At 42.4% G+C, this 49,025-nt stretch carries 43 protein-coding genes, 1 tRNA gene, 2 pseudogenes and 1 riboswitch; of the genes and pseudogenes, 30 read left to right on the forward strand and 16 right to left on the reverse strand.

The genetic code is table 11. The features are described 5' to 3' along the window. Positions 1–437: 437 nt before the first annotated feature. Positions 438–707 carry a helix-turn-helix domain-containing protein gene (locus KZ793_RS18605; RefSeq protein WP_225816687.1) on the reverse strand — a complete coding sequence of 90 codons (270 nt, stop codon included), beginning with the start codon at positions 705–707 and terminating at the stop codon, positions 438–440. Positions 708–1,005: 298 nt separating this feature from the next. Here KZ793_RS18605 and KZ793_RS18610 point away from each other — a divergent pair, with 298 nt between their 5' ends. Beyond that, positions 1,006–1,182, forward strand: coding sequence for a hypothetical protein (locus KZ793_RS18610; RefSeq protein WP_225816688.1), 177 nt, complete (start codon positions 1,006–1,008; stop codon positions 1,180–1,182). A gap of 436 nt (positions 1,183–1,618) precedes the next feature. Further along, positions 1,619–2,191, forward strand: coding sequence for a BRO family protein (locus KZ793_RS22970; protein ID WP_397443637.1), 573 nt, complete (start codon positions 1,619–1,621; stop codon positions 2,189–2,191). Positions 2,192–2,358: 167 nt separating this feature from the next. On the opposite strand, the gene KZ793_RS18620 is transcribed toward KZ793_RS22970, so the two are convergent. From KZ793_RS18620 to rpsU, 4 genes are all read right to left on the reverse strand, one after another. Then, positions 2,359–2,435, reverse strand: a tRNA-Ile gene (locus KZ793_RS18620). Between the two features lie 466 nt (positions 2,436–2,901). Next, positions 2,902–4,746 carry an RNA polymerase sigma factor RpoD gene (rpoD, locus tag KZ793_RS18625; RefSeq protein ID WP_225816689.1) on the reverse strand — a complete coding sequence of 615 codons (1,845 nt, stop codon included), beginning with the start codon at positions 4,744–4,746 and terminating at the stop codon, positions 2,902–2,904. A gap of 170 nt (positions 4,747–4,916) precedes the next feature. Beyond that, positions 4,917–6,662, reverse strand: a complete 1,746-nt coding sequence (gene dnaG / locus KZ793_RS18630; RefSeq protein ID WP_225816690.1) for a DNA primase — start codon at positions 6,660–6,662, stop codon at positions 4,917–4,919. A 120-nt stretch (positions 6,663–6,782) separates the two neighbouring features. Then, entirely contained in the window at positions 6,783–6,998 is a 216-nt protein-coding gene (gene rpsU / locus KZ793_RS18635) for a 30S ribosomal protein S21 (protein ID WP_001144069.1), read from the reverse strand. A 294-nt stretch (positions 6,999–7,292) separates the two neighbouring features. Between rpsU and tsaD the strand changes: the two genes are divergently transcribed. Then, positions 7,293–8,306, forward strand: coding sequence for a tRNA (adenosine(37)-N6)-threonylcarbamoyltransferase complex transferase subunit TsaD (gene tsaD, locus KZ793_RS18640; protein WP_225816691.1), 1,014 nt, complete (start codon positions 7,293–7,295; stop codon positions 8,304–8,306). Positions 8,307–8,373: 67 nt separating this feature from the next. On the opposite strand, the gene plsY is transcribed toward tsaD, so the two are convergent. After that, the gene (gene plsY, locus KZ793_RS18645; protein WP_118986916.1) at positions 8,374–9,033 is read right to left on the reverse strand and encodes a glycerol-3-phosphate 1-O-acyltransferase PlsY; all 660 of its coding nucleotides are present in this window, start codon (positions 9,031–9,033) and stop codon (positions 8,374–8,376) included. A 106-nt stretch (positions 9,034–9,139) separates the two neighbouring features. Here plsY and folB point away from each other — a divergent pair, with 106 nt between their 5' ends. Continuing rightward, positions 9,140–9,490 (forward strand): bifunctional dihydroneopterin aldolase/7,8-dihydroneopterin epimerase, encoded by a 351-nt coding sequence (gene folB, locus KZ793_RS18650; protein ID WP_118986915.1) that lies wholly within the window; start codon positions 9,140–9,142, stop codon positions 9,488–9,490. 176 nt (positions 9,491–9,666) lie between these two features. Beyond that, on the forward strand, positions 9,667–10,485 hold the full coding sequence (bacA, locus tag KZ793_RS18655; RefSeq protein WP_225816692.1) for an undecaprenyl-diphosphate phosphatase: 819 nt from the start codon (positions 9,667–9,669) through the stop codon (positions 10,483–10,485). Between the two features lie 65 nt (positions 10,486–10,550). Here bacA and KZ793_RS18660 read toward each other — a convergent pair whose 3' ends face one another. The 3 genes and pseudogenes from KZ793_RS18660 to KZ793_RS18670 form a co-directional block, all read right to left on the reverse strand. Beyond that, positions 10,551–11,801, reverse strand: coding sequence for a multifunctional CCA addition/repair protein (locus KZ793_RS18660; protein WP_225816693.1), 1,251 nt, complete (start codon positions 11,799–11,801; stop codon positions 10,551–10,553). Between the two features lie 15 nt (positions 11,802–11,816). After that, positions 11,817–12,437: a TIGR04211 family SH3 domain-containing protein gene (locus tag KZ793_RS18665; RefSeq protein ID WP_225816694.1), complete on the reverse strand. Its 621-nt coding sequence runs from the start codon at positions 12,435–12,437 to the stop codon at positions 11,817–11,819. A 347-nt stretch (positions 12,438–12,784) separates the two neighbouring features. Beyond that, a pseudogene (locus KZ793_RS18670) lies at positions 12,785–13,046 on the reverse strand (transposase); the annotation flags it as partial. Between the two features lie 685 nt (positions 13,047–13,731). Between KZ793_RS18670 and KZ793_RS18675 the strand changes: the two are divergent. The 15 genes from KZ793_RS18675 to KZ793_RS18745 all read left to right on the forward strand — a co-directional run bounded on the left by KZ793_RS18675 (position 13,732) and on the right by KZ793_RS18745 (position 30,252). Further along, positions 13,732–13,887, forward strand: coding sequence for a hypothetical protein (locus KZ793_RS18675; RefSeq protein ID WP_225816695.1), 156 nt, complete (start codon positions 13,732–13,734; stop codon positions 13,885–13,887). Between the two features lie 172 nt (positions 13,888–14,059). After that, positions 14,060–14,917: a hypothetical protein gene (locus tag KZ793_RS18680; RefSeq protein ID WP_225816696.1), complete on the forward strand. Its 858-nt coding sequence runs from the start codon at positions 14,060–14,062 to the stop codon at positions 14,915–14,917. Beyond that, positions 14,910–15,746 carry a multinuclear nonheme iron-dependent oxidase gene (locus KZ793_RS18685; RefSeq protein WP_225816697.1) on the forward strand — a complete coding sequence of 279 codons (837 nt, stop codon included), beginning with the start codon at positions 14,910–14,912 and terminating at the stop codon, positions 15,744–15,746. The genes KZ793_RS18680 and KZ793_RS18685 overlap by 8 nt, the downstream gene beginning before the upstream one ends. A gap of 26 nt (positions 15,747–15,772) precedes the next feature. Continuing rightward, positions 15,773–16,555 (forward strand): hypothetical protein, encoded by a 783-nt coding sequence (locus KZ793_RS18690; RefSeq protein WP_225816698.1) that lies wholly within the window; start codon positions 15,773–15,775, stop codon positions 16,553–16,555. Positions 16,556–16,564: 9 nt separating this feature from the next. Next, positions 16,565–17,788 carry an MFS transporter gene (locus KZ793_RS18695; protein ID WP_225816699.1) on the forward strand — a complete coding sequence of 408 codons (1,224 nt, stop codon included), beginning with the start codon at positions 16,565–16,567 and terminating at the stop codon, positions 17,786–17,788. A 1-nt stretch (position 17,789) separates the two neighbouring features. Further along, positions 17,790–18,908 (forward strand): acyl-CoA dehydrogenase family protein, encoded by a 1,119-nt coding sequence (locus KZ793_RS18700; protein ID WP_225816700.1) that lies wholly within the window; start codon positions 17,790–17,792, stop codon positions 18,906–18,908. Positions 18,909–18,916: 8 nt separating this feature from the next. After that, the gene (asnB, locus tag KZ793_RS18705) at positions 18,917–20,617 is read left to right on the forward strand and encodes an asparagine synthase (glutamine-hydrolyzing) (protein WP_225816701.1); all 1,701 of its coding nucleotides are present in this window, start codon (positions 18,917–18,919) and stop codon (positions 20,615–20,617) included. Next, positions 20,614–21,447 (forward strand): polysaccharide deacetylase family protein, encoded by an 834-nt coding sequence (locus KZ793_RS18710; RefSeq protein WP_225816702.1) that lies wholly within the window; start codon positions 20,614–20,616, stop codon positions 21,445–21,447. Before asnB ends, KZ793_RS18710 begins: the two co-directional genes overlap by 4 nt. A gap of 88 nt (positions 21,448–21,535) precedes the next feature. Continuing rightward, the gene (locus tag KZ793_RS18715; RefSeq protein WP_225816703.1) at positions 21,536–22,276 is read left to right on the forward strand and encodes an NADPH-dependent oxidoreductase; all 741 of its coding nucleotides are present in this window, start codon (positions 21,536–21,538) and stop codon (positions 22,274–22,276) included. Positions 22,277–22,585: 309 nt separating this feature from the next. After that, complete coding sequence (locus KZ793_RS18720) at positions 22,586–23,524, forward strand: CYTH domain-containing protein (RefSeq protein ID WP_225816704.1); 939 nt, start codon at positions 22,586–22,588, stop codon at positions 23,522–23,524. Positions 23,525–23,540: 16 nt separating this feature from the next. Next, positions 23,541–26,426: a bifunctional [glutamate--ammonia ligase]-adenylyl-L-tyrosine phosphorylase/[glutamate--ammonia-ligase] adenylyltransferase gene (gene glnE / locus KZ793_RS18725; RefSeq protein WP_225816705.1), complete on the forward strand. Its 2,886-nt coding sequence runs from the start codon at positions 23,541–23,543 to the stop codon at positions 26,424–26,426. 84 nt (positions 26,427–26,510) lie between these two features. Next, the gene (gene hldE, locus KZ793_RS18730) at positions 26,511–27,935 is read left to right on the forward strand and encodes a bifunctional D-glycero-beta-D-manno-heptose-7-phosphate kinase/D-glycero-beta-D-manno-heptose 1-phosphate adenylyltransferase HldE (RefSeq protein WP_225816706.1); all 1,425 of its coding nucleotides are present in this window, start codon (positions 26,511–26,513) and stop codon (positions 27,933–27,935) included. A 599-nt stretch (positions 27,936–28,534) separates the two neighbouring features. Then, the gene (locus KZ793_RS18735; RefSeq protein WP_225816707.1) at positions 28,535–29,206 is read left to right on the forward strand and encodes a CsgG/HfaB family protein; all 672 of its coding nucleotides are present in this window, start codon (positions 28,535–28,537) and stop codon (positions 29,204–29,206) included. 21 nt (positions 29,207–29,227) lie between these two features. Then, a complete protein-coding gene (locus KZ793_RS18740) occupies positions 29,228–29,587 on the forward strand; it encodes a DUF4810 domain-containing protein (protein ID WP_118986901.1) in 360 nt (119 codons plus the stop codon). Then, positions 29,584–30,252: a DUF799 domain-containing protein gene (locus KZ793_RS18745; protein ID WP_225816708.1), complete on the forward strand. Its 669-nt coding sequence runs from the start codon at positions 29,584–29,586 to the stop codon at positions 30,250–30,252. Before KZ793_RS18740 ends, KZ793_RS18745 begins: the two co-directional genes overlap by 4 nt. A gap of 69 nt (positions 30,253–30,321) precedes the next feature. Here KZ793_RS18745 and ubiK read toward each other — a convergent pair whose 3' ends face one another. Next, positions 30,322–30,609 carry a ubiquinone biosynthesis accessory factor UbiK gene (gene ubiK / locus KZ793_RS18750; RefSeq protein ID WP_225816709.1) on the reverse strand — a complete coding sequence of 96 codons (288 nt, stop codon included), beginning with the start codon at positions 30,607–30,609 and terminating at the stop codon, positions 30,322–30,324. 137 nt (positions 30,610–30,746) lie between these two features. Beyond that, positions 30,747–30,924: riboswitch (FMN riboswitch) on the forward strand. A gap of 153 nt (positions 30,925–31,077) precedes the next feature. Here ubiK and ribB point away from each other — a divergent pair. Further along, positions 31,078–31,731 carry a 3,4-dihydroxy-2-butanone-4-phosphate synthase gene (ribB, locus tag KZ793_RS18755; protein ID WP_225816710.1) on the forward strand — a complete coding sequence of 218 codons (654 nt, stop codon included), beginning with the start codon at positions 31,078–31,080 and terminating at the stop codon, positions 31,729–31,731. 319 nt (positions 31,732–32,050) lie between these two features. Next, on the forward strand, positions 32,051–32,836 hold the full coding sequence (ygiD, locus tag KZ793_RS18760) for a 4,5-DOPA-extradiol-dioxygenase (protein WP_225816711.1): 786 nt from the start codon (positions 32,051–32,053) through the stop codon (positions 32,834–32,836). Positions 32,837–33,028: 192 nt separating this feature from the next. On the opposite strand, the pseudogene tssD reads toward ygiD, so the two are convergent. The 3 genes and pseudogenes from tssD to KZ793_RS18775 form a co-directional block, all read right to left on the reverse strand. Continuing rightward, positions 33,029–33,289, reverse strand: a pseudogene (gene tssD / locus KZ793_RS18765) (type VI secretion system tube protein TssD); the annotation flags it as partial. A 113-nt stretch (positions 33,290–33,402) separates the two neighbouring features. Beyond that, positions 33,403–34,563 carry a glutathionylspermidine synthase family protein gene (locus tag KZ793_RS18770; protein WP_225816712.1) on the reverse strand — a complete coding sequence of 387 codons (1,161 nt, stop codon included), beginning with the start codon at positions 34,561–34,563 and terminating at the stop codon, positions 33,403–33,405. Between the two features lie 6 nt (positions 34,564–34,569). Continuing rightward, positions 34,570–35,283, reverse strand: coding sequence for a DUF1190 family protein (locus KZ793_RS18775; protein WP_225816713.1), 714 nt, complete (start codon positions 35,281–35,283; stop codon positions 34,570–34,572). A 413-nt stretch (positions 35,284–35,696) separates the two neighbouring features. Here KZ793_RS18775 and KZ793_RS18780 point away from each other — a divergent pair, with 413 nt between their 5' ends. Further along, positions 35,697–36,056, forward strand: coding sequence for a DUF2628 domain-containing protein (locus KZ793_RS18780; RefSeq protein ID WP_225816714.1), 360 nt, complete (start codon positions 35,697–35,699; stop codon positions 36,054–36,056). A gap of 150 nt (positions 36,057–36,206) precedes the next feature. Here the strand turns inward: KZ793_RS18780 and tolC are convergent, their stop codons facing one another. After that, entirely contained in the window at positions 36,207–37,598 is a 1,392-nt protein-coding gene (gene tolC / locus KZ793_RS18785; protein ID WP_225816715.1) for an outer membrane channel protein TolC, read from the reverse strand. A 218-nt stretch (positions 37,599–37,816) separates the two neighbouring features. Between tolC and nudF the strand changes: the two genes are divergently transcribed. The 7 genes from nudF (at position 37,817) to ftsP (ending at position 47,016) form a co-directional block, all read left to right on the forward strand. Next, positions 37,817–38,458, forward strand: a complete 642-nt coding sequence (gene nudF, locus KZ793_RS18790) for an ADP-ribose diphosphatase (RefSeq protein ID WP_225816716.1) — start codon at positions 37,817–37,819, stop codon at positions 38,456–38,458. 99 nt (positions 38,459–38,557) lie between these two features. Next, positions 38,558–39,397 carry a 3',5'-cyclic-AMP phosphodiesterase gene (gene cpdA / locus KZ793_RS18795; RefSeq protein WP_225816717.1) on the forward strand — a complete coding sequence of 280 codons (840 nt, stop codon included), beginning with the start codon at positions 38,558–38,560 and terminating at the stop codon, positions 39,395–39,397. A 131-nt stretch (positions 39,398–39,528) separates the two neighbouring features. After that, positions 39,529–40,137 (forward strand): esterase YqiA, encoded by a 609-nt coding sequence (gene yqiA / locus KZ793_RS18800; RefSeq protein WP_225816718.1) that lies wholly within the window; start codon positions 39,529–39,531, stop codon positions 40,135–40,137. Between the two features lie 72 nt (positions 40,138–40,209). Then, positions 40,210–42,105 carry a DNA topoisomerase IV subunit B gene (gene parE / locus KZ793_RS18805; protein ID WP_225816719.1) on the forward strand — a complete coding sequence of 632 codons (1,896 nt, stop codon included), beginning with the start codon at positions 40,210–40,212 and terminating at the stop codon, positions 42,103–42,105. Positions 42,106–42,148: 43 nt separating this feature from the next. Then, on the forward strand, positions 42,149–44,407 hold the full coding sequence (gene parC, locus KZ793_RS18810; RefSeq protein WP_225816720.1) for a DNA topoisomerase IV subunit A: 2,259 nt from the start codon (positions 42,149–42,151) through the stop codon (positions 44,405–44,407). 53 nt (positions 44,408–44,460) lie between these two features. Then, complete coding sequence (locus KZ793_RS18815; protein ID WP_225816721.1) at positions 44,461–45,204, forward strand: 1-acylglycerol-3-phosphate O-acyltransferase; 744 nt, start codon at positions 44,461–44,463, stop codon at positions 45,202–45,204. Between the two features lie 390 nt (positions 45,205–45,594). Further along, entirely contained in the window at positions 45,595–47,016 is a 1,422-nt protein-coding gene (gene ftsP, locus KZ793_RS18820; protein WP_225816722.1) for a cell division protein FtsP, read from the forward strand. Between the two features lie 147 nt (positions 47,017–47,163). On the opposite strand, the gene dkgA is transcribed toward ftsP, so the two are convergent. Both dkgA and KZ793_RS18830 read right to left on the reverse strand, forming a co-directional pair. After that, entirely contained in the window at positions 47,164–48,042 is an 879-nt protein-coding gene (gene dkgA, locus KZ793_RS18825) for a 2,5-didehydrogluconate reductase DkgA (protein WP_225816723.1), read from the reverse strand. Between the two features lie 273 nt (positions 48,043–48,315). Continuing rightward, positions 48,316–48,987, reverse strand: coding sequence for a DedA family protein (locus KZ793_RS18830; RefSeq protein ID WP_225816724.1), 672 nt, complete (start codon positions 48,985–48,987; stop codon positions 48,316–48,318). Positions 48,988–49,025: the final 38 nt, after the last annotated feature.

Raw genomic sequence — 49,025 nt, forward strand, 5'->3', positions numbered from 1 at the left:
GGACGTCCATATATGGTCTAATATACTGATCTGGCAGCTTAAATTTGGCAATCCCGACTGGACTTGAACCCGTGCTCAAGCGATTATTGCTCCAGTAGTATGGGAGGGTAGTCAACAGATTAGTATAATGGAGTTAATGAGTTAATCGATTGATATGGTTAAATAATTTTCAGTTTACTGCGAGTCATACGCATAATAACATTAGGACGCCTTTTTAAATGCGGTATCAATCAACTCTACTGGTTCGTGTTCTGATAGGCTGAAATACAATTATCTCGCCCGCAACATGCGGGCTTTTTTACACCTTCATAGATCTATGAATACAATTCTGATATTAAAGAATGGGCAATGAGTGTAATAAGAAACTGATAATTCAGAGTACTGTATTAGTTTAATGGTTTAAAAGTTGTCGTTACTTTTTCGGATATAGAAATAAATTATGTGATATCAGAATTGTTTGGTAAATCATTTCGAACGGTTCGTTTGATAGGCTGCTCATTTTCATCAAAATACCTACTAGGCCATATCTCAGCAGGGGTTACACCAATTTCCTGAGCGATCAACAATTCCCCTTTAGGCCAGGGTCGCGTTAAAGCATTGGCTAATGTTGAAGAGTTTAAACCGTGCTCTCTGGACAATGATGCCAGCGTCTTATTCTTCTTACGTATCGCAGCGATAATATCGGCGGTATGCCAGTCTTTTTTCATATTCCTGCTTACCTCTTTGGTGGTGGCGATTCAAACAGGGTTCGCAGTACCGGAGAACATCCAATCCGGCGAGGCATAGCCTCCCCTGCCTGAACCGCCATAGAAAGAGCGATAACAGGCACACTGGTAAGAAAACAACCTTACCAGTGGGATGTTCGTTCAAGGCTGCGACCCCCTGACCATCGGATTTTGCCGATAGCGACACTACTTTAACCGATTGTATTATCTGACTCAAGAATCAAATAAATACCTTAGTGACGGTTTGTCTCACTTTGCTTATGACGAAATGAGCGAACTTATGACGAAAACGGCACTACACCGCACCCGCCTGCACGTTTTGGATCAAAAGATTTTTTCAGTTTTAAAATCCTACAAGGCAAACTGCCAAACCGCGCCAGCACTGGCAGAGTGGGAAAAATCACAAACTGAAAGGTTTGAAAAGATTTTCAGGAGATTTCAGTTTTTGGATCAATGATGGATCACGAGAAAATCACCAATATATTGATATTAAAGGTGAATTCCTATCTTGTGTGAGAGGGATGATCGCGGAAAATATCAGCGTTGAATTGTGGAACTCAAGTAGGATGCGGCTTTAGCTATGATATGATAATGAAATCTGCCTCAAAAAATTGTAGTTGACCTTCTGAAAACAATTTATTATCGTTTTATATATGAGGACTCAAAACCTCAAGTAAGCGGTCAAAACCAACCCCGTTAGTGTTGGGTTTTTTATGCCTAATTTTTAATGGTAGCTATTCGGCTATTATCTCTCTGATTCAATGTCGGGAGGGCGACTAATACAACACCCGCAAGGGGAATAAGTCCGCGGTTTCTTACTGCCGTTTTGAGCCTCCCGACACCATACTCTTAAATGGTAAACCCAATTCTCAAAGAAAAGTAAGGAGTCAGTAATGGCTAGACTATCCGTAACTCCATTCATTTTTGAAAATCAGCAAGTACGTACATTAGTTAAAAATGGCAATCTTTGGTTTGTTGCACAAGATGTATGTGATGCCTTGAAAATCACAAATAGCCGCGAAGCTATCGCAAAACTTGATGATGATGAAAAGGATGTAGCTTTAAGTGACACCCTTGGTGGAAAGCAAAAAGTAAACATTATCAATGAATCAGGAATGTATTTTCTGACAATCCGCTGTCGTGATGCCGTAAAAAAAGGAACTTTACCTCACCGTTTTCGTAAATGGGTTACCAGTGAAGTTTTACCTTCGATTAGAAAGACCGGTAGCTATATAGGCAGGAAGAAGAGTATTTCACTAAACCAGTTCATTATTTGCCCTTGTTGTCAGAAACCTGCCAATGTTCTAAGTACAGAAAAATTGAATAGACACAGAATTGAGGTCTTAGCAATTTGCAATTCTATTCGGTGTCCAGAACAAGCTTTTAAAATTGAGATATATTTCTCACATTATCTTCAAGAGGAAGTAGGGATAAGAGTAGGAAAAGTGGTGATGCTAAGAGGTTGATAAATGGCCTAACTCCTGTCCAGAAATTGAAGCTGGCTAGTGTGTTTTCATCCAGGCAATAGCTTTATGAAAAAATCTCTGTCGCCATTTTGTCGCCACTGACTACTAGAAACAAAAAAGCCACTCATTACGAAGTGGCTTAATGTACTGATAAATCAGCTAAAATCTGGTGGCCCCTACTGGACTTGAACCAGTGACCAAGCGATTATGAGTCGCCTGCTCTGACCAACTGAGCTAAGGGGCCGTTGAATGGGAGAGATTATACGTACAGTTTTGCTCGCGGTCTAGCTTTGTAAATTCGTATGATCATTTTATGTGCAAAATCGCGTTTTTAGTAAGTAGTGAAAACGGGGAGTGATATATATTAGTTTTTTTTATGGTCTATTTAACGTTTTTATCCATTACTGGATTGATTTTTCAGAAGCGATTTTGTGTCATCTGGTCATATGTTATTCCGATGAAAATCTATTTTATACGTGATTATTTGAATGATAATCATATCCTTTTCATTCTTCCTTAATCACCAGATAGAAAACGACTTTTTTATCTATCGGCTAGAGAGAATGTTAGTTGAGTTATATCAGAGGAACCTGTGATTATATTTCTGTATAAATACTATATTGTCAGAGGATTTAGAGTATCTCCGATATAAAAGACAAAAGCGTCTGCTTGGACAGACGCTTTTTAGTCAGAATGAATAAAATTTCCGATTATTCATCAAGGAAGCTGCGCAGAACTTCAGAACGGCTTGGATGACGTAGTTTACGTAGTGCTTTCGCCTCGATCTGGCGGATACGTTCACGGGTAACGTCAAACTGTTTACCGACTTCTTCCAATGTATGGTCAGTATTCATATCAATACCGAAACGCATACGCAGTACTTTTGCTTCACGAGCGGTCAGACCTGCCAAGACATCGTGGGTTGCTGAACGCAGGCTTTCTGAAGTTGCAGAATCCAGTGGCAGTTCCAGCGTTGTATCTTCAATGAAATCACCTAAATGTGAATCTTCATCATCACCAATTGGCGTTTCCATTGAGATAGGTTCTTTGGCAATTTTCAGTACCTTACGGATCTTGTCTTCCGGCATTAACATACGTTCTGCTAGCTCTTCCGGCGTTGGTTCACGCCCCATTTCCTGCAACATTTGGCGGGAAATACGATTGAGTTTGTTGATTGTCTCAATCATATGAACGGGTATACGAATAGTACGAGCTTGGTCGGCAATTGAACGTGTAATTGCCTGACGGATCCACCATGTGGCGTAAGTTGAGAACTTGTAACCACGACGATATTCAAATTTATCAACCGCTTTCATCAGGCCAATGTTGCCTTCTTGGATCAGATCCAAGAATTGCAGGCCACGGTTGGTATATTTTTTGGCAATTGAAATAACCAAACGTAAGTTGGCTTCAACCATCTCTTTTTTCGCTCGGCGGGCTTTTGCTTCACCGATGGACATACGACGGTTGATATCTTTCACCTGTTCAATGGTTAAACCGGTTTCTTCCTCAATTTGACGAAGTTTTTGCAGGCCACGCTGTACTTCTTCTTCCACTTCAAGGAGTTTTTCAGACCACGGTTTGTTCATTGCTTTTGCAGCGGTAAACCAAATGTTGCTGGTTTCATTACCGGAGAACAAAGTGATGAAGTTCTTCTTCGGCATTTTGCACTGTTCAACACATATTTTCATGATCTGGCGTTCTTGAAGGCGAACGCGATCCATCATAGAACGCATGTTGTTGACCAGATAGTCAAACTGCTTTGGCACCAGACGGAACTGTTTGAAAACTTCTGAAAGTTTTAAGATTTCGGCCGCAGTATTTGGATGATTGCGACCGTTTGCCTTAATTTCTTGACGGGTGATGTCATACTGTTGTCGCAGTTCTTGGAATTTCTGGCGCGCTAATTCTGGATCGATGCTGTTGTCATCATCACCATCGTCATCACTGTCTTCATCATCGTCGTCTTCATCATCATCAAGCTCTTCCTGTGGAAGTTCAGAACCAACGTGAGTGGCAGTAGGTGCAAGTTCTTCTTCTGCGTTCGGGTCAACGAAACCGGTGATAAGATCCGACAGGCGAGCTTCACCTGCTTCCACACGGTCATATTGTTCCAATAAGTAGGTGATTGCTTCAGGGTATTCAGCAACGGAGCACTGTACCTGATTGATGCCATCTTCAATGCGTTTAGCAATGTCAATTTCACCTTCCCGGGTCAATAACTCAACGGTACCCATTTCACGCATGTACATACGTACCGGGTCGGTGGTGCGACCGATTTCAGATTCAACACTAGACAGGACTTGCGCAGCAGCTTCCACAGCGTCTTCATCTGTGTCGTTAGCGGTTTCTGCTAGCATCAGATCATCGGCATCAGGTGCTTCTTCCATTACCTGAATGCCCATGTCATTGATCATCTGGATGATATCTTCGATCTGATCGGAATCGACGATATCTTCCGGCAGATGGTCATTGACCTCAGCATAGGTCAGATAGCCTTGCTCCTTACCACGGGTGACAAGTAGCTTTAGCTGTGACTGCGGGTTTTGCTCCATAAGACGGTATCCACACTTCAGAGTATTTGGGTTGGTGTCGGTCGGCGAAACTAATCTGCCAACAATAACTTTTAAGGGCGTTTTCGTTATATTGCCGCTGCCCACTTATAGCGGCAAAATGTAGGGTTATTTCCCTACCTAATGCGGCATTTAAGCCGTGAATTCAGTGTTTACTTTCTGGCACGGGATTCATTAATCAGGCGAACTTCTTCGCGCTCTTCCGGTGTCAGTCCTTCAGTTCTTGCCCTGGCGATAAGAATGTCTAAACGTTCTTCTAACGCTGAATCAACAAGATGATCCAACGCGTCACGAAATGTATTTTCTGCTATTTCTTCTACTTGTATATCGTTCCATGTAGCCAATTTTTCAAGTTGTTTACTAAATTTATTATCACGATATTGCTCTAGCAGTTGTCCAGTTGTCAGCCCTGGCTGAGTAAGACAAACCTCCACAAGCTCCATAAATAATGGTAAGCCTGCAATTTTGGCCTGCATAATTCCCTGTAGGGGGGGAACTAAAGCGGCTAAGTGTGGGTTTTGTACCAACAGTCCTATAAGTATACGCATAGTTGTCGGTTTTAGCTGCGGCATCTGATAATTATTCCCACTTTCCAGATGCTGCGGCAATAAACGTTCCAACTGCACTGCATCAGGGATGCCCATCATATTGCCAAGTTCTTGTCTCATATAGAGACGCAGAACCTCCCCCGGAATCTGGTTAATCAATGGTACGGAAAGTGAACTGAGTTTTGTTTTCCCTTCAGGATTACTTAAATCAACTTGTGGCAGTAATGATTCGAACAGAAATTCAGACAATGTATGAGATTGTTCCATTCTTTGTTCAAATGCTTTCCGGCCTTCCTTACGGACTAGTGAATCAGGATCTTCGCCATCAGGCAAAAACATAAAACGTAACTGCCTACCATCATTCAGATAAGGGAGCGCTGTTTCCAATGCTCGCCATGCTGCATCTCGCCCGGCTCTGTCACCATCGTAGCAACAGATGACGTTATCAGTAGCGCGGAAAAGTAATTGAATATGCTCCGATGTAGTCGAAGTACCTAGTGAGGCAACAGCATAATCGATACCAAACTGCGCCAGTGCTACCACATCCATATAACCTTCAACTACTAATAATCGTGAAAGGTCACTGTGATTTTGTTGTGCTTCATAGAGGCCATATAGCTGGCGGCCTTTATGGAAAATTTCAGTTTCTGGTGAGTTGAGATATTTTGGGAGTGCATCTCCCAGAACACGTCCACCAAATGCAATCACGCGCCCTCTGCGGTCACGGATTGGAAACATTATTCGTTCGCGGAAGCGGTCATAGGTACGGCCATTATCATTTGCGACCAGCATTCCAGCGTCATTTAACTGTCGACGATCTTCCGCATTATGAGCAAACCGCTTCAAGGTGTTGTCCCAACCAGCGGGAGCGAAACCAATCGAGAAACGGTGGATAATCTCTTCACTAAGTCCACGTTGAGCCAGATATTGCCGAGCTTGTTGTGCAGCGGAGCTATTTAGTGAATTCTGATAGAAGCTGTTGAGCTTATCCATCAGCTGATAAAGATTTTGTCTTTGGTGGCGTTCTATCTGACTGCTGCCGGAACCTGCTTCATAAGGGACTTCCAGCCCATGCATCGCGGCCAATTCTTCAATGGATTCGACAAACTCAAGTCTATCGTAATTCATCAGAAAATCGATAGCGTTGCCGTGAGCGCCACAACCAAAGCAATGATAAAACTGTTTATCGCCATTAACAGTAAACGAGGGTGTCTTTTCGTTATGAAATGGACAGCACGCGTGGTGATTTTTACCCTGTTTTTTAAGTGGCACACGAACATCGATCAGATCGATAATATCGGTACGAGCTAATAAATCATTGATAAATGCGCGCGGAATTCGTCCAGCCATAAGCCCTTTTACGCCTGTTGATGAACGACAATAAGCCGCGCTCCCTTTCGGAAAGCACGGCCTTTATCTGCAACTACTATTGTCTGCAAATTCAATCACTATGCGGATCAACCGCAAGGATTAGTACAGACGAGTGCGGCGTGCGTTTTCACGAGCCAGCTTCTTGGCGTGACGTTTTACAGCAGAAGCTTTAGCGCGTTTACGTTCAGTCGTTGGTTTTTCATAGAATTCACGACGGCGAACTTCTGCTAATACACCTGCTTTTTCGCAGGAACGCTTAAAGCGACGCAATGCTACGTCGAATGGCTCGTTTTCACGTACTTTAATTACCGGCATGTGCCTCTCACCTCAATAGAAATCGGTCTTGCTGGCGTGGGATGCCAGCCATCTTAAAATGGTGCGGAATTTTACTTCAATGAACATGGCTTTGTAAAGCACCGCAGCAAATTGAAACAACAACACTACGACGGTGATCTGCAAATCAGTTCCGTAATATTGATGATAACCACACAGGGATTTTATGTAGAGGAGTGATTATAGACTAAGCAGCAAAAATAGTCAGTATGTAAGCCGCGCAAATTATCTTATTAATGATAAACTGGCTCTCTTCTGTGGAATATAGGTAGTGTAATGCGAGTCTTAGGTATAGAAACGTCCTGCGATGAAACCGGAATCGCAATTTATGACGACGAAGCCGGTTTATTGGCAAATCAATTATACAGTCAGATTAAACTGCATGCTGATTACGGTGGTGTCGTGCCTGAATTGGCTTCACGTGACCATATCCGCAAAACAGTGCCCTTGATTCAAGCTGCTTTGAAAGAGGCAGGATTAACCTGTAAAGATATTGATGCGGTGGCTTATACAGCAGGTCCTGGTCTGGTTGGTGCGTTGTTGGTGGGAGCGACGATTGGCCGTTCTCTGGCGTTTGCTTGGGATGTTCCTGCGATTCCTGTTCATCATATGGAAGGGCATTTACTAGCTCCAATGCTGGAAGATAACAGCCCTGAATTCCCGTTTGTGGCTTTGCTGGTGTCTGGTGGTCATACACAGCTTATTAGTGTAACGGGTATCGGTAAATATGAGCTGCTTGGTGAATCAATAGATGATGCCGCTGGTGAAGCATTTGATAAAACAGCTAAGTTACTGGGATTGGATTATCCAGGTGGGCCGGTACTCTCCAGAATGGCTCAGAAAGGAGATGCTGGGCGTTTTGTATTTCCTCGCCCGATGACAGATCGCCCTGGGCTGGATTTCAGTTTTTCAGGATTGAAAACTTTTGCGTCTAATACTATTCATGGCAACAGCGATGATGAGCAGACTAGAGCGGATATTGCCCGTGCTTTTGAAGACGCGGTAGTTGATACATTAGCGATTAAATGTAAAAGAGCACTTGGGCAGACCGGATTCAAGCGACTAGTGATGGCTGGTGGTGTCAGCGCCAACCGAACATTGCGTATTAAAATGGAAGAAGTCATGGCAAAATTGGGTGGCGAAGTATTTTATGCGCGTCCTGAATTCTGTACAGATAACGGCGCCATGATTGCGCTTGCCGGCATGATCCGCCTAAAAGGAGAGGGGAATGACTCACTTGGCGTGACAGTCAAAGCCCGCTGGCCATTGTCGGAATTACCTCCATTATAAATCTTCTTGATATAATGAAAATAAAAGACCAGTAACTCAATGAGTTGCTGGTTTTTATCCGGTCCTGTTATTGATTTTCTTTTCTTTGCTCTTTTTCTGTTCGGTTTTTTTCTTTTTCGACCATCTCTTTTTTCTTTTTTAGCTTGTTCCAGAGACGATTTTCTTGGCCGCGCCACAGACGCTGGATATTATCATGGTGACGTAGTAACACCAGACAGCAGAGCATGGCTACGGGAAAAGTAAATTCGGGTTTAAACCACCAGACATAGAATGGTGCTATCAAGGCACTGACAATGGCCCCTAAAGAAGAATAGCCGCTCAGTAAGATGGTCAGCAGCCAGGTACCCATCATCAAACCTGTCAGATCCCAGCCAATTGCCGCAATAGCACCAAAAGCAGTTGCGACACCCTTACCGCCTTTAAATTGGAAAAAGATCGGGTAAATATGACCGAGACAAGCAGCGATTGCTGTAATTCCTAAATAGAAAGGGGGAACATAGAGTTGATAAGCCAACCAGACGGGGATCATCCCTTTTAGAACATCACAAATTAGTACTATTGCCGCAGTACTGCGGCCACCAATTCGCAATACATTTGTCGCGCCTGGGTTGCCTGAACCATGTTGACGAGGATCAGGTAGTCCAGCCAGACGACAAATCAGTATTGCGCTGGAAATTGAACCGCAAAGATACGCGAAGATGATCATACCAAGCGCGATAGCACTCATAATGTCTCCCCAATAATAATGGTCGTTTTCTTAGCCTAGTCATGGATAATACGCATATTTAGTCGGAAGTGGTATCCGACAAGTTGAAAAACAGGAAAATGACGTGATGGATATCGTATTTATTGAGGAGTTAGTCGTTATTACCACAATTGGTGTTTACGACTGGGAACAGACCATTAAACAGAAGTTAGTGTTCGATATCGAAATGGGATGGGATAATAAACGCGCATCTTCCAGTGATAATGTCGAATATTGTCTGGATTATGCCAAAGTTAGCGAAGTGATTATCAATCATGTAGAAAATCAGAATTTTGCTCTGGTTGAAAGAGTGGCTGAAGAGGTAGCGGATCTGCTGTTAAAACGCTTTAATTCGCCGTGGGTACGGATAAAAGTTAGTAAACCGGGTGCTGTCGCTCAGGCTCGTCAAGTAGGTGTTATTATTGAAAGAAAAAAATAATCTGATCAGTAGTGAATTCAGTTGCCATATTATTGTCATTGTTCTTACATAGACTGGCGTGCAGTAGTGCCAGGCTTGATAATCATGTTAATTGATTAATGACAATGGGAATAATGGTAGCTGGGGTTATTCCAGGCTACTTGTTTCGGGTATTTATTAATGGGCGACCTCTCTATATGACTGACCTTTCTACCTTGTTTCATGCAGCGGTTCTTGGTGTTGTTGAAGGGCTAACTGAATTTCTTCCTGTTTCCTCTACCGGCCATATGATCATTGTTGGCCATATGTTGGGATTTACTGGCGATAAAGCTGAAACATTTGAAGTTATTATCCAACTTGGATCTATCCTTGCTGTGGTCGTAGTGTTTTGGCGTCGCTTGTTTGGGCTCATTGGCATTCACTTTGGTGAAGTTCCTCATGAAGGTAAAACTAATGGCAAACTGAAACTGAGCCATATTATTGTGGCAATGCTACCTGCGGTGACGCTTGGGTTGCTGTTCCACGATGTTATCAAATCACTGTTTAACCCACAAAGCGTGATGTATGCCTTGGTTATTGGTGGTGTGTTGCTGATTACAGCAGAAATATTGAAACCTAAAATACCGAAAGCAGAAGGGCTGGATGATATTACTTATCGTCAGGCTTTTATGATTGGCTGTTTTCAGTGTATGGCTTTATGGCCGGGATTTTCCCGTTCAGGTGCGACAATTTCTGGTGGAATGCTGATGGGGGTTAATCGTTATACTGCATCAGAATTCTCGTTTATTTTGGCTGTACCGATGATGATGGGAGCAAGTGGATTAGATTTATATAAGAGCCTGCATTTTTTGAGTGCTTCTGATATCCCAATGTTTGCTGTTGGTTTTGTTACTGCATTTGTTGTCGCGTTAGTCGCTATTAAAACTTTTCTGGCATTGATTAAGCGTATATCTTTTATTCCATTTGCTATCTACCGTTTTATTGTGGCAGCCGCTGTTTACTGGGTATTTATGTAGTGAATGGTTCCCCCTGATATCAATTTAACTCAAATATTGCCTAATGTTTGATATCAGGGGATGTTTCAGGTAACAGTCTTGTTTTGAACTGTATTATTTTGTTGTTTCCATTCCGCCAATGCGTGCTGACGCTGACGTCGCAACTCATGACCAATGTCAGCACCGCGTAATCCGCTGTCTACAATGTTTTTCACCTGAACCTGGCTGGCAATTTTGAATGCCTGTCGCAGATAATCACCTTGTGGATAGGGGGTATCTTCAAAACTGGTACGACCCCGCGCATCGGCTTCACTGATGATAATTAATTGCTCTATTCGCTGAGGTTTACGCCATGCATCAACGGCATCAAATAACTTAAGTAATGTTTTCGGTCGCAATTGAGCGATGGTATGCACTAAATCATGATACTGAGCAGCCAGTTTTGCCAAATCACGGGCAGAATTAGGAACACGCAGACGTTGGCACAATTGGTCAACCAATTTAACACCGGCTGGCCCATGTCCATAATGGTGAGGCCACTGTTCTGGTGGTGTCAGCCCTTTGCCAAGATCATGGCATAGAGCAGCAAAACGGCTATCGACTTTATCTGTTAACTCAGTCGCTACTTTCAGTACCATCAGCGTATGAATACCGGTATCGATCTCAGGATGCCATTTCTCTGGTGCGGGAACGCCAAACAGATTATCAATTTCAGGAAACAACACCGCCAATGCACCACAATCACGTAAAACCTGAAAAAAGATCTGAGGGGAATGGCTGGCAAGGGCTTTCTCGGTCTCTTTCCAAATACGTTCTGGTGTGAGTGCTGATAGCTCGCCGTTAATTGCCATATTTGACATTAATGCTTGTGTTTCTGGCGCGATGGTAAACCCTAAATGGGCGAAACGGGCGGCAAAACGAGCCACTCGTAATACCCTTAGCGGATCTTCAGAGAAAGCATCAGAAACATGGCGTAGAATACGGTTGTTCAAATCATCAACACCATGATAAGGATCGACCAGTTCACCAGCGGGTGTTTGAGCGATCGCATTAATTGTCAGATCACGACGCTGCAAATCGTCTTCCAGTGTGACATCCGGCGCTGCATAACACGTAAAACCCGTATATCCCAGGCCGGATTTTCTCTCAATGCGTGCTAAGGCATACTCTTCATGGGTTTGGGGATGTAGGAACACTGGAAAATCTTTGCCAACTTGCAGATATCCTTGGGATAACAGCGCTTCTGGTGTTCCTCCCACAACGACCCAATCCCGCTCTTCTACAGGAAAATTTAGCAGGTGGTCACGTACTGCGCCACCAACCAGATAGACTCTCACCTGATATATTCCTTATCAACTCATCCAACGGTCATTACGCTTACGGCGAGGGATCATATGTGGCAGTAATAGCCCAAAGATTAAACCAGCGCCTGCAACGCCACCGCCGTACATAAACCATTGCAGAATGATATTACGTTGTTTGTCATCAAGTTGCAGATTTGCCACATCAAGCTTTTTTTCTGCTACCGTCAGTTTGTTTTTTAACCTCTCATTCTCTTTTTTCAGCTCTGCAACAATGCTACTGCTATTGGAAGCCTTCAGTTGCATGTCGGCAGTGCGCTGATTCCAGTTATTATCTATATTGGCTAACTTCTCCGTCAATGTTTTCACTTCCTGTTCCAACTCTGGGAGGCGAGTGCGTAGGCTTGGCTTATTACTAAGTTGGTTAACGGGTAGCCAGACAAGGCGGCCTTTATCATCTTTAACTTGAGCGTAATTACTATCCCGATTGATGCTTATCAATGTGACTTCATCACCGGCATTCAGTGTACCGGCAATCCGATACTGGTTACCCGGCCCGGCGTGTGTGTAGGTAGATAACTCATCAGATACATAGCGCTTTCCTTCCGCGTGGGTAGTGAGCGAAAAGCTGAGGATTATTAGCGCTGTGAGAAGTAAATGTAGTTTTCTCATTGTGATTTTAACCGTTTTTTATCTATGGTGAGTTTAGAATTTGATAGTAAAGAGTTAAGTTTGCTAGAGCAATCGGTAAACCAAAATAGGAACTATCTTAACGGGTCGAATATGGGGCTTACTGGTTGTTTGTTTAAATAACGTTTCATTATTCTGCTACACATAACTTTCTTCAACCCATTGTTATACATGAAATTATGAGTAGTATAAGATGTAGCATTATTTTGGAGTCTTATTTAACAGCGCGTATTTTGCCAATTACTATCATAACTTTCAGAAAAGAGAAAATTTTAACTTTTTACTTAGCGTTTCAGGTCCAGTTATCCGCATCAATTTATTACGTAACCTCAGCTTTGTTTAAGAATAGCAATGTCATCAGCGCGTAGATTTAAACTCGGTTTTCTTAGGTTGGAAGGTATAAGCAATTAATCCTGAGACGACTTCCAGCAAAAAACCGAGTTGACTATGGTGCCTTGAATGCTCTATTTGAGAAATATTTTTTAGCTGATCAACGACCATTTCTATTAGGAAACGCCTTCTTAACATCAGCTTATCCCAGAGTGATAACGTTTTTGCTTTCATATTGCAACGGACATGGGTGATGAAGGTGGCCAACAGTTCACCATAATCATTTGGCGTTTGAGTAATCCGTTTTCAATTAACTGCTGATGCCAAAGAGGCATAAATTTTTGGCAAAAATCATCGACGCAGCAGTCAAAGTTCTTCTAAATTAATCATGCCTGAGGTTTTCCACGATCATGTTTTTTTGACAAAAACTTTGATCGTGCCTCAGGCACTTAGTTCCTTTCCTAAGCGAAGCTCACGTTATTGTACTAAAGGATTCCTTGATTCAGTGCGAGGTCGACGGATAGTTATCGATTTTGATGGAAACGATATGTATGGAAGGATGGAGACTACTTGACAAATTTTCATTATCAATGAAATTATTTTTAACGAAAGATTGGAAGGATTTGTGGACAATCGGTTTAGTTTGATAGTTGAAGGAATAGAGTTATCGAGCAGAATAATGTGATAATAACTCTTTGAAGATTCTTAAAATTACTGTAATACATCATTTCAATAGATTGAAGGCTTGACTAAATTCCTTAATCATAATTATGTTTTATGCAACATAAAATCCATGTAACAGGGTTAACTTGACATTAACAAATTTGTAACCTAATTTTATAAAACCATTGCAAAATAGCGTGATGGGGTAGTGTGTAAAATTTATTTTCAGAAAGTTTTATGTTGTAAACTTAACTCGAATTATACTAGTTAACTGGAGTAAAATATGAATAGCTCTTCGTTTTCTGTATCACGTAGTGTTGATAAAAATAGTGGCTTCACTGTTTTTTCTGTAGCTCGTAGTGTACAGAAAAATATGCAGATTATGAATTTTTCTGTAGCGCGTAGTGTACAGAAGAATGTTCTAAAATCTAAAATCTAAATTACCACAATAAACGTTTAAATGAACTGTAATTGAATATCAATTCAGGTGGTTTCATTTATTCAATTTTCAAGTGTGGACTGAAGAATAACATAGGGTCGGTAAGATCCTATGTTATGAAGAGTTATTGAGATAAAGCAGATATACATTTTATGCTACGAGGATTGTAAGAATGATTTTATGTCCAGCTTTAGATTTTAAAAAGAAAGTTAAAATAAGAAGTGGTACATCTACTTTGTTCGTTTCTGATGATGAAGCAATCCTCATGGAAGATACGACTTTTGGTATTCATTATCAGGATATGAAGTTTGTTTATGTCTCTGGAGTTAATGAATGGAATAATAGCATTACATTTTTCTTTTATCAAAAAAACAAGAAAGGTGAAATGTGTTATGATTCTATGGAATGCTCAAATGCTGCGGTTGTTTCTTACTTATACTCTATGTTGGAAGGTAAAAATATAAATAAAAACAGAGATTGCATCGTCACTAATCAGATAACAAATTCGTCATGGATACTAAAATATATCAATAGAAATAATAAAGGTCATTTGGTTTCAATATCAAAATGTTTATTGATGGATACAATAAAAGAACATCGTGTTTATCATTGTAATGATATTTATGATAATGTTGAAAATGTAAGGGTAGATATTATATCGGGTAATAAAATATGCTTAATTGATATTGGGGGATTTTTATCTGAAACTGGCTCTATGGAAAGATTAAAGGAAATTTTACTGCGTCTGGCATTAGATAAATTAGGTTATAAGATTATAGCATTCTTACGTGAGGATGATTTTTTCCATTGTCTTCTCTGCTATAACGGCGATTTTCATCGTTCATTCCCAGTGAGTAGCTTATATATTATATCCTGTTATCTGGAATATTACGGGATGAAATTAGAAAGAAAGAAATATATATGCAGAAATATGGAATCACATATCGAGCTTCCTTTTGAACTGAGAGAAGAAGGTATGGAGATTCTGTTCAGTTCACAAATTACAACTAATCTTCTTGAGGATGATTAATATGGAAGGCGTAGGCTATTTTTTACACTTTCATCAAGATTACATCGACTTTGATGAAAAATTTGAAGCATGTGGTGGGAAATCGGATGCTTATGAAGTACTGGCCCTTCATTTTAACACGGAGGTGGAAAGCTTGAAGCGTTTTGTGAAATGGAAAAGCAAGCCTTTTTGCCTGCATACTGCGGTAATGGATTTAGGGCGAGACAGTGATGCGATTAGACCTGGATTGCGCATGCTAAAAGAACAAGTTGAAGCTGTAAAGCCGTACTCTGTGACAGAACATCATGCCATCTTGAATGCACCGGGAGGTGATGAGTTTGGTATCTTTTTTCCTCCACCGGAATTACCTGAGCAAAAAAAGAGGATTGTAGGGAATATCAGGATGCTACAAGCAGAACTATCAGCAAAAATTCTGATTGAGAATCCAATTTTATCTTATGGATTGAGAGGAATATCAATAAAAAATCGGGTGGATTTCTTTAATCAGACAGTTAAGGAATCTGGTGCAAGAATGCATTTGAGTCTTTCAAATATTGCATACAGTAACAAATATGGCACAGACATCGATCCTGATGAATATTTGTCGCACATAGATTTTTCTATGGTCGATCAGGTTCATATGTATGTGAATAATCAGCAACAAATGAAAAATGCACCAAAGGAATATATTGAAAGTGACATCTGGCTGAGGAGCCGGTTGGAGCAAATATTGAAACACTACGATATCCGGCCGCTTATTTTCTTCGAGCTGGAAGCTATTACTCCACAGCTGGCTGAGCCAGAATATCTGCGGGATACGATTGAATGGGCCAGAACTCTTCTTGCCTGAAACTCTCATTCATTAGAGGTGGCATTATGTTAGCGGATGTTCAAAATATCATGGCTAAAATGATCCGTGATAAGGTATTTTTGAATCAGGTTATCGACAGTGAATATGCTGTGTTGAATGATTTTCCTTTATCATCAGAAGAAATTTCTTATCTGAAAGATTTGGATCTTAACAGCATTTCTAAGCTAAGTTTTCTGGTAAAAGAAGAGAGAATTGTGCGTCGGGATGGCGAGTTTGGGTTTTTTGTACGGGAAATAAAAAAATATCTCGACTATGACGACTATGCTCTGCGATTTACTGAATGCTATAAAACCGGTTCGGTGAATAAAATTTTTGATGCTAAACAATATTATCACTATTTTTCCGATGTGTTACTTCGTTACAACTATCCTGGTTATCTTTTTGAACTTCTTCATTTTTGTTATAAAAACACATGCATCTGCTGGGTTAACTACAATGAGCCGGCAGTGGAATATATAGAAAATCTATCCGTTAATGATAAGCTGGTATTGTCACAGCATCGTGACATTATCAAAGTCAGAGCTTCGTTAAAGGATTATCTGAATATTACCTTTTCAGAAGACGAGGAGTCGGCAAAAATATTAATTGTCAAACACCCAAGCATTCCCAAAACGACCTCTTTCACTCAGTTAACTAAGGGGGATATTTTGTCTTTCTTGATAGAGAATAATAATGAGGCGACATTGTTACAGTTAATTGAAAAATTTGGTATTTCGTACATCAAGGATAGCATTGATGATCTCAATGATAAAATTGAGCGGGGATTTATAAAATATATCCGGGATTAGGAAGGTATTATGATTTTTGTTAAAGATAATAATCTGAAATTCCTATTTCCCGCTGTGACAATCTCAGCTGTTGGTGATTGGGTGTTTCAGGTTTCTATATTGCTTTATATTTATAATTCAACAAAGTCCGGGTTGATGGTGAGCCTTTTTATTTTGTCTTCGGCTTTACCATCTCTGCTTTTTTCGCCGTTCATTGTCCGGTTTCTGACTGGAATCAACAATAAAACGGCTATGATTTATGGGGATATACTGCGGGCTATTTTGATTCTTTGTATGTTGTTGTCGCTGCAATCAATTTATTATATTTTTTTGATTAATATGCTAATTGGTATTGTCAGCACAGCATTTAGGACTTCTTATATTAAAAAGGTAACTCAGCTCTATGATATCAATACCCGGAGTAAAATTAACGCGGTTTTGAATAGTGGATCTTTTATTGCTATGGGGCTGGGATCAGTTATAGGTGCTTTTTTGCTTAATCTCTTTTCTGTCGAAACTGCGCTTATTTTTAATGCAATCAGTTATATAGGATCATGTTTGTTTTTGATTGGAATAAACAGTGATTCAGCGTTGTTTCACGATAAAATAAAGAAAAAAGTCACAATTAATGAGATGATCTATAAACTTTTTTATGAGATTAAGCAGAGTCCTATCCTAAGTTCTATTATTATTTTGGGATTGAGCTGGGGCGTAGTGGGAGGTGCATTGAATGTCCTGTTGCCTGTGATATTTATGAGTGATGAGGCGGGAGGGAGATTACTGAGTATTTTTTATATAGTGCAGGCAGTATCTATGCTGGCTGGTTGTATCATTGTTTACAATATTAAATTTGATGGTGAAAAAAGGTTTGCTTTTATTCTATTTATTATCGCCTATTTTTTTCAGGCGATACTATTTTCGGCAGCGTTGTTTATAAATAACATCTATCTGATATTTATCTTTATATTTCTTATGCGGCTTTGTGGAGGGATTATTATCCCATTGGATACAACGCTTATACAAAATAATAGTAGCGAGACGAATTTACCATTAGTTTATAATATTCATAGTTTGAGTTATACCAGTTTTTATCAAATATCGGTATTGGTTGTGGGGCTGATGATAGATACTTTTGATATTGACAGAACCAAGAACATTATCGGATTAACATCACTGATCGTGATATCTATTATCTGTCTGATCTCTTGCATGTTTATGACGAGGAAAGTGACATCTAATTCTAAGGTGGTGTGAGATGGGTAAAGCATTGGCATCAGTTATTTGTCTGATGGAAAAATTTAATCAGGAATACACTGAGTTATTGGGTGATATTCATACTATTAAGGATGAAATGTCAGCCGTGGATCTTGAAAATAAGTATCCAGTTACATTGATTAACTACCTTAACCGACAATCTTTACTTTCATTGTTTATGATACCCACTGAGCTTGGTGGCAGGAATGCGGGCCTTAAACCAGCGGTTAGTCTGTTGCCTTACCTCTCTTACTATTCGGTCAATCTCGCATCACTGTACATGTTTCATTTTCAATGTACGGCCCGGCTTAATAACTATGCCAGTGAGAGTCTTTACCAGGAAATTGCTCAGAATATTTATCATAGTGGGCGTTTGATGTCTTCTTCCTGGAGTGAGGGGGAGCAGAATCCAGCATCGGTCCTGAATACTTTAGGTGATAATGTTTTGATATCAGGAAATAAATATATCTCAACCGGTGTCTCTGAGTCCTGTTATCTGCATGTTATCGTTAATGATAAGGAATTTGGCGGAAAGTCGTTTATTTGTCTTCCCAACGCGTTTCCTGAAGAAAAATTAAAGCTGCTTCCTCTTGATCTGATTGGTTTTAAATCAGCGCAAAATTGTTCAATCGTGTTTTCTTCCCTAAGTTCTGATAGTCGGTATTTCCTTGGCAGACGTGGGAGTGGTGCCAAATTACAAATAAGTAACCATGAATCAGGCATTAATCCTGGCTTATTGGCATTGGGTCTGCTTGCCAGACTACTTGATACTCTGGAACAGGAATATAAGTATATCTATGATAAAGAAGTTTATAGAAAAATTGAGGATAAGTTTTATGCTTTTATTCGGGGTTTTGAACGCGTTCTGATCTCGGGAGAATACTTTGATCTGACTTATTGTCTCAGTTTAAAGTACCTCTCTACTGCTTTAATCAGGGATTCAGTATTAATCTTGCTACCTTTATTTGGTCCATCGGTACTGAAAGAAAGAAATACTGTAAATAATATCATTCAAAATGCTCTGTTACTCCAATATATGGGGCCGGCTAACTATCAGATTGAAGATAAAATATCTTATGACCTTTTCTCTGGAAGCTATTTTAAAATCAGTTACGATTAGGAAATAAAATGTGCGGAATTTCTGGCTATTTTAATTTAACCCATGAAAAAATTTTTTTAGATAATAATGTCGTTTCTATTCTGAAAGATAGCATTAAAGATCGAGGCCCGGATTTTAAATCTGAACTGATAACAGAAAATTTTAGCCTTTTTTTTAGTCAACTTTCTATTACTGGCAAAGGCCACCATACATTACAACCGTATTCTCAGAATAAAACGCATGTTGTTTATAATGGTGAGATATACAATTTTATCCGTCTGGCAAAGCAGTATACTCTATTCGATTTAGAAGAGAACAGCTGTGATGGTCAGATTCTCATTCCTTTGATAAGGAGAATGGGATTGACTAAGGCTCTGCGTGAGCTGAATGGTGCCTTTGCTTTGGTAATGATAGATGACGATAACATTTTTTTATCCAGAGATATTCTTGGTAAAAAACCTCTCTATTATTTGATTCAGAATGGCGTTCTCTTTTTCTCTTCTAACGTTTTAGGGCTAATGAGGATAAAAAGAAATATTGAATTAAATTTCAATGTGATTGCCGATTATTTTATGTTTAAATCATCCGGCTATGAATCCAGCTTTATTAAGGGAATTTTTGAGGTTCCAGCCGGGGGATTCTTATGGTTTGATCGCAATAAAAGAGGTCATGTTTCAATAAAATATCACTCCTTTAGTACTGAAAAGAAACAGGTTGAAGATGAGGAAGTTATGGCGTCGCTGGTTGATGCTGTGTTTTTGCGGTCGCGTCATTCCCGTCCTATTGCTTCTCTGCTCAGTGGCGGGCTAGATTCTTCAATTATTAATTATTTATTAAAGTTAAGTCATGTTGAGTTTGACGCGTATACCATCGGCAGTGATGATGGCTATAAGTTTGATGAGATACCGTTAGCAAAGGCCTTTGCCAGTCAGTATGGCATTAAACATACACCTTTATTGCTTAACGAGCATGAGATTCCTTCTTTATTGGAAGAATCTGTTTTGTCTATGGAGCAGCCAGTACAGGATCCTATTATTGTTAATTCTTTAGCATTAGCTAAGCAAATCAATAAAAATCATCGTGTTTTAATTACAGGTGATGGAGCGGACGAACTGTGGTACGGTTATTCGCGTTATAGCGATCTGATGAATACCGGTTGGTCAGCTTATTTTCGGTCACTCATTCTATTTACCCGGGATGAGATTAGGATTAAGGATTATGATATTGCCCATTACTTTGGTGGCAATATTCCCTCGGTTGACATTGAGTCTGTTACGCGGAAGGAGATGGAAATACGTTTTAAAAATTATCATCTTACTCGGATGGATAGAATTTTTATGAAAAATGGTATTGAAACAAGAAGCCCGTTTTTAGATCCGACCCATATGCAACTAGCCATTTTGGTTTCTTCTGCGGATAAGTTTCAGAATGGTATTGGTAAGTATTTGCTACGTAAAATATTTTCCTCCTATCTCGGACATGAAATTAGTTACCGTAAAAAACAGCCATTTACTTTTCAATTTCACTTTCTAAAAAATAAAGAAATCTTTAATTATTTTGCCTTGCCTCTGTTTGATAAAAATTCAGTCGTACATGATTATCTTTTTCTTGATGATCTTAAAAATAAATGTCTGCGAGTGGAGGATTGGAATATGCATGATTTTAATAAACTCTGGTCTGTGAAGGTTTTTGATTTGTGGTATAAGAATGTTTATCAGGAGTGTTTATGATAAAATATATTGAATATCTTCCGCTTAGTCACAATGAAAAAAGTACGTTTGTATACTTTGCACTTAATATAGAAGACAGTGAACCCAGCGGTTTAGGTCATGGATATACCAATGTGAAGTTTTCGCCTGATTTTAAAAATCACTCATGGAGAATGTATGGGCTTTATGAGGGGATGTTTAATATTCTGGAAAGGTTTGCCGTTCATCAGGTTCCGATAGCTTTATTGATTAATTCTAATATAGTCATCAAATATCCTTTTCTGGCAAAAGCGCTACAATCTTATAAAAATATTGAGATCGTGGCTCATGGAAAAACTAATACCGATTATTTTCACGAACTGACCTATAATCAGCAAATTAACTATATTAAGGAAGTCAAGAATACGCTGGAAGACTTTTTCAGCGTTTCTGTAGAAGGTTGGTTATCTCCTTGGATTAACGGTAATGAATATACACTCAAAGCGTTGTCTGAGTCTGGCTTTTATTATACGCTTGATTGGTCTTGCTCTGATTTTCTTACAAAAATTACCTGTAATCATGGAACATTGGTTTCCGTACCTTATAACATTGAGGTTAACGATACCCCATCACTGTGCGCTAAGAGCCTAACGACCGGAGATTATTTTCAGTCGATGCGGGATTATATTGACGGGCTTTCTCTTATCGCCAATCAGAATATGTCACCGGTAGTGGCTTTTCCGCTGCATACTCCGGTTATCGGCAGACCTCATCGTTTACTGTATCTAGAACAGCAGCTATCCTTTTTTCAGCAGCTACATAGAGAAAAAAATATCACGCTAACTTTGCCTGGAGATATTGCCTGTCAGTAATAACACTAATTTACTTGCAATATATCTTATGGCAAATAGTGCCATTACACATTTAGTAAACCTTAATTCACTTATTCACAGAATTATTATGAATCAGACAATTGAACTACTCACTTCGCACCGCAGTGAACGCAGTTATCTCGACAAACCTATTCCTGAAGATATTTTGGCTAGTATTATTAAAGCTGCACATCTCGCACCGACATCGATGAATTCACAGCAGGTGTCACTGGTGGTGACCCGTGATGCGCGCCGCCGGGCCAGGATCGCAGAATTGGCTGGTGGTCAGCCGTGGATTGCTCAGGCACCGATATTTATCACCATAGTGCTGGACATGCACAAAACGTGTTTCGGTATGGCTATGAACGGTAAACAGCAGGCCGCGCATGAGAGTGTTGAAAGCCTCATCTCAGGTTCAACTGATGTTGGTATCGCACTAGGCGCATTGATGATCGCAGCCCGCTCTTACGGTTTGGGTATCGTGCCGATTGGCGGTATTCGTCGTGATCCAAAAGCGATGATTGATCTCCTGCAATTGCCGGAACTGACTTTTCCAGTGGCCGGTATCGTGATCGGTTATGTCGATATCGCTGCACAACAGAAACCGCGTTTGCCACTTAACAGCTTCTGCCATGACGAACGTTATCGCAGTGAACTCTTGCCAGAAGCGATTGAACAGTACGACAAAACGCTAATGGCGTACTGGCATCATATCGGTCGTAGCAACGGTAACAATTGGAGCACGAATACCGCCAATTATTACCAAAATATCTATTACCCGAATGTACTTTCTACCATTCAGCAGCAGGGTTTCAAACTAGACAAATAACCTATGTGAGATTTTATTTTCTATACCTCAAATAAAATTGGGGTTTGAGGAGCAACGGAACGAAAAATCAATTGCCTTGAATACAACTTGTGTTGGAATCTGGTTGATGAAAAGTAATATTTTAAGGACTCCCTATTTGACCATCGTATTGAGATGGTCATCAATCTGTGTCTGCATATTCAACGATAAGCACCACTTTCTTGGGTTAACATCCAGGGTGATCTTACCTGATGAAAACCGCTTTTTATTCGTAGCAAAAAGCGAAATCAAGGTAAGATGAGAGCAAAGATTGTTATCAATGGTGCAGATATGAGTGTAGAAATCGAATTAAAACTTATCGCTAAACCACAAGCTATTCCTGCAATTCGTCAGCAATTACTGTTATTTCCTCATGACTATTTTTCTCCCCAAAAGTTGACCAATATCTATTTTGAAACGCCGGATAACCAACTGCGCGGTCTTGATATGGGGTTACGGATCCGTGGTTTTGATGATCAATATGAGATGACGATTAAAACAGCTGGTAAGGTGGTTGGCGGGTTGCATCAGCGACCGGAATATAATGTGCCATTGGCAAAGCCGGAACTGGCATTGACTCTGTTTCCACCGCACATCTGGCCTGACAAATGTGATGTGGAAGCATTGCAATCCCGTTTGAAGGCGTTATTCAGTACTGACTTTATGCGTGAGAAGTGGGTGGTGACTTATGGACAAAGTGAGATTGAAGTAGTGCTCGATCAAGGAGACATTATTGCAACAGACCGTAAGGAGCCAATTTGTGAGTTTGAACTGGAGTTAAAGCAAGGGATCATAACCGATGTATTAGCATTGGCGGTTGAGTTGGCAAAATCAAATGGAATGCGGCAAGGAAATAGAAGCAAAGCGGCCCGTGGTTATCAATTAGCTCAGGGAAAACCAAAAGCAGTTTGGCCTTCAATCCAGGTGGAAATTGATATGCAGCAGTCATTGCCTGCGGTACTTACGTCAATATTAGCCCATTGGCAGGAGCAAGAGGAACGTTGGTTGGCCGGTTTGTCAGACGGTCGGGATGGTTTAAAGCAAATACTAACTTTGATTCAGCAGATGATCGAATATTCTAGTGAGCCGGAACCGTTGGATAACCAATTAGTTGTTATTAACCAGAAATTATTGGATACGGAAACAGAAGCTGAAACGCTATGTTACAGCTCGCTCTATTTGCAATGTAAGTTGGCACTGACTATGTGGTTAATCAATCTCTCTGCTTAAATAACAGGAATTCTCTATGTTGCCACTTTCAACTCCGCTTCTGGCCCAGTTACAGCGTGTGACGGAACATTTTCAACAACTGATTTTGAATATTGAGCCGTTTGTTGCTCATGAGCAGGCCATATTATCACTGAGTGATTTTGTTGTTGAAAACCTGCACATTCATCCTGAATGGTTAGCTGAGATCCGCCAACATCCACCTGAAGCGCAGGAGTGGCATCAATATGCTGAATGGCTGCAACAGTTACTCGTATCAGTAGAGGATGAAAATACCCTCATGCGGGTTTTACGCCAGTTCCGTAACAAGATTCTGGTCAGAATAGCTTGGTCGCAGGCGCTACATAGCATGACGACTCAGGAGACACTGCAACAGCTTAGTATGTTGGCTGAAACGTTGATTATTGCTGCCCGTGATTGGTTGTATCAGCGTTGTTGTCAGGATTGGGGAACGCCTTGTAATGAGCTGGGCGACCCACAACCGCTGTTAATTCTCGGTATGGGAAAACTGGGCGGTGGTGAGTTGAACTTCTCTTCTGATATTGATCTGATTTTTGTCTATCCTGAAAACGGCGTGACCCAAGGTGGCCGGCGTGAAATGGATAACACCCAGTTTTTTACCCGCCTGGGGCAGCGTCTTATCAAAGTGCTCGATCAGCAAACTGTGGATGGTTTTGTGTATCGGGTAGATATGCGCTTGCGCCCGTTCGGTGATAGTGGTCCATTGGTGTTTAGTTTTGTTGCACTGGAAGATTACTATCAAGAGCAAGGGCGTGATTGGGAACGTTATGCGATGGTGAAAGCACGGATTATGGGTTCGGGCAACCAAGCGTATGGTGAAGAGCTGCGCCGGATGCTGAGACCGTTTATCTTTCGCCGTTACATTGATTTCAGTGTGATCCAATCCTTGAGAAATATGAAAGGCATGATTGAACGGGAAGTGCGTCGCCGTGGCTTGAAAGACAATATCAAACTGGGTGCTGGTGGTATCCGTGAAATTGAATTTATCGCTCAAGTATTCCAACTGATTCGTGGTGGACGTGAACTGTGTTTGCAATCTCAGGCGTTGTTACCAACTCTTCAGATAATAGCGCAGTTGGCGCTTTTACAACCATTGCAGGTGAAACAACTGGCTGATGGTTACCTCTTTTTGCGGCGGCTAGAAAATCTTTTACAGGCAATTAACGATCAACAAACTCAGACTCTGCCAGAAGATGAGCTGAATCGTTCACGACTGACGTGGGGCATGGGATTTGAAAGTTGGGACGCTCTGGTAATTGAATTAAACAGCAAGATGGGCGCTGTTCGGGCTATTTTTACGCAATTAATTGGCGATGACAGTGATAATAGTGAAGAGGAACCTGGTCATGTGCCATTTAAAAGTCTGTGGCTGGAAAATCTCGAAAAAGAAGAGCTAATTATACTTGCTCCGCACTTGGATGAAGTGATTGCCCAGCAGATATTGCATATTATTTCTGTGTTCCGTCATGATGTGGGCAAAAGAACCATTGGCCCTCGTGGGCGTGATGTGCTCGACCATCTGATGCCACGTTTGTTGGCAAAAGTCTGTTTACGGCAAGATGCCAATCAGGATGTCAATAATCAAGGTGTTAATAATCAAGATGTTAATATAGTGCTAGAGCGGGTTATTCCGTTGTTGTTAAGTATTGTCAGCCGTACAACTTACCTGGAACTGATATTGGAATCGGACGCTGTACTGACACATGTTATCCGGTTGTGTGCAGCTTCACCGATGATCGCGACTCAGCTTGCCTGTCACCCATTGTTGCTGGATGAGCTGCTTGATCCACAATTTCTGTATGAACCTTTGCCACTGAATGCCTACAAGGATGAATTGCGACAATATTTGTTGCGGATACCTGAAGATGATGAAGAGCAGCAATTAGAGGCACTCCGCCAGTTTAAGCAGGCGCAATTACTGAGGATTGCGGCGGAAGATATCACTGGCGTGTTGCCGGTGATGAAGGTCAGTGATCATCTCACTTATCTGGCAGAAGCGATTATTGAAGTGGTTGTTCTACAGGCGTGGGGGAAAATGGCAAAACGTTATGGTGTTCCATCACATCTGAGTCAGCGGAAGGGATTGGGATTTGCTGTGATTGGTTATGGCAAATTGGGTGGTTGGGAGTTGGGTTACAGTTCTGATCTTGATTTGGTTTTCCTGCTTGATTGCCCGATGGATGTAATGACCGATGGTGATCGATCGATTGATGCTCGGCAATTTTATTTGCGTCTTGCCCAACGAATTATGCACTTGTTCAGTGCTCGAACCTCCTCTGGTGTGTTGTATGACGTGGATATCCGCCTGCGTCCTTCAGGGGAATCAGGCATGTTAGTCAGTACCATCGGTGCGTTTGCTGATTATCAGCAGAATCAAGCGTGGACTTGGGAACATCAGGCGTTGGTACGTGCTCGTATGGTATTTGGTGATGAAAACTTGCATCGGGATTTTGAACGGATACGCCATCAGACGTTATGTACACGACGAGAACCCGTTTTGTTACGCCAGCAGGTAAGGGAAATGCGGGAAAAGATGCATAAACATTTAGGTAGTCACCATTCAGATCAATTTGATATTAAAGCTGATTCGGGGGGAATCACAGATATCGAATTTATCGCTCAATATTTGGTGCTTCGTTATGCGGCTGAAAATGAGCGTTTGGTACGTTGGTCGGATAATGTGCGAATTTTTCAATTAATGGCGGCTTATGAAATTATGGATGAAGATGAGGCAGCCGCATTAACACAAGCTTATGTTTCTATGCGTGATGAACTACATCATCTGGCGTTACAGACGCTTTCCAGTCGAGTATCAACCCACTGTTTCAGTGAGCAACAGGAACGGGTACGTCGTAGTTGGCAACAGTGGTTGGGGGAACAATAACGGGTTTTATCGGTTTGGTGTAGGGATTTCACAGGCGTATGATAATATTTGGCACCAACTAATATCTAATGTTTGGAGCAAGGGATGAAAATGACACTCCCGGATTTTCACTGTGCAGGGGTTTTAGTCGTCGGTGATGTTATGTTAGATCGCTACTGGTATGGACCAACCAGCCGGATTTCACCGGAAGCACCGGTGCCTGTTGTAAAAGTCAATACCATTGAGGAGCGTCCGGGAGGCGCTGCCAACGTTGCTATGAATATTGCGGCTCTTGGGGCAAATTCACATTTAATCGGTTTGACTGGGATTGATGACGCAGCACGTGTGCTGAGTGAGAAACTGAGCAGCGTTAAGGTGCGTTGTGATTTTGTTTCTGTTCCAACCCATCCGACAATTACTAAACTGCGGGTACTTTCCCGTAATCAGCAGTTAATTCGCCTGGATTTTGAAGAAGGTTTCGATAACGTCGATGCGCAGCCAATGTTGGAGCGCATTGAACAGGCGTTACCTCATATTGGGGCATTGGTTCTATCTGACTACGCCAAAGGTGCACTGAGTCAGGTTCAGGAAATGATCAAACTGGCAAACGCGGCTAAAGTCCCGGTATTAATCGATCCGAAAGGTAATGATTTTGAGCGTTATCGTGGTGCAACTTTGCTAACGCCAAATTTGTTTGAATTTGAAGCGGTCGTGGGCCACTGCAAAGATGACAATGAATTGGTTGAGAAAGGTACTCGGCTAGTTAAAGATTTAGATCTTCATGCATTACTGATCACCCGTTCTGAACAGGGGATGAGTTTATTGAGTGTTGATCAACCACCACTGCATTTACCTACGCAGGCGCAGGAAGTGTTTGATGTTACGGGTGCCGGTGATACGGTTATTGGCGTGCTGGCAACGGCGATTGCGGCTGGAAAGCCACTGAATGAAGCTTGTTTCCTGGCGAATGCTGCTGCGGGGGTGGTGGTTGGCAAACTGGGAACGTCGACCGTTTCGCCGATTGAACTGGAGAATGCTATTCGTGGACGCGCTGAAACGGGTTTCGGTGTGATGACCGAATTTCAGCTTAAACAGGCTGTTTCTAATGCTCGTCAACGCGGTGAAAGGATCGTGATGACTAATGGCTGCTTTGATATTCTGCATGCAGGTCATGTCTCTTATCTGGAGAATGCCCGTAAACTGGGTGATCGGTTAATTGTTGCTGTTAACAGTGATGCATCAACTAAACGGCTGAAAGGTGAGAACCGTCCTGTTAATCCACTAGAGCAACGAATGATTGTGTTATCTGCTCTGGGCGCTGTGGATTGGGTTGTGCCGTTTGAAGAGGATACACCCCAGCGATTGATTGCGGATGTCTTGCCTGATGTATTGGTAAAAGGGGGCGATTATAAACCGGAAGAAATTGCTGGTAGTGAAGAAGTTTGGGCTGTGGGCGGAGAAGTCAAAGTGTTGAACTTTGAAGATGGTATTTCGACAACCAATATCATCAAGGTAATTAAAAATCAGTAAATAATGCTGTAGCTTGTCATTGAAAATAGCCAGAAGATATTACTGTATTGATCACTGTAAATTATTTATTTGATCATATTATTAGAATGAAAGTCGGGCAAGAGATGAAATCTTCCCGGCTATTTTTTATTTAACTTGTGCTTAATTGAGCGATATTTCATCATAAATAATATATACCTAATAGATTTCGAGTTGTAGCGCGGCGGCAAGTGAATGAATCCCCAGGAGCATAGATAACTATGTGACTGGGGGGAGTGAAAGCAGCCAACAAAGCAGCAGCTTGAAAGATGAAGGGTATAGATATTTGTAATATCGGGTGTGAGTGATTTAATTAACGATACGAACATTATTAAAATATCATAATGGTAATTCAAGTTAATGTAATTTTATTCTCTGATGGGTAGGGGATTAACCAGAAGAAGTGTGATGTAACAGATAGTTTTTTATCTTTGTGGCATAAAATGCTGGTCACGTAACGTCGGCTTATTCATAATGATTTCTGATATAAATGATTTTTTAATGAAATATGTTATCTACAACTTTTACATCTTAAAGTTAGTAGATAAACGGATAAATTTTTTACGCAGGAATAAGTTCTTATGCAAGGTAAGTTGATTTTATCTTCAATTTGTTTGGCTTCGGCAATATTATCAGGGTGTACAACTGAATCTTCTAATACCGTCCAGGTACAAAAAGTTAATTCTTATAATACGGTATATCAAGGTGTTCGTAGTCCAATTGCGATCGGTAAGTTTGAAAACCGTTCCAGTTATCAAAATGGCATTTTCTCCGACGGAGTTGATCGCCTTGGTAATCAATCTAAAACGATTTTAGTCTCGCACTTACAGCAGACGGGACGCTTTACGGTGCTGGAACGTACGAATATGGCGGAACTGAAAGCAGAAGCGGGTTTACAAGGTAAATCGCAGAAGTTGAAAGGTGCTGCTTACGTTATTACCGGTGACGTGACTGAATTTGGCCGCAAAGAAGTGGGTGATCATCAGTTATGGGGGTTATTAGGGCGTGGTAAATCACAGGTGGCTTATTCTAAAGTCACGCTGAATGTGGTGAACGTAGAAACTTCCGAAGTGGTTTTCTCTGTGGCAGGGGCAGGGGAGTATAAATTATCCAACCGTGAAATTATCGGCTTTGGTGGCACTGCCAGCTATGATTCCACACTGAATGGTAAGGTACTGGATCTGGCCATTCGTGAAGCAGTAAACCGTCTGGTTGAAAGTATTGAAACCGGTGCATGGAAGCCATCTAATTAAGAAATATAGGGATATATGTTCATGATGTTAATGAAAAAAGTGGGATTATTGCTGGCAGCTATGACCTTAGCGGGTTGCGTCACCCAGCCAAAAACAATTTATGAGTGGGATAAATACCAGCCTACAGTTTATCAGTATTATCAGCAGGATAAGATGGGGTTTGAGGAGCAATTACAGGCTTTGCAGCAAGTGATTGAAAGAGCGAAAGCGAAAGATAAACCTGTACCGCCTGGGCTGCATGCACAGATGGGTTTGCTTTATAGCAAAACAGGTCGTGTTCCAGAAGCATTTCATCAGTTTGAAATAGAGAAAAAATTGTTTCCTGAGTCAGCGCCATTTATGGATTTTCTATTAAGTAAAAATAAAGGAACTATGCAATGAACCGTATTCTCGTCGCATTAAGTCTATTGGCGGCATTTGTGCTGACAGGGTGTAGTAAATCTGTCCCTTATGATTACACTGCATTTAAAGAAAGCAAACCCAAATCCATTCTGGTTCTGCCGGCGGTAAACAAATCTTTGGAAGTTAAAGCAGGGCACAGCCTAATTTCTCATGTGACATATCCATTGGCGGAATCGGGCTATTACGTTTTTCCGGTTGCTGTTGTGGAAGAGACATTTCAGCAAAATGGTGTGACAGCGGCACAGGATGTTCAGAATATCAGTTATAAAAAGTTGCATGATATTTTTGGTGCGGATTCGGCGCTCTATTTGGATATTGAAGAATATGGTACGCAATATCAGATTATTAACAGCGATACGCGTGTAGCGGCTTCAGCGAAGCTGGTGGATTTGCGTAATGGAAAACAATTGTGGTATGGACGGGCATTTGCCTCATCGACTGAAAATCAAAGCAGTTCGAATAGCCTTATTGGCATGTTGGTATCTGCTGTAGTTTCACAAATTGCTAATACCATTATGGATAAAGGTCATGAGATTGCTGGCATTACAAGTAATCGCTTACTGACAGCCGGTGGTAGTCATAGTTTGCTTTATGGCCCACGTTCTGAGCATTATGGTAAAGAACAGCATTTAATCTCTCATTAATGTGGATGTGATAATGAGCAGATATCACATTCTGCTCATTATCACGGTTGTTTTTATGTGTGGTAATAATTACTCTTCTTTTGCTGTGTTATTAGCAGATGGAACATTATTATTCTCAAACTTCGCTTCTAGTTCATTTAAACGCTGTTCCATCGTGGTCAATTTTTCACGGGTACGTAACAGAACCTGAGTTTGAATATCAAATTCTTCACGATTCACTAAATCAAGCTTGCCAAGTTGGGATTGCAAAATCATCCGTAATTTTTTCTCTACATCACCACCAAACTCTTTAACCCCCTTTGGTAAAGAATCTTGGATCTGGCGGGCAATTTGTTCAATTTTTTTGGGATCGAGCATGATGCATCCTTTTTTATGACATAAATAATTTCTGAATAGTGTAATACCAGATAGTAAAACCACAAACCATTGTGAGCCAGGTTTCACATTTGATTTTGTTGATTGCCGCCGGCAAATATTAGCGTTATAGTTCACTGGCTTATCTCAGGGCGGGGTGAAAGTCCCCACCGGCGGTAAACATCAATCCATCTTTTGGGTGGCATGGTGAAGCCCGCGAGCGCTCCGTTTGTGGTTATCTTCACGATAAAGCGGAGGTCAGCAGATCCAGTGTAATTCTGGAGCCGACGGTGATAGTCCGGATGGGAGAGAATAACGGCATCTGTCGAGCTCTATGCTCGTCTGTTGTTCCGGCTATGACATTTAATATTGTGTTATGAATATTGTGTTATGAATATTGTGCCATAGCGAGAACTCCTCAAGACCGCCCTGATTCTGGTAATCCATAAATTTTAATGAGGTTTCTTTACCATGAATCAGACGCTACTTTCTGAATATGGCACATCATCAGAACGTGTTGAACACGCCATTAACGCTTTGCGTGATGGAAAGGGGGTGATGGTGCTGGATAACGAAGATCGTGAAAATGAAGGTGACATTATCTTTGCGGCCGAAACAATGACCGTAGAGCAAATGGCGCTGACTATCCGTCATGGCAGTGGTATTGTCTGCTTATGTCTGACAGAAGAGCGCCGCCAGCAATTACAATTGCCCATGATGGTAGAAAATAACTCTAGCCCGTTTCAGACTGCATTCACCGTAACTATTGAGGCCGCTCAAGGGGTGACGACGGGGGTTTCTGCGGCTGACCGCATCACGACTATCCGTGCAGCGATTGCAGATAATGCCAAACCAAGTGATTTGAACCGACCGGGACATGTTTTTCCGTTGCGTGCCCAACCTGGTGGTGTGTTGGTTCGTCAGGGGCATACTGAGGCAACAATTGATTTAGTCTGTTTGGCTGGTTTTAAACCAGCAGGTGTATTGTGTGAATTAACCAATGATGACGGTTCAATGGCTCGTACTCCTGAGGTGGTGCAATTTGCGAAACTGCATAATATGCCGGTAGTCACTATTGAAGATCTGGTAACTTATCGCCACGCAATAGAACAGAAAGCAAGCTGAAACATGATTATCCGATAAGCGGATGAAATATCAGTTATAACGTACGCATTCTCTAAAGTCACAGTTTGCGCAAGCTGTGGCTTTTCAGTTTTTTTGAAAAACTCTATCACCTTTAGCCCACTGTTTTACTTATCTGAAAGGCGTAACCTGTCCGCAAGTATTAAAATTACCTATACCTAATAGATTTCGAGTTGCAGCGCGGCGGCAAGTGAACGAATCCCCAGGAGCATAGATAACTATGTGACTGGGGTGAGTGAAAGCAGCCAACAAAGCAGCAGCTTGAAAGATGAAGGGTATATATTTGGTGTGAGAGGTCGTTATGAATATTTCCAGAATGCCGGCACTGTTTGTTGGTCATGGCAGCCCAATGAACGTACTGGAAGAAAATCGCTATACTAATGTGTGGCGTGAACTTGGTGAAAGGCTGCCTGTACCCAGAGCGATTCTGGCGATTTCTGCTCATTGGTACACTAATGGTACAGCGGTAACCGCTATGACTCAGCCGAAGACTATCCATGATTTTCGTGGCTTTCCACAGGAATTGCATGAAACTCAGTATCTGGCTAAGGGATCACCTGAACTGGCGGTTTTAGTACAGGAGATGCTGGAACCTGTGGAAGTTTATGCCGATCATCATCAGTGGGGATTGGATCATGGAACTTGGGGCATTCTGATTAAGATGTATCCTCAGGCCAATATTCCTGTGATTCAACTGAGTATAGATGATGCCAAGCCAGCGACGTACCACTATGAATTAGGGAAAAAGCTGGCTACTTTACGAGATGAAGGTGTGTTGATCTTGGGGAGTGGTAATGTTGTACACAATCTTCGTGCCACGAAGCGGCAGGAGCCTAATGCTGAACCATACCCTTGGGCGGAATCATTTAACCATTATGTGCGTGATAACCTTACCAGTTATGAGCAACCTTACCCTTTGATTCATGCATTGAACAGAGAAGATGGCCTATTATCGAACCCATCTCCTGAGCACTTTTTGCCGTTGCTGTATATCATGGGGACGTGGGATAGAAAAGAGACGGTTTCCATTCCTGTTGATGGTATTGAGTCCGGTTCGCTAAGTATGTTGTCTGTGCAGGTTGGTTAAATAGCTGGTTTACGTGCTGTATTGGTTGAAGGTTATTTACCCTTTTGGCGATTTTTGGTGGTGAGATCATCACCACCTTGTCTACGCTATGATCATTGAAATATGGACTTACGTCGGATTAGATTCCATCAATAATTATCTCCGTGCCAATACTTATTTCTGAATTTCTTCTGAAAGGTGATGATTCTAAAAATCTAATCTGCAATTTATTGATTCGTTTTCTGATATTGCTATGCCTAATAGCGGTGAGAATTTGTCTATTGGCTTAGTGATTGAAATAGGTGAATGATTAACATTTTATTCTCTACTGATATTATGGTCAAATGAGTAAACATAAATTTCATTTTCATGATCAGTTTGATATTTATTTCCGATGGAATCATAGGTAGAACAACCGCTGGATATCAGCCCTTGCTTTCTACCTGTGATGGTTAGATATATTGTGTTCGCCATATTATTTATCCTTTTTGTATAAGCTTGTAAGGATACAACGTTTTTTCATCGGATTTTCAAGGGAGGAATTTGCGGTATTTTACGATCTTCCTCATTCCTCCCTTGTCTGGATATTAATCCAAAATAATGTGCGGATAGAAGCGGGATAAATCTTGGGTTATCAGTTCACGGTCTTCACGCAAACCAATACCACAAGGCTGATCATTGACCAGCCAGCTACCAATCAGCGTATAACTGTCACCGAATTTTGGCAGTGTATGGAATTGCTGAATGATCATGCCTTCTTTACCGTAAGGGCCATCAGCACTGGCAATTTCCTTACCATTCTCAATGATACGGATATTCGCCCCTTCCCGTGAGAACAGTGGCTTAATAACATAGCTGTCCATTGCTGGAGGGTTATCATCAGCAAAATAAGCGGGTAACAGGTTTGGATGATTCGGAAACATCTTCCATAACATTGGTAGTAATGCTTTGTTGGAGATAATGCTCTTCCAGGCAGGTTCTAACCAGCGGACGCCGGCATCTTCCAGTTTGGTAGCGAAAATCTCACGAAACATCATCTCCCAAGGATAGAGTTTGAACAGATTGCTGATCACCTGGTCTTGCAGATCAGTAAACTGACCTTTCTCACCCAGACCGATGTCTTCGATAAACAAGAATTCAGTCGGAACACCGGCTTCCAGCGCACAATCCTGTAAGTACTGAATGGTACCGCGATCTTCTTGCGTATCTTGACAGCAGGCCATATGCAATAAGCCAAAACCATGTTCATCACGCAGCTGAGCAAAGCGTTCAATCAGCTGCTCTTGCATGCTGTTGAATTGATCGGCATGTGCTGGCAACAAACCGGCATTCATCTGATCTTCCAACCAGATCCATTGGAAAAAAGCAGATTCATACAGTGAAGTTGGCGTATCGGCATTATTTTCCAACAATTTTGCCGGGCTTTTACCATCGTAAGCCAAATCCAACCGGGAATAGAGTGACGGCTGGCTGGTAATCCAGGAACTGCGGACAAAATCCCAGCAATGTTTTGGGATCTGAAATTTAGTCAACAGTTCTTCACTATCGACCACTTTCTCTACCACCTGCAAACACATCTGATGCAGCTCGGCAGTGGTATTCTCGATTTCTTCAATTTGAGCAAGAGAAAACTGGTAATAAGCATCTTCACACCAGTATGGCTCGCCATGCATGGTGTGAAAATTAAAACCATATTCTGTTGCTTTCTCGCGCCAGTCCGAGCGCTCAGTAATAGCAATGCGTTTCATCCGTGATTAGCCTCCCATTGAACGTGAGGTAGAACCAGAAGAGGAACTACGCTGCATGGTTGACTGTTTTGCAACAGAGTCACCGAAGCCGCCACGGGTGACAGTTGTTGTTGTGGCGGGTTTTGGCGCCATAGCGGTTTTAGGAACCGTCATGGAACGGCCACCAGCAGTTGCAGGCCCATAGCTTTTGCCTGCCGCATCGACAAATTTACCGTTTGCCGGGCTGGCTGCGGATTTTGAGGTAAACAGCGGTTGTGATGGTGCTGCGCCGCCGCCCATCAGACGTCCCATCATAAAACCTGCCATCAGAGGCATCCAGAAGCTGCCACTTTGCTGCGGTTGGGCTTGTGCATTGCTATTCGCAGCTGTGCTGGAGCCATCCGGTGCACTGTTGCCAAGGCCCGCCTGTGCCGGAGCCTGAGTACATTGTGCTTCACCAAACTCAGCGATACAGTCTTCTTTGGTCGCATATTTAGGCGCTGTTTTTTCCGCTTCTTTCAACGCGTTGTTGTAAGTCAGATTACATTGTTCACTTTGTGATGGGTTTGCCTGAGAACAATCATCTGCATTCATGTAAAGAGAGACAGTTTCATCACTCTGTTCACAGGCAGATAACATGAAAACCGCACTGACAGCGATTGCCACAGGCGCAAGGCGATAACTGCGCCAGGCTTTACGGAATGTGTCGTGGTTAATATTTTTGGTCCGCTTTATTGTCATAGTCGTATACCCAGATTTTAGGTGTCTGTGATTCTTTAATGAAATAGCTCTAAGGATAGGGGAAATATGAGCAAAATTAAAGCATAAACCTTCGAATTGCTCGCTTGATTTTTTGTCTGACAAAGAGGTTGCCGGATATTGATTATCTGGTATTTCGTTTAATCTGGTTTTAATGTTGAAAAAATATCTATTTTTTAGAAAAATAGTGCCGTAATTAATATTTTGTAATATTAATCTTAATCTCATAAATTCCAGTGAGTTAAAGGTGGTTGAATATGTAATATGATGATGTAAGTGAATCTACTAATTATATTTTTTACTTTGTGTCTCCAGAGAATAATATTAAATTAATAACTTGTTGTTATTATATTATTGGTGTTGTATTTTCTATTTTAATTGAGGGGTTAAGTAGTATGGATAAAAGTCAATATTCAGAAAAATGGCAGACGAATTTTGCATTCTTTGAACAGAATGGTGCTCCTAAAACGCCTGAATACAAAGCTGCCATGAAAGTAGTACCCTCTATGCGTCGTATCTTGTTAAATATGAATTTTATTGCTTTCTTCTTTGGTTTTATTTACTTTTTTGTTTTAGATTTATGGCGGAAGAGTCTGATTTTATTTGGAGTTTCTGTTGTAGTGATGATTATATTGGGAGTTATTGAAGATGCTCTGAGTGTTGATATTCCTCCTGCTGTCGGAATGGGGATTAAATTTGCGTTTTCAGCAATATGGGGATATACCTACTATTTGAAAGAAAAGGTAAATAGTTAGAATTGGAATCCATTTGAAGGATTTTTTTAATTTATATGTTTTTCATTAAGAAAAATATCTGATTATTCTTTCAGGGCTCAATTGTAGTGGGTAAGAAATAAAACAGCCCGCTTGATGGCAGGCCGTTAATTAGGAAAGTGAAGGTCTGAATCAGTTACGACCAGAGGTTGCTGGCGTTGCCGTTTCCTGAACAATGCTGTTAGCGGAAGTTGAGAGCTGTTTACCTAGCGTATTATTCAGAGCAACTAAATCCTTCTCATTTAGCGTACCAATTGCGTGCTGAATATTCAGTTGATTAATCAGATAATCATAGCGGGCATTGGACAGCTTCTGTTTGGCATCGTACAACGTCGTAGTCGCATTCAGTACATCAACAATGGTACGTGTACCAACTTGATAACCCGCTTCCATTGCATCAAGTGAGCTTTGCGCGGAAACAACAAGTTGTTTATAGGCGTCGATACTGCTGATGGAAGCAGATATGTTGTTAAAGGAAGAACGGACAATTTGTACCACATTGCGGTAGGCGCTCTCTAATTGTTCGCTGGCGCTGACAAAACCATATTGTGCCTGTTCAACGCGGGAACTGGTTGCACCGCCGCTATAAATTGGCAGGCGAAGTGTCAGGCCAACGCTGTTGTCGCCATCATAGGAATTTCCAGGTTTGTTGCCCTGTTTATAGCCAGAACCGTGAATTTGACTGTTTGAAACGCCGGTGGAAGCGCCTAGTTCAATGGTTGGCATATGGCCGGTTTGGGCAGCTTTGATTTGCTCACGAGCCAAATCTTGGTCTAAACGGGCAGATAGCAGGCTCAAATTACGTTTTTCCGCCTCTTTAAGCAGAGTATCCACTGCGTCTGGTTTCTGTGTTTTGAAATGATCGATATTCAACGAGGCTAACTGTGGGTAATAAGTACCCGTAACTTGACGCAGGGCTTCTAATGCGTTGTCCAGATCATTTCGACCGGCAACTTCCTGAGCCAGCACATTATCATAGTTAGCGCGGGCGTTTTGGACATCAGTGATGGCAACCAGACCGACGTTAAAACGTTGAGTCGTTTGATCCAACTGGCGATAAATGGCCGCTTTCTGGGCTTCAATGTAGGAGAGCGTATCAATGGTACGCAGTACTTTGAAATAAGCTGTTGCACTATCCAGAATCAGTTTTTGTTCACTGCTTTGATAGGTAACATCAGCAATACCTGCCGTTTTTTCTTGTAAGTTCAATTGGCGCCATTTAGACATATCAAAAATGGTTTGAGTCAGCGTAAGTGTCGCGCTCAATGTATTGCTTTCTGTATCACGTTTATCGCGGTAACCACTGTTATAGGTGTATCCTGAATTTAATCCCAACAGAGGTAATAATGAACTACGGGATTCATTAATTTTTTCAAAAGCTGCATTGCGTTCAGCCATCGATTTACGTAGTTCAGGATTACTTTCTTTTGCTCGCTTATAAACCTGTAAAAGATCTTCAGCCTGACTAACCGAACTAAATCCCGCTAGGCTCATAGCGATAAAAAGGGAGAGCAGTTTCTTCATTTGCATTCCTTGTTGTGCAGCTATTTTGCTTAGTTGCCTTGATGAAAAACGAAATATCACTGATTCTAGCAGAGTATGCTATCAGCCAAAGATAGCTGTTTGTGCCATATTGCCTTAATTTAATTTAACTTTACACCGCCAAAGGATGAATTTTTTAACTCTGCTTGATTAATATCATCTTAGCGGTTAGCAAGTAAGGAACTATTTAGGAAAATTTTATGAATAAAAAGTGGTCAATGCCAGCCATGTTAGGTAAACAGGATGTAGAAATTATCACGAAAAAAAATTTATACAATGGATTCTTTAAACTGACAAATTACCGTTTCCGTCATCGCCTGTTTGCCGGTGGTTGGAGTGAAGAGGTTAGCCGTGAAGTTTTTGAGCGGGGCCATGCTGGTGCACTGTTGCCTTATGATCCACGTCGTGATGAGGTTGTGTTGATAGAGCAGATACGTATTCCGGCAATAGAGACGAAAGCAACACCGTGGTTACTGGAAATTGTTGCCGGTATGATTGAAGAGGGCGAAGATGTGGAACAGGTGGTGCGCCGCGAAACAATGGAAGAGGCAGGAATCGAAGTTAAACGTTGCAAACCGGTGTTGAGTTATCTCTCCAGCCCCGGAGGAACAACGGAACGTATCTCTGTGATGGTGGGGGAAGTGGATGCCACGACAGCTACTGGTATTCATGGATTATCTGGTGAACATGAAGATATTCGGGTGCATGTGGTCAGTCGTGAACAAGCTTATCATTGGATGGAAGAGGGAATTATTGATAATGCTGCTTCAGTTATTGCGATACAATGGCTGGCATTACACCATGAAAAGTTAAAAAAAGAATGGAATTCAGATAATTCCTAATTTTTAACCGAGAAAAGGGAAGTGTGTGCCAGTCAGCAGATCTCTTGCGTTAAAACGAGTTATGATGCTCGCCGATGACTTATAGGACAAGGAAACCATTTGGAAAGCCAGTTTGAACTGCCTGTGGTAGAGGGAACCACAGCCAAAATATTGCAAATAACAGATACGCATCTTTTTGCCAGCAAAGAAGATACTTTATTGGGTATCAATACTTATCGCAGTTACCAAGCGGTGTTGGATGCCATCCTCAAGCAAAATGCTGATATTGATTTAATCGTAGCGACAGGTGATTTGGCGCAGGATCAGTCGCTGGAAGCTTATCAACATTTTGCTGATGGTATTGCCCGTTTACCGGCACCTTGTGTCTGGTTGCCCGGTAATCATGATTACCAGCCTGCGATGGTGGATGCCTTGGCGGCGGCTGGCGTTTCTCCGTCGAAACAGATTTTAGTCGGTAAGCCCTGGCAACTTTTGATGCTTGATAGTCAGGTGCAGGGCGTTCCTCACGGGGAGTTGTCGGAATATCAGCTTGAATGGATGAAAAAGTGCCTGGATAGGCACCCTGAACGTTACACGGTGATCCTGCTTCATCATCATCCATTACCATCAGGTTGCACCTGGCTGGATCAGCATAGTTTGCGCAATTCACATATTCTGGCACAGTATCTGCAAGGTTATTCACGGGTTAAGGCGATGCTTTGTGGGCATATACATCAGGAGATGGATCTGGATTGGAATGGCATCCGTATGATGGCGACACCATCGACCTGTGTGCAATTCAAACCACATTGTACCAATTTTATGCTTGATACCGTTGCTCCGGGATGGCGTTATCTCGAATTGTCTGTTGCCGATAATGGCGAATTTGGTTTGACAACTCAGGTCTATAGACTGGAAAGTAATGAGTTCTGCCCTGATTTAGATTCGGATGGATATTAGGTTGTGTTTGTCTCCTTGTATTGCTGTGTTACTCTCTGCTTATTGGATTTGCCAAGCCTCACCATCTGTGGCGTGTCGCACAGGAGCATAGTGGCCGGTGGTATTTATGCACAATCGAGGGGCACGGCCTGATGTCAACGTTACTCTATTTGCACGGTTTTAATAGTTCCCCGCAGTCTGCAAAAGCCAATGCCTTAAAAGCGTGGCTGCATCAGCATCATCCTGAAATTGACATGCTGGTGCCTCAGTTACCCCCTTATCCTGAAGAAGTGGCCGAGCTGCTAGAAAATCTGGTGATGGAGCATGCCGGGGATGATTTGGGTATCGTTGGCTCTTCTCTCGGTGGTTATTTGGCGATATGGCTTTCACAATGTTTCAGCTTGCCCGCTGTGGTTGTCAATCCAGCTGTGCGTCCGTTTGAATTACTGCGGGATTATTTCGGGGAAAATATTAACCCCTATACTAACCAACGATATACGTTGGAACCGCGCCATATTCATGATCTCAAAAGCATGCGGATTGAACCGTTGGAGTCACCGGATCTCATCTGGTTATTGCAACAAACCGGAGATGAGGTGCTGGATTACCGCCAGGCGGTTGCTTATCTGGTATTATGTAAGCAAACTATTGAATCTGGTGGTAATCATGCCTTTATCGGATTTGAACACTATTTCCCACAAATCATCAACTTTCTTGGGCTTTCTAATGATGGCGAGAAAAAACTTGCCAAAAATGTTTGAACGACTGGTATTATCACCAGTATACAAAACTGATTAGCCTTTTAATCAAGAAGCAACCAACAGAATTACAACATGACTCAATCTAGTTACAACGCAGATGCCATTGAAGTTCTCAGTGGTCTGGAACCGGTTCGCCGTCGTCCGGGAATGTACACTGATACAACGCGTCCGAACCATTTGGCACAGGAAGTGATTGATAACAGCGTGGACGAAGCTTTGGCGGGTCACGCTAAACATATTGAAGTGATCCTTCATAGCGATCAGTCACTGGAGGTCATTGATGATGGCCGTGGCATGCCGGTTGATATTCATCCAGAAGAAGGGGTTTCAGCGGTTGAATTGATCCTGAGCCGCTTACATGCCGGTGGTAAGTTTTCGAATAAAAACTATCAGTTTTCTGGTGGTCTCCACGGTGTGGGGATCTCGGTGGTTAACGCTTTGTCCAAGCGGATTGAAGTCACCGTTCGCCGTAACAGCCAAATTTATCAGATCGCTTTTGAAAATGGCGATAAAGTACAAGAGTTGGCCGTGATTGGCAGTTGCGGTAAACGTAACACCGGTACCAGTGTTCACTTCTGGCCTGATGAAAGTTTCTTTGACAGCCCACGTTTCTCGGTTTCCCGTTTGACCCATTTGTTGAAAGCGAAAGCGGTTTTATGTCCGGGAGTGGAAATTGTTTTTAAAGATAAGATTAACGATACCGAACAGAAATGGTGTTATGCCGATGGTCTGACTGACTATCTAATGGTTGCGGTTAATGGCCTGATAACATTGCCGGAAGCGCCTTTTGTCGGTACTTTCAGTGGTGCGACCGAAGCGGTTGATTGGGCGCTGCTCTGGTTGCCGGAAGGAGGGGATCTCCTGACTGAGAGTTATGTGAACCTCATCCCGACGATGCAGGGCGGTACCCATGTAAACGGGCTGCGTCAAGGGTTACTGGATGCCGTGCGTGAATTTTGTGAATTCCGCAATATCCTGCCACGCGGTGTGAAGCTCTCTGCCGATGATATCTGGGATCGCTGTACTTATGTTCTGTCGGTAAAAATGCAGGACCCGCAATTTGCTGGTCAGACGAAAGAACGCCTCTCTTCGCGCCAATCTGCCGCCTTTGTTTCTGGTGTTGTCAAAGATGCTTTTAGCTTATGGCTGAACCAGAACGTTCAGGAAGCAGAGCAGTTGGCTGAACTGGCGATCGCCAGCGCACAGCGCAGAATGCGCGCCGCGAAAAAGGTTGTGCGTAAAAAACTGACCAGTGGCCCTGCGTTACCGGGAAAACTGGCTGACTGCACATCACAGGATCTGAATCTCACTGAGTTATTTTTGGTGGAAGGGGATTCTGCGGGCGGCTCGGCGAAGCAGGCCCGTGATCGTGAGTATCAGGCGATCATGCCCTTGAAAGGGAAAATTCTGAATACCTGGGAAGTCTCTTCGGATGAAGTGTTAGCGTCACAGGAAGTCCATGATATTTCAGTCGCTATTGGCATCGATCCGGATAGCCACGATCTCAGCCAGTTACGCTATGGTAAAGTCTGTATTCTGGCGGATGCCGACTCAGATGGCTTGCATATTGCGACGCTGTTGTGTGCATTGTTTGTCCGCCACTTCCCAACATTGGTTAAGAATGGCCATGTTTATATGGCAATGCCGCCCTTATATCGTATCGATTTGGGTAAAGAAGTGTATTACGCACTGGATGAAGAAGAGAAGATGGCGGTGCTGGATCGCCTAAGCCGCAAACGGGGTAAGCCTAACGTACAGCGCTTTAAAGGGTTGGGTGAGATGAACCCACTGCAACTGCGTGAAACGACGTTAGACCCGAATACCCGCCGTCTGGTGCAATTGACTATCAATGATGAAAATTATCAGGAAACCTTCTCTGTGATGGATATGCTTCTGGCGAAGAAGCGTTCAGAAGATCGCCGTAACTGGCTGCAAGATAAGGGTGATACTGTGGAAATTGAAGTATAGCGCCCACAGGGATAGTCAAAGAATATTCTGAGGAAATTAACGAATGAGTGAGATAACTCACGATGGCGTGGAGCGTTTGCCGCTCCACTCGTTTACTGAAAACGCCTATTTGAACTACTCCATGTACGTCATCATGGACAGGGCGCTGCCTTTTATCGGTGATGGTTTGAAACCGGTTCAGCGCCGTATTGTTTATGCCATGTCAGAACTTGGGCTGAACAATACCGCTAAATTTAAGAAATCCGCCCGTACCGTGGGTGATGTATTGGGTAAATACCATCCACATGGTGATGGTGCCTGTTATGAAGCTATGGTGCTGATGGCGCAGCCATTCTCTTACCGTTATCCGCTGGTGGATGGGCAAGGAAACTGGGGGGCGCCGGATGATCCTAAATCTTTCGCCGCGATGCGTTATACCGAATCCCGTCTGTCCAAATATGCAGAATTGTTGCTGACGGAATTAGGTCACGGCACTGTTGACTGGGTACCGAATTTTGACGGCACATTGCAGGAACCGAAAATGTTGCCGGCGCGTTTGCCAAATATTCTGCTGAATGGCACCACCGGTATTGCGGTAGGTATGGCGACAGATATCCCGCCTCATAACGCCCGTGAAGTGGCGAATGCCCTGGTTACGCTGCTGGATAAGCCACAGAGTTCCCTCGATGATCTGATGGAACATGTTAAAGGTCCTGATTATCCGACCGAAGCGGAGATCATCACGTCGCACGAAGATATCCGTAAAATTTATAAAAGTGGCCGTGGTTCGGTACGGATGCGAGCTGTTTGGTCAAAAGAAGATGGCAATGTGGTGATCACTGCGCTGCCACATCAGGTTTCTGGTGCCAAAGTATTGGAACAGATCGCTAACCAAATGCGAGCTAAAAAGCTGCCTATGGTTGATGACTTACGTGATGAATCTGATCATGAAAATCCAACTCGTCTGGTTATTGTCCCTCGTACCAACCGGGTTGATTTGGAGCAGGTGATGAATCATCTGTTTGCGACCACAGATTTGGAAAAGAGTTATCGCGTCAACCTGAATATGATCGGATTGGATAACCGTCCGACCGTGAAAGGGCTGGTTGAGATCCTCTCCGAATGGTTGGTATTCCGCCGGGAAACGGTTCGTAAGCGTTTGAACCATCGTTTGGAAAAAGTCCTTAAGCGCCTACATGTGCTGGAAGGCTTACTGATAGCATTTCTCAATATTGATGAAGTCATTCACATTATCCGTAGTGAAGATGAGCCAAAACCGGTATTAATGTCACGTTTTGGTTTAAGTGAGACGCAAACGGAAGCCATTCTTGAGCTGAAATTACGTCACTTAGCTAAACTGGAAGAAGTGAAAATCCGTGGCGAACAGAATGAGCTGGCAAAAGAGCGCGATAAGTTACAGGCGATTTTGGGCTCTGAGCGCAAACTGAACACGCTGTTGAAGAAAGAGATTGTGGCTGATGCGGCCACTTATGGTGATGAGCGTCGTTCTCCAATGAGAGAGCGTGATGAAGCCAAAGCGATGAGTGAGCATGACATTACACCTTCTGAGCCGGTGACAATCGTATTGTCCGAGATGGGTTGGGTACGTAGTGCGAAAGGCCACGATATCGATCCGGCCGGGCTAAATTACAAAGCAGGCGATAGCTTCCGTGGGGCGGCTCGTGGTAAGAGCAATCAGCCGGTGGTTTTTATTGATACAACAGGTCGCAGTTACTCGCTTGATTCGCGGGATTTGCCTTCTGCCAGAGGGCAGGGGGAACCACTAACGGGCAAATTGACTTTACCCGCCGGGGCAACGGTAGAACATGTACTGATGGCGCCGGATGAACAGAAGTTTCTGATGGTCTCTGATGCTGGTTATGGCTTTATCTGTACTTTTAGTGATTTGGTTGCTAAAAACCGAGCAGGTAAAGCACTGATTACATTGCCGGAAAATGCTCGCGTCATGACGCCGCTGGAAATTAATAACCCGCAGGATGATATGTTACTGGCAATTACCAGCGCAGGCCGGATGTTAATGTTCCCGGTTGCAGATTTGCCGCAACTTTCAAAAGGGAAAGGGAATAAGATAATTTCTGTTCAGTCAGCCGCGGAAAATGACCTGTTGAGTTGGTTATTGATACTATCGCCACAATCGTCTATTACACTTTACTTTGGAAAACGTAAATTGACGTTGCGTCCTGAAGATCTTCAAAAATTCCGTGCAGAACGTGGTCGTAAGGGAACACCTCTGCCTCGTGGGTTGCAGCGTATTGAACGGGTTCAAGTTGAAACACCATCTGCTATTGGCGTAACTAAATAGTGGGATTAAATATACCTAACGGGCTAAAGGGGCCCGTTAAATAAGAGGGGACTATGTTAGCAATTATTCGCGGCATTATTGTTATTTTGTTTTCGATTGTAGTGTGTGTCTCTGGTGCTATTTACTGTTTATTCAGACCACGTCACCCTGACCATGTTATGGTGTTTGGTAATATGTTTGGCCGGTTGTCGAAAATATTTGGTGTCAAAATTATTGAACGTATTCCTGCTGAAGCCAGGCATTATGGTCCGAGTATCTACATTGGTAACCACCAAAACAACTATGACATGATAACCATGTCCAATGCGGTTCAGCCGGGCACAGTGACGGTAGGTAAAAAAACGTTGGTGCTGATCCCATTTTTTGGTCAGCTTTATTGGTTGGCTGGCAATATTCTGATTGATCGTGCTAACCGCGCTAAAGCACATGGGACGATCACCCAGGTTGTGGAGCAGATTAAAAATCGTCGTCTTTCTGTTTGGATGTTTCCGGAAGGGACACGTAGTCGTGGCCGTGGTTTGTTGCCGTTTAAAACCGGCGCGTTCCATGCTGCGATCTCGGCGGGAGTGCCGATTGTCCCGGTCTGCGTTTCGTCCATCACTAATGGCAATATTAAGCTGAATCGCTGGAATAATGGTTCCGTCATTGTCGAAATGTTGCCCCCCATTGATACTTCTGGATATACCAAAGAGCAGGTGCGTGAGCTGGCAGAATATTGTCATAAAGTGATGGAAGCTAAAATAGCCGCGTTGGATGAGGAATTGGCTGCAATGGAGAAACAGGGCAAGTACTCATAATAGGTTATTTTTGACCACTCTTTTATAATAAAGTGTGGGACTGACAAAGGCGATAGCTTTTAAGCGTACTTTAATCCTCACATATTTAGTATATGTGAGGATTTTTGTTCGTTGTCCATGACCACAATTTATTATTAGTTGGAAATGACATGTCCTGATCACTGACAGGGAGAGATTCGTGTAATGCATTCAGATAGTTTAATTCCCTTCATATTCGCGTTATGATGAGCGCTTGATAAATAATGTTTTTGTTAAGCGCAATCAAAAGGATAATAAGCTTTAATAACTTCAATAATGAGTTATTCGCTGCCGGGGTGAATAATTGCAGTGTCTCAACTATTTCTGAGGCATATAAACCCGGAGTTTAATTAGGTTTGTCGCGGAGAAAATATGTCATTTAGTCGGCGCCAATTTATTCAGGTATCAGGCTTGGCGATGTGTATCGGAGCCGCTCCTCTATTGGTTCGGGCCAGCAAAAATCAGCAGACTGCTTTGCCTGTTCCCCCTTTATTGGAATCCCGTGGTGGGCAGCCGTTATTTCTGACTTTACAAAAAGCGCATTGGACTTTTGATGGACAATATAAAACCAGTGTATGGGGAATTAATGGCCAATACCTTGGTCCGACTGTACGGGTTCATAAAAACGATGATGTCAAACTGATATACAGTAATCGGTTAGCGGAGCCGGTTTCGATGACTGTCAGTGGATTACAATTACCGGGTACGTTGACCGGTGGGGTTGCCCGTCAGATTTCTCCGGGGTCTGACTGGTCGCCAGTGTTGCCTATTCGTCAGCAGGCGGCAACTTGCTGGTATCATGCCAATACACCTAATCGGATGGCACCACATGTTTATAAAGGTTTGGCTGGCATGTGGTTGGTAGAAGATGAAACCAGCCGCCATTTGCCGTTGCCAAAACACTATGGTGTTAATGATTTCCCGGTTATTCTTCAAGATAAACGGTTGGATAACTTTGGGGTTCCTGAGTATCAGCCGGCCTCTGATAGTGGATTTATCGGTAATACTCTGTTAGTTAATGGCGTACAGAATCCTTTTATTGAGGTATCTCGTGGCTGGATCCGTTTACGTTTACTCAATGCATCCAATGCCCGCCGATATCAGTTACAGATCGGTGATGGCCGTCCTTTCTATATGATAGGTACTGATTTGGGGCTGCTACCTGCGCCGATAGCCGTTCAGCAACTCTCCCTTGCGCCAGGAGAACGGCGTGAGGTATTAATTGATATGTCCAAAGAGGATGAAGTAGTTGTTACCGCCGGTGAATCAGCCGGGGTACTCGATAAGTTACGTGGGTTGTTTGAACCATCCACAGTGTTGATTTCCAGCACCGTTCTGACCATTAAAGCAACCGGTTTATTATCTTTGGTGACAGATAATCTCCCATCTCGTCTGGTTGATGATATTACGCCAGTTTCCAATGCAATCCGTAACCGGGAAATTTATCTTGATGATAATACGCCTGGAATAAACGGTGCGTTATGGGATATGAATCGGGTGGATATTACTAGCCAGCAAGGAACGTGGGAGCGTTGGATCGTAAATGCCTCTGCCCCACAACCATTCCATATTGAAGGTGTGCGGTTTAAGGTGATTAACCACAACGGTGAGGCACCTCAACCGCAAGATTATGGTTGGAAGGATACTGTTTGGGTTGATGGGCGAGTGGAATTACTGGTTTATATGAACCAGCCATCTTATGAACACTTCCCATTCCTGTATTACAGCCAGATTCTGGAAATGGCCGATCGCGGCTCTGTTGGGCAGTTAGTGACTATACCGGCCAATCAATAAATGAAAGCCCAGGTGATTGATAATCGGTAGAACCATGAAAATAGCTCAGTAAAATCGGGGCGCGGCGTTGATGCCGCGCACGTTTTAACTCGGCTTTGCCCATTATCACCCTATCAATTTCACCCTATCAATTTTATCAGCCGTTTTTCAGCGCGGATTATTAGCGTTATTTTGATCAAGAAGCTGAATGAATTCACTGAAATCAACGAATGTTTCAGGGGTTGGACCCAGACGTTTACCGATATCTAGCGTAGTCATCGCGGTTAAATCTTCTTTTTCTAGTTTGAAGTCGAACACATCAAAGTTCTCTTTAATTCTCGATAACGTGGTTGATTTTGGGATCACAATCATACCGTTATCAATGTGCCAGCGGATAACAACTTGCGCGGGTGTTTTGCCATACTTTTGTGCCAGATGTTGAACCAGTTGATTATCAAATACGTTTTCACCGCCTTGTGCCAGCGGACTCCAGGATTCGGTAACGATATTATGTGTGGCATTCCAGGCATGAAGCTGACGTTGCTGTAACAGCGGGTGCAACTCAATCTGGTTAATGACGGGATGAACGCCGGTTTCATTGATCAGTCGCTGGATATGTTCAGGCTGGAAGTTAGAGACACCGATACTGCGAATAAGCCCCTCTTTCTGCAATTCAATCAATTGTTGCCAAGTACCAACATATTGATCTTGCGGTGGCGCAGGCCAGTGAATGAGGTAAAGATCAACATAATCCAGTTGCAACTTCTCCAGACTTTCAGCCAAGGCAGCGCGGGCATCAAGGTGTCTGTCATTCCACAATTTGGTTGTAATAAAAATATCTTCACGGGGGATATCTGTTTCTTGTAACGCGTTGCCCACGCCTTTCTCATTGTTGTAGATAGCGGCGGTATCAATTGCCCGATAACCGATATCCAGTGCAGCATGGATTGTTTCTGCTATCTGTTGGTCATCTGCGGCCCATGATCCAAGCCCCAATTGTGGCATATGATTTCCATCAGCAAGTCTGATAATAGGTTGATTATACATTACTAACTCCTATAAAAAGATAGACTTAAAATATCAGTTAAAATTATGGCGATTGATATTAAGTTGATATTAAGCGTAATTGAAGAAAGTAATACAATTGGCGTGATCTAAGCCATGTATTATGTCAATACATGGCTAAATACATGAATTAACCGGATTGGTGACGCATCAATACCAAGAATATCACTTAGTGGCTGAGCCTTAGTCCATATAATATTGGTACATTAAGTTAAGGATAAAAATCCTGTGGCTGCTTGTAAACCATAATGACTTTTATTTACGTTTTGCCGCCGAGATTTTCTTGTGGCGCCAGTACATCAATAGAGAGGCGCTTAAACCACTTAACAACAGCACCATGGGTAAAATAATCAAAATATTCATCACCAGATCTTGGTGATTTTTAATAAATGGGATCTGATTGAGGAGATAACCAAAACCGACCACGATGACAACCCATAGCAGGCCACTCAACCAGTTAAAAACTTGAAAACGTTTACTGTTAAGGCCGGATATACCCGCCAATGTTGGTAACAGAGTGCGGACAAAAGCCAAAAAACGGCCAATCAGTAAAGCGGCCAAACCATGTTTGAAAAACAGCTCGTTAGCTCGTTGGCGATACTGAATAGGAAGTTGTGCCAACCAATCCTTAACTCGTTTGGTATCACCGAGCCATAACCCTTGAAGATAGCCGAGCCAGCAACCGATACTTGCCGCTGCGGTTAGTATAAAAACGGTTGGGATAAAACTCATGACTCCCTTGGCAATTAATGCACCGGCAAGGATTAACAGAGTATCCCCGGGTAGAAAAGCGGCAGGTAATAAGCCATTTTCCAGAACCAGTGTCACGAATAGAATGCCATAGATAATCCAGAGAACATCGGGGTTGGCAAGTTTAGAAAAGTCATGCTGCCATAATGCTTGCATGATCCCGTTTAGTACTTCCATTGCTTATCCTGTGACTGTTATATACCCTTCATCTTTCA

It is taken from the genome of Photorhabdus antumapuensis (assembly GCF_020387775.1).
GTDB classification, from domain to species: Bacteria; Pseudomonadota; Gammaproteobacteria; order Enterobacterales; family Enterobacteriaceae; genus Photorhabdus; species Photorhabdus antumapuensis.

What these genes read in the sequence shown, in the direction of transcription:
- KZ793_RS18605 (WP_225816687.1), bottom strand. Translation starts at nt 707, where the DNA reads ATGAAAAAAGACTGGCATACCGCCGATATTATCGCTGCGATACGTAAG.
- KZ793_RS18610 (WP_225816688.1), top strand. Translation starts at nt 1,006, where the DNA reads ATGACGAAAACGGCACTACACCGCACCCGCCTGCACGTTTTGGATCAA.
- KZ793_RS22970 (WP_397443637.1), top strand. Translation starts at nt 1,619, where the DNA reads ATGGCTAGACTATCCGTAACTCCATTCATTTTTGAAAATCAGCAAGTA.
- rpoD (WP_225816689.1), bottom strand. Translation starts at nt 4,746, where the DNA reads ATGGAGCAAAACCCGCAGTCACAGCTAAAGCTACTTGTCACCCGTGGT.
- dnaG (WP_225816690.1), bottom strand. Translation starts at nt 6,662, where the DNA reads ATGGCTGGACGAATTCCGCGCGCATTTATCAATGATTTATTAGCTCGT.
- rpsU (WP_001144069.1), bottom strand. Translation starts at nt 6,998, where the DNA reads ATGCCGGTAATTAAAGTACGTGAAAACGAGCCATTCGACGTAGCATTG.
- tsaD (WP_225816691.1), top strand. Translation starts at nt 7,293, where the DNA reads ATGCGAGTCTTAGGTATAGAAACGTCCTGCGATGAAACCGGAATCGCA.
- plsY (WP_118986916.1), bottom strand. Translation starts at nt 9,033, where the DNA reads ATGAGTGCTATCGCGCTTGGTATGATCATCTTCGCGTATCTTTGCGGT.
- folB (WP_118986915.1), top strand. Translation starts at nt 9,140, where the DNA reads ATGGATATCGTATTTATTGAGGAGTTAGTCGTTATTACCACAATTGGT.
- bacA (WP_225816692.1), top strand. Translation starts at nt 9,667, where the DNA reads ATGACTGACCTTTCTACCTTGTTTCATGCAGCGGTTCTTGGTGTTGTT.
- KZ793_RS18665 (WP_225816694.1), bottom strand. Translation starts at nt 12,437, where the DNA reads ATGAGAAAACTACATTTACTTCTCACAGCGCTAATAATCCTCAGCTTT.
- KZ793_RS18675 (WP_225816695.1), top strand. Translation starts at nt 13,732, where the DNA reads ATGAATAGCTCTTCGTTTTCTGTATCACGTAGTGTTGATAAAAATAGT.
- KZ793_RS18680 (WP_225816696.1), top strand. Translation starts at nt 14,060, where the DNA reads ATGATTTTATGTCCAGCTTTAGATTTTAAAAAGAAAGTTAAAATAAGA.
- KZ793_RS18685 (WP_225816697.1), top strand. Translation starts at nt 14,910, where the DNA reads ATGATTAATATGGAAGGCGTAGGCTATTTTTTACACTTTCATCAAGAT.
- KZ793_RS18690 (WP_225816698.1), top strand. Translation starts at nt 15,773, where the DNA reads ATGTTAGCGGATGTTCAAAATATCATGGCTAAAATGATCCGTGATAAG.
- KZ793_RS18695 (WP_225816699.1), top strand. Translation starts at nt 16,565, where the DNA reads ATGATTTTTGTTAAAGATAATAATCTGAAATTCCTATTTCCCGCTGTG.
- KZ793_RS18700 (WP_225816700.1), top strand. Translation starts at nt 17,790, where the DNA reads ATGGGTAAAGCATTGGCATCAGTTATTTGTCTGATGGAAAAATTTAAT.
- asnB (WP_225816701.1), top strand. Translation starts at nt 18,917, where the DNA reads ATGTGCGGAATTTCTGGCTATTTTAATTTAACCCATGAAAAAATTTTT.
- KZ793_RS18710 (WP_225816702.1), top strand. Translation starts at nt 20,614, where the DNA reads ATGATAAAATATATTGAATATCTTCCGCTTAGTCACAATGAAAAAAGT.
- KZ793_RS18715 (WP_225816703.1), top strand. Translation starts at nt 21,536, where the DNA reads ATGAATCAGACAATTGAACTACTCACTTCGCACCGCAGTGAACGCAGT.
- KZ793_RS18720 (WP_225816704.1), top strand. Translation starts at nt 22,586, where the DNA reads ATGAGTGTAGAAATCGAATTAAAACTTATCGCTAAACCACAAGCTATT.
- glnE (WP_225816705.1), top strand. Translation starts at nt 23,541, where the DNA reads ATGTTGCCACTTTCAACTCCGCTTCTGGCCCAGTTACAGCGTGTGACG.
- hldE (WP_225816706.1), top strand. Translation starts at nt 26,511, where the DNA reads ATGAAAATGACACTCCCGGATTTTCACTGTGCAGGGGTTTTAGTCGTC.
- KZ793_RS18735 (WP_225816707.1), top strand. Translation starts at nt 28,535, where the DNA reads ATGCAAGGTAAGTTGATTTTATCTTCAATTTGTTTGGCTTCGGCAATA.
- KZ793_RS18740 (WP_118986901.1), top strand. Translation starts at nt 29,228, where the DNA reads ATGATGTTAATGAAAAAAGTGGGATTATTGCTGGCAGCTATGACCTTA.
- KZ793_RS18745 (WP_225816708.1), top strand. Translation starts at nt 29,584, where the DNA reads ATGAACCGTATTCTCGTCGCATTAAGTCTATTGGCGGCATTTGTGCTG.
- ubiK (WP_225816709.1), bottom strand. Translation starts at nt 30,609, where the DNA reads ATGCTCGATCCCAAAAAAATTGAACAAATTGCCCGCCAGATCCAAGAT.
- ribB (WP_225816710.1), top strand. Translation starts at nt 31,078, where the DNA reads ATGAATCAGACGCTACTTTCTGAATATGGCACATCATCAGAACGTGTT.
- ygiD (WP_225816711.1), top strand. Translation starts at nt 32,051, where the DNA reads ATGAATATTTCCAGAATGCCGGCACTGTTTGTTGGTCATGGCAGCCCA.
- KZ793_RS18770 (WP_225816712.1), bottom strand. Translation starts at nt 34,563, where the DNA reads ATGAAACGCATTGCTATTACTGAGCGCTCGGACTGGCGCGAGAAAGCA.
- KZ793_RS18775 (WP_225816713.1), bottom strand. Translation starts at nt 35,283, where the DNA reads ATGACAATAAAGCGGACCAAAAATATTAACCACGACACATTCCGTAAA.
- KZ793_RS18780 (WP_225816714.1), top strand. Translation starts at nt 35,697, where the DNA reads ATGGATAAAAGTCAATATTCAGAAAAATGGCAGACGAATTTTGCATTC.
- tolC (WP_225816715.1), bottom strand. Translation starts at nt 37,598, where the DNA reads ATGAAGAAACTGCTCTCCCTTTTTATCGCTATGAGCCTAGCGGGATTT.
- nudF (WP_225816716.1), top strand. Translation starts at nt 37,817, where the DNA reads ATGAATAAAAAGTGGTCAATGCCAGCCATGTTAGGTAAACAGGATGTA.
- yqiA (WP_225816718.1), top strand. Translation starts at nt 39,529, where the DNA reads ATGTCAACGTTACTCTATTTGCACGGTTTTAATAGTTCCCCGCAGTCT.
- parE (WP_225816719.1), top strand. Translation starts at nt 40,210, where the DNA reads ATGACTCAATCTAGTTACAACGCAGATGCCATTGAAGTTCTCAGTGGT.
- parC (WP_225816720.1), top strand. Translation starts at nt 42,149, where the DNA reads ATGAGTGAGATAACTCACGATGGCGTGGAGCGTTTGCCGCTCCACTCG.
- KZ793_RS18815 (WP_225816721.1), top strand. Translation starts at nt 44,461, where the DNA reads ATGTTAGCAATTATTCGCGGCATTATTGTTATTTTGTTTTCGATTGTA.
- ftsP (WP_225816722.1), top strand. Translation starts at nt 45,595, where the DNA reads ATGTCATTTAGTCGGCGCCAATTTATTCAGGTATCAGGCTTGGCGATG.
- dkgA (WP_225816723.1), bottom strand. Translation starts at nt 48,042, where the DNA reads ATGTATAATCAACCTATTATCAGACTTGCTGATGGAAATCATATGCCA.
- KZ793_RS18830 (WP_225816724.1), bottom strand. Translation starts at nt 48,987, where the DNA reads ATGGAAGTACTAAACGGGATCATGCAAGCATTATGGCAGCATGACTTT.